Origin of the sequence: Azotosporobacter soli (genome assembly GCF_030542965.1) — a bacterium.
Classification (GTDB): Bacteria; Bacillota; Negativicutes; order SG130; family SG130; genus Azotosporobacter; species Azotosporobacter soli.
The window spans coordinates 57,672-115,342 of the sequence record NZ_JAUAOA010000002.1; the positions used below are offsets into that span (position 1 = coordinate 57,672).

Genomic DNA, 57,671 nt, shown 5'->3' on the forward strand with positions numbered 1-57,671 from the left:
CGGATAACGCAGAAAATCCCCAACACGCAGCCAGTTTTCCGCCGCGCTTCGAGTGATTTCGCTTTCCTTTCGCCACATCGTGAACAAGAGCCCCCGCCGCAACCAGTTCAAGATCCAGCTGCAGTCCGGTCTGATTGAGCGACTCCGCTAAACTGCAACCGACAGCGGCCACGGCGCGTCCATGTCGCGCCACACCGCCGTCTTCCTGGTATTTCTTCAGCATGGCGTCACATTCGGCAGGCGTCGGAATCTGGCGTCGCCGGTGATATTCGACCAGCTTCCGGTAATCCTCCTGCGTATCCACATCCATCAGGATGCCCTGATCCGCAACGTCGACTTCCCGGGCCGTCGCGTCAAATTGAGTCAGAACGTTCCTTAAGCCGCCCGTTCCATCATGCGCAAGAATCCGCGCAAAGCACTGCGCGCTAATTAGCGGCGGATGCCCCCGTTCAGCGGCGAAAACCGGATAGACAACGGCTGCGCCGGTCTTCCGGTAAACCTGTAGGATGTCCTTCACACTGTGCCGCCGGATCAGCGGCGTATCGCCGGGCAAAAGGAAAAAAGCCTCCGCCTCTCCCGCCAAACTTGACACGCCTGCGCGTACGGAAGAAAACATGCCATCTGCATAAGAAGTATTTTCAATGACCTTGACGCTCAGCCGCTCCAGTACGGGAGACAATTCTGCCGCGTTATGCCCCGTCACGACCCGGATGTCTTTGATGCCGGCGCGTCGCAGACTGTCGACAGCCGTCTCAATCACCGTTTTTTCGCCCAGCGGCAGTAACGGCTTAAAGACGCCCATGCGCGAAGAGTATCCTCCAGCCACAATCAATCCGGCTATTTTTTCGCCGCTACGCATCTCTCACGCTCCGCTCTGGCCTTGATCAGTTCGGCCACAATGCTCACTGCGATTTCTTCCGGCGTTTCCGCGTAGATGTCGATACCGATCGGCGAGTATACGCGATTGAGTTGCTCGGCGCTGAAGCCTTTTTTCTCCAGCGCACCATACAAAGCGCTCCGCTTCTTCTTGCTGCCGATCATGCCAATATAGGCGGCCTTCGTTCCCAGCGCCTGTTCCAGCACGCTGCCGTCATGCAAGTGGCCTCTGGTCACGATGACAAGATAACTATCACTGCCGATGCCTAACTCCGGCAGTTCCTCAAATTCCTCGATCAGTCGGACTTCCGCCTCCGGAAAACGTTCCTGATTGGCAAAATCGGCTCTGTCATCCAACACCACCGTTTGAAAACCGACCATACTGGTCAAACGCGCCACCTGCTGCGAAACGTGACCTGCGCCAAACAAGTACACCGTACCGGCCGGACGGATCGGTTCCATGATATACAGTCGTCCATCCCTGGCATCGGTATGGATCGCTATCGACGCCGGGGCCGCCGACAGACGCTTCAAAAATTTCTGTTCGCATTGAAAATCACCGATAATCGTACCATCCTTAAGCACCAGACACTGCTGCCTGCGCCGCACCCGCTCCGCATCCTGCGTCAGTTCAGTAATCAGCCATGCTTTCTGCGCATGTTCCAGTGTTGAAAGAAGCGCTTCATAGACTTGTTGATTCACGCCGCCTTCTGCGCTGACGTAATCGATGATCATTTTTCCCGCCCCGCCGCAGATCATACCTAATCCGGCCGAGTCATTCCCCGTAAGATCGAAAGGCTGAATGACAGGCAAACGGGTCGCATAGACCTCCTTGGCAAGGCGTATCGTCTCCGCCTCCAAGCGGCCGCCGCCGACCGTACCGATGATGGAGCCGTCAAAGCGCACGATCATCTTGGCTCCGGCTGAGCGCGGCGACGAACCGGAACTATGCACGATCGTAGCCAAAACTATGCTTTCACCGGCTGACAGCAAGCGAACCGCTTCCTGATAAAACTTTTTCACGCTTATCCCATCCTTCTCGTCGCATTAACTACTGTATTCACCCGAAGGCGAATAGCCGTTCGTCGCCAAAATGGCCATTACTTTTCCATACACATTCTGCACCAACTGGGGACAACGAGCGCTCCGGTTCGCCGGATTATTTTCCAGGATCGTATTGCAATCCGTGCCGCCGTATTTTGCCGTCTCTTCCTGTTCAAACCATTCGACAAACTCTCTGACCATCTCATGCAAACGGCTGTCTTCCATTTCTTCGGCCGAACCCTTTCCGGCATAAAGGCCAAGCAGACAAACACCGCCGGTCAGAGCGCCGCAAGTCTTGCCGCAGAAGCCCATTCCGCCGATCAAGCCGTTCATCGCGCGTACCAAATCCGGATTTTCTTTGCCCTGCGCCTCGAGGCCGAGCAGCAGCAAGATTTGACTGCATAAGAAGCCCTGTTGCGATAACTCGACCAGCTTGAAGAACAATTCATTCATCTCGGTTCCGCCTTTCTTCGCTTAATGCTCGCTGCAGCGCGGGCGATCCGCCCCCTTGCCGAACAGTTCGCTGATCCGTGACAGCGCCGCGGTCGAAAGTAAATGGATATTCGCCGGTTTGCCGTCCAGAGTTTCACCGCACAGGATGATGCCATTGCCGTTTTCCAGATACTGAATCGGCAGGCTGCGGCGGAATTTTTTCCCGCTATGCTTGTCGATGACCTCGACTGTGATCATCTCGGCTTCGATCTGTTCGGGGAAATCGTCTCGTTCGTCTTGCATCGTCTTTCTCTCCTTTTTTCTATTTCCCGCCGGACAGGACCAATCGCTGTCCCATCCTGCACTTCGGGCACTTTCGCCCCTCTTCCGTATCCGTACATTGTTTGCAATACACCGTAAAGCACCGGCAGCATTGATAGAGCGCAGCATTGTCCAACATCGCCTGATTGCAGCGCGGACATGGTTTATTTTCCATCATCATTCATCCTTCCGTCTCTCATTTTTCAGCCGCCAGTAAAAAATAGCCAATTTTTCTTTTTTCTTGCCCGCTTTGCATCCTGCAGCAGGGAAAACATTGTTGCAATGCCTCCGCTTCGCCGTAGCGCATAATATAGGAGGCGACAAATTCGCGCAAACAGCGCGATTGATCTTCAAAGACCCGTATCCGAAAGCCATTCTCTCTGACTATCGCCAGCAAATCGACGCCCGTTTCCGGCAAATAACAGGTCAGCGTCTCTTCCTGAAGCCTGACATATACATCGGTAATTCCAAGCGTTCCGCCGCTGCGCAGGATGCGATGAAACTCTTTAATCGCCTTTTCCGGATTTGCCATGACCGACAAGCTGCACTCGGCGATGACTCCGTCCAGCGAAGCGTCGGGAAACGGCAGCCGTTCGCCGTTTCCCTGCAGCAGCGCCAAATGGGGCGCACGCTTTCGCCCTTCTGCCAAACGGTTTTCTGCGGAATCGACGCCGCAGGCGTCAAGACCGCGCCGCTCGCACAAATATTCCACCGTTTCGCCGCTGCCGCAGCCGACGTCCACAACAATTGCATTTGGCGAAAACGCACAACAGTCGATCAGCCTTGTTGTCAAAGCAGATCCGCCCGGATGTTGCTGCAGCATCATTTATCCTCCAGCGCCTCTTCTACCTGTTTCATCTTCCCGGTCGCCAACGCTTCCGGGACATAAACCAAACCGCACTGCGAACACTTGTACAGTTCAACCGGAAAGCTGCTGCCGAGATAATCCAGCTTTACACTTCCCAATGTCAGCTTAACTTTGCATTTGTCGCATTCAATATTCGCCTCTGCTTGCAGAATCTGATTGCTCATCGCTCGCCTCCGCTACTCCGTAATATTGATTCTATGACAATACGCATTTCGCACAAGAAACGCATCGTTTTCGACAACATATTCCACCCAATACGTTACCGCTCCCAGTTGCCGATACGCGATGAAATTTCCGCTTTCCTGATTGGTAAGCCGCTCTTTGCTGCTTTCCGCATGCGCGATGACCTTGGCCGCGTCGGAAGCAAGAATCATTCGTTCTTCCATGACCGCGCTCACACTTTCCGGAATGATAAGTTTAACCTCCGTTTGCGCTTCCTCCACGCTTTCACCCCAAACCTCTTTCAAAAATGCGATTTTTAGCTTTTCCCGGTTTTCCTGCCGCTGCGAATAGCCCGGCCCCATCTTTACGGCCCGCTCATCCGCGCCGTCATTAAAAACAAGATCCAATACATGATACGCACGTTTTCCCTGGCTGGCAAAATGATCGCGGCACATGCTGCAGTAGGTCAGATAGTCGGCTTCGCTTTCCCCAATCCGCCGTTGTATCGCCTTTTGCGCCACTTCTTTGTTCGCATGAATCAGCAGTCCGCCGTAACTGCAACAAGTCGTATGCTCACGGTTCAACGGCAGTTCTTCGATTGTAAAGCCGCGCTGCGCTGCGATACTGCGCACGCTGTCTTGCATTGTCTTCTCCAGCCGTGCCGCGCAGCTGTCATGCACCGCCAGCGTTTTAGGCGGCGCAAGCGGCGGCAGCGCTTCCGTCAAGCCGTGCTCGGCAAATACCGTCCATAAACTTTCGAGCGTCGCCTCCGGCAAATGCTGTTTAAAGAGACTATGGCAAGACGGACAGGCCGTTATCACGCGCGGCTTACCCAGTTCCCTCCACTTTAGCGCCAGGTTTTGCGTGGCGGCCTCGAATACCGCCTCTTGTCCCGCCCAGTTGGCCGGTGCGCCGCAGCAGCCCAGCATCAATCCGACGCCGCCGGATAACGTCTCCGTCAGAAAGGCGTAGGCCTGTCTTACCTGTTGCGGCGACGAAGCCGCCAATTGACAGCCGGGAAAAAACAGATACCGACTCGAAGCAAAGCCCGCTTGGTGTCTGCTGAGCGCACAGTGCTCGCTGTTGCTGAACTGCATATCGCGCAGGGCAAAGTCATGCGTTGAAAGCGGCATTTTCCCTTTATCCACCATCATCCGCCGCGCTTTAAGACAAATCTCGCCCATATTCAAATTTCCCGGGCACACTCTTTCGCACAAACCGCACAGACTGCAGGAATTGATCATTTTATTCGCACGATGGATTCCCATGACAATCGATAAGTTATTGTATATTTCACGCACATACCGTTTGGGATAAGAGCGGTAATGAGCCAGATATTCACAAACTTTTACGCATTCCAAGCACTCGCACAATAAACAACGTTGCGCTTCCTTAAGCGCATCCTGTTCCGTATAGCCGCCGTCCGCACCGCTTGGCCGCACCATAGGTTCGGCAGGGACTCCTTCAATATTCGTGTACAAAGAAGTCGCATAGGGACCTTCCAGTTCCCGGTTTGCCGAAAGAGACGCGCCTTGAAAAAGGCGGTCGATCGAAGTTGCGGCTTTTTTCCCGTCCGCAATCGACGCAATCGGCGAGTAAGACCGGCTTTCGCCTCTTAGACTGCCGCCGGCAAACACCGTTGGCAGATTGGTCGCAAGCGTCAGCGGATCAACGGCAAGCGCTTCTCTTTTATTCCGGTCTGTTGTACCATCCTGTTTCCAAAGCAGTTGCGCTCCGGTCGCCAAATAGACCGCATCAAATTCTTGCAAAAGCGGCTCTAGCGCCGTAATGGTCGTATGATAATGCATTGTCACAGGCAGTTTCGCAAAAACAGAAAAATCGTTGTCGATCACCTGCTCCGGCAACGTTTGCTTTGAAGAAAGCCAAATCAAGCCGCCCAAGCGTTCGGTGGCTTCAAAAATTTCTACCGCGTATCCTTTTCGCGCCAGTTCAAAAGCCGCCGTCAGTCCGCTTAAGCCAGCGCCCACAACAGCCGCCTTTTTATTTTTTAGCGGCAACGGTTTTAGCGCGACATTGACCGGATTCTTAGCGACGCAGATTTGCTCGACCGCTCTGACGAACACCGCCTCATCCAGCTCACTGCGCCTGCACTGTTTCCGGCAAGGCTGGTCGCAAATTCTACTGATAATGCCCGGAAAAGGAAGCGCGCGCTGGTACAAGGCCAGTCCTTTTTCATACTCTTTCTTGCAAACAGCGTCCACCATGCCTCTGACGTCAACATGAACCGGACAGCCACTCGTACAGCCCGGCGGATTCTCCTGGCTGCATTGCGCCTCGCGTTGGCGCAATAATTTTTGATCCGTTTGATCCATAATATCCCCCTCCTCCCGGATGCGGAAAACCGAAACGAACGGAAAGCCTTGCAGCTTTCCAATCCGTTTCAGTTTTTCTGCTTTTCCGGTATTTCGCAGCAACCGTTATTTGGGGGTAGATAATGCATCCAGTCCCGCTTTGATTTTCTCCGGCAATGCGGGAACTGCAAAAATGCGAACGCCGCAGGCGTTGTAAATCGCATTCAGGATCGCCGGATGCGGCGACGTCAGCGGGCCTTCGCCTACGCCGGCCGCGCCGTATGGTCCCAGTTCGCGCGGCGTGATATTGTAGATGATTTCCATATCATCCGGAATGTCCTTGATGAACGGCAGGCCGCAGGCAACCAAATTGGTATGTTTCTTGAGATCCTCAAAGTCTTCGCTAAGCGCAAGACCGATCCCCTGCGCCAAGCCGCCGTAGACTTGTCCGTCGCAAGTCGTCTTGTTCGTCAATGTTCCGATGTCTTGAACGGTGACGAAGCGCACGACGGTTGCCTTGCCGGTCTTCATATCCACTTCGACTTCCGGCATAAAGACCGCATACATATAGATGGGGAACGGATCGCCCTGACAGGTTTCCGAGCTGCAGTCCGTACACATCGAAGCCGTCCAGGTGCCGTCATAATGAAGCGGTATCTTTTCCGCAACCATTTCATCGTAGCTGCGGAACGTCCCGTCCGCCTTGCGCATCGCGTTGACCAACATTTCGCAGGCGACGCGAGTCGCGTTTCCTGTCATGACGTTTTGACGGCTGCCGCCTGACGGACCGCTGGCCGGCGTAAAGGCCGTATCATTCATGACGAGCTTAATTTGTTCCGGTCGGATGCCCATCTGGCGAAGCGTCTCATGCGAATGCGTCAGCGTCGCAAGATCTGCGCCCTGGCCATGGTCTTGCCACGAGTTGCCGATCGTTACGCCGTCTTTCGTCAATTCTGCCCAGGCATGGGAACTGTCCGGGCCGTCCAGACCGCAACCGTATGTGCCAATGGCCAGACCGACGCCGCGTTTTTTCTCCGGCGTGGAAAGTTCCTTACAGCGCTTCTTCGCCTCTTCCCAATACGGACGAATTTTGTCGAGCATTTCCGGCAGGCAGAAGACTTCCGGCACTTGCCCTGTCGGCGTCGTCGAACCCGGACGGTAAACATTTTTATAGCGCAATTCGAGCGGGTCCATGCCCAGTTTTTCCGCTAAGATATCGATCGCGGTTTCGGAAGAGAGGAACGCTTTCGGCGAACCGTAAGCACGGAAGGCCGAACCCCAGGCATGGTTGGTGCAGACGCATTTGCCGTGGCCGCGAATGTTCTTGATGTCGTAACCGGCGCCGGTAAACTGCCCTTGGCGTATGCAGTTCAAATCGCCGAACTCGCTGTATGGACCATGGTCGAGCCACCAGTTCGTTTCCATCGCCAACAATTTTCCGCTCTTGTCGGCGGCCAGTTTTGTTTTGACCAGCGCCGGTGAGCGTTTGCCGGTATAGGTAATTTGCTGGAACATCGTAAAGTTCAGCGAAACCGGTTTTCCGTCGCAGGCCAGACATGCGACGCCCAATAACGCTTCATTGGTCGGGCTGAATTTATAGCCGAAGGTCGCACCGGTCGGGTTCGCGACGAGACGGCATTTTTCCGGTTCGATGCCGATACCGGCGACGATCATCGCATGATGCAAATGCAGTGCGATACTCTTGGAATGAATCGTCAGGCGACCTTCTTCATCGATGTACGCGCTGCCGCAATCCGGCTCCAGCGGCATATGCGGCTGACGGCTGCAGTACGTTTCCGCTTCCGCAATGACCAAATCCGGATTTTCCATGAACGGTTTCGTCTCTTCGCCTTTTACGACGCCCTGTTCGTAGTACACGTTCGGCGTGCCGGGATGAATTTCGATCGCATCGGGAGCCATCGCTTCCGGGGCGCTCATGTAGGCAGGTAGAATTTCCAAGTCCACTTTAACCGCTTTCGCCGCAGCCTTCGCATGTTCTTCGGTATCGGCCGCCACAATCGCGATCGCATCGCCGAACTGGAAGACTTTTTCGTCGCAGAGGATCGGACGATCCCAGCCGTCGCCCTTGTTGCTCGGGAACGTAATCAAACCCGTGATGCGGTTTTTCCCTTTTACGTCTTTATGCGTGATGACCTTGTAAACGCCCGGCATCTTTTCCGCTGCGGAAGTATCGATGCCCTTAATATTGGCATGCGAAACTTCCGCCTGCACCAACGCCAAGCGCAATGTTCCCGGCGGCATTTGCAAGCCGACGTCAGCGCCGTAATCCCAGGTGCCGGTGACTTTTTGCAATGCGGATGGCCGTACATAGGTAGTGCCGTAAATTTTATTGCCGACCGGCGTAAAGAGCAGCTCTTCCTTGCGCATTTCACCGCGCAGCACCTTGGCTGCGGCCATTACCGCGTCGACCAGCGGTTTATAACCGGTACAGCGGCAGGCATTGCGGTTCTTCTGGAACCAGTCGCGCACCTGCTCTCTGGTCGGACTCGGATTTTCATCCAGCAATACTTTCGCCGACAAGATAAAGCCGGGACTGCAGAAGCCGCACTGCGCGCAGCCATAGCCCATCCAGGCCGTCTGCAGCGGGTGGAGATTGTCCGGCGTCGCCAGACCTTCGATCGTCGTAATCAGCGCTTCATCCGGCACCCGTTTCATTTTTACAATACAGGAGCGTACGACCCTGCCGTCCATGATGATCGAGCAAGTACCGCATTGTCCTTGATTACAACCGACCTTACAGCCAGTAAGCAGGAGCTGTTCCCTGAGCACGCTCGCCAGAGTGGATTCGGGGTCAACGATCAACGTTCTCGCCAACCCGTTGATAATCAGCACTTTTTTTTGCATCTCTTCTCTTATCTCCTTTTTCTTCGTTCTATATTTCAGGGGCGTCTATCCCCAAAATACCGGAGCATTCTCTTCTCTTCAGCCGCCTTTGCCGAAACCGCATTCCGGATAGCGACATTCATCGCAGACGAGGCAAAGTCCGCCATGCCCCAGTTTGGTGATATCCCTGCGCGTCAGTTCTTCGCCGGCTAATATGCGCGGCGCGACGAGGTCAAAAATCGTGCTCTTGTGATACATCACGCAACCCGGCAGACCGAGAACCGGAATGGAGCCAAAATAGGCCAGCATAAACATCGCGCCCGGCAGCGTTGGCGCGCCGTAAGAAATGATCTTTCCGCCGGCCGCCCGGATGCCCGCAGGCGTCACATCGTCCGGATCGACCGACATGCCGCCGGTCGTGACAATCATATCCGCGCCGAGCGCCAGCAAATGTTGAATCGCTTCGGCAATCCGCTCCGCATCATCCGGCACGAAAATCTGTTTCAGAATCGAACTGCCCCATTGCTGAAATTTCTTTTCCAGCACCGGACCGAACGCGTCTTCTATCCGTCCGTGATAGATCTCGCTGCCGGTTGTCACGACGCCGATTTTGAACGCCTGCAATTTCTTGACTTCCATTAGCGGATAATGCTGCGCACAGATTTCTTCCAGTTGGCGAATCTTTTCCGTTTCAATCACCAACGGAATAATTTTGCAGCCCGCGATTTTTGTTCCGGCCTGGACGATCTGATTCGAATGCAGCGTCGCCGCGGCCAGTTGATCGATATCATTGATTCGCTCCAACGCTTCCACATTTATCTTTAACAAACCGGTAACGGCGGCTTTCAGTTCGACCTTGCCTTCCGCCGCTTCGGCCAAACGTAAGCCTTCGCCTGCTGCGGCGCGTGCAAACCGCCTTGCCGCGTCATTTTCATGCAGCAGTTTTTCGTTGACTTCCCAAACGTAAATGTTTTCCTTCCCAATCATCAGCAGTTTGTTTATATCTTCTTTTTGAATCACATGTCCTTTGTTAAACGCCCTCCCTTTGCGTTTTCCGGGAATAATCTCGGTCACGTCATGACAAAGCACCATGCCTTCCGCCTGATAGACTGAAACTGCTCTCATCAGCCGACCTCCCTCGCCGCGTCTATATTTTGCGAATCTTTCAACAATGTTCTTTTCTATTGCATATTTCATGCCAACGACGAAAAAGGCTGTAGGAAAACTTACGCTAAGTTTTCCTACAGCCTTTTTCGTCGTTCAAAGTAACTTATCCATTGGCATCAATCGTTTTTATTACCTGTGCAAAACTGTCACCTTATCCGGCGGCACTACGCTTATTGCATGAGCATACCTGTAACACCTGTTCAAAAGTGTCACTTTCATAGAACACTACGCTAACACTTTGGCACTAATGATAAATGGCATATTGTTTCATCTTTCGATACAGCGTATTGCGGGAAATCCCGAGCGTACGCGCAATCAAACTGATATTGCCCCTGTGTTTCTCCAGCAGCGTGAGAATTTCTTTCCGCTCCTCATCCTCCCAGAGACGCTGACGCCGTTCCGTTTTACAGCCGCCCGCTGCTTCTTTTAGTTCAGCTGTTTCTGCGCCGCCGTCCTGCCAGTCGCATATTTCCTGCGGCAGATTCTCCCGCGTTATCCTTGTTTCTTCCGTCAGGCTTACGATTCGCTCTACGACATTTTGCAATTCCCGCACGTTGCCCGGCCAGTCATAACGCACGATCCGTTCCTGCACATCCGCATCAAGTTCAAAGGAACGGCGATGCTTATCCAGTTTTTCCAAAAAATGATTGAACAAGAGGACGATGTCCTCCGCGCGTTCTCTTAGCGGCGGGATCGTAATGGAAATCACATTCAAGCGATAGTAAAGATCGTTGCGGAACGTTCCTTTGCCGACTTCCGTCAATAATTTCTTATTGCTTGCGCAAATGACCCGTACGTCAACGGGTATTTCCTTATCGCAGCCAATTCGATTCACTTTCCGTTCCTGCAGCACACGCAAGAGCGCCACCTGCTGCTCGAGCGGCATGTCGCCGATCTCATCCAAGAAGAGCGTGCCGCCGGAAGCCAGCTCGAACTTGCCCGGTTTGCCGCCGCGCTTGGCGCCGGTAAACGCGCCATCCGCATAACCGAACAGCTCGCTGCCGATCAATTCACGCGGCAAGGCACCGCAATTGACAGCAATGAAAGGCCCGGCGCAGCGTGCGCTCCGGTTATGAATGGCCTGCGCAAAGACCTCCTTGCCTGTACCGCTTTCGCCCTGCAAAAGCACATTGGCGGTTGACATCGCCGCGCGCGCGGCCACGCGAACGGCTTCCAGAATCGATTTGCTTTCGCCGATAATATCGCTGAAATGAAACGCGCCGTAATTTCCGTTAAAGCGGTTCACCAAACTTTGAATTTGTTGGATCGGCCGCAAGACAATGACGCCGCCGATCACATGGCCCTGTTCGTTGGTCACCGGCGTACCGGATGCCAGACAATGGTTGAGGCCTTCACTGGTCTCCACCATGATCTCAACGTCGGAAAAGGCATTCTTGCATTTCAGCATTTTTCGAATCGCGATCTGTTTCGCACCCAAAAGGCATTCGACGGAGACCCCGGCTTTCAGTTCGACCTGATTGACGACCGAACCGAATATCTGAGGCACAATCGGATTCAAGTCGCTGATGATGCCGTTGCTGTCGATCATGATCACGCCGTCCGACATCGTATTGAAAATGTTCGTCAAGCGCTTGTTCGTCACGTTCAGCGCCTTGTTCTTCTCCCGAATGTCCATCTGGCCGACAATTGCCTCCACCGCGGCCACGACCATTCCGAGCGTATGCAGATGCGCGGAACTCGACGCGCCGGAAACGTCCAATATGCCAAGCAGCTGCCCCTGCGCATCCAAAATCGGCGCTGCCGAACAGGTCAGCGCATGGTGCTTGCGACAGTAATGTTCCGCGCCGGAAACCTGCACCGGTTTTCGCAACAGCGCCGCCGTACCGATCGCATTCGTTCCGGCTTCTTTCTCGCTCCAGCTCGCGCCTTGGAAAAAGCTCACCGTCATCGGATTGGTCAGCGTGTCTTCATCGCCCAGAATCTCCATGATATAACCGCGTTCGTCCGTTAAGGCCACAACAAAGCCCGAGCCGGCAACGATGCGATACAGATTTTGCATAAACGGTTTCGCAATCGCAATCAGTTCCCGTTTCTCGTGCAACAAATCCTGCAGCATCGCATCGCTTAAGCTGGCGTGTATGCGCTCATCATCCGGATCGACTTTCGCCTGTCTACAGCGCAACCAGGAATCGAGAATGTCTTTTTTCACGGGATAATGGCGTTCGCTGCCGGTGTTGGGAAGCGTTGTTGTAAAGCGTAGCCAGCCGATAAACGTACTGTCAACAGCATCAGCAGTTTCAAGATTCATGGCATCAAACACCTACCTGTTCTTGATTTCTTGCGCAAAGTTCCGGCAACATGCCGATTGCAACGTGAGGAGCCGCTTCGTTTTCTGTTCCGTACTTCTTCGTTATTCAGTTTTAAATCCCTCTTTTTATTATCCGCCTCTTCTGATTTGCGCTAACGTCTTTATCCCTATATACTGTAAAGAAGCTAGCGCAAGACAGAAGGGAACGTAAATGAACGAACAGTATTACGAAAAATTGTTAAATATAAAAACCGCCGGCGAGCAGAAGATTTTCAACGACTCGCCACACTATAACCATTATGAGCCGACCTCTTATTCGCTGCTCGAGCAATTGGCCGCACAACATGCTTTCAACGCAGACGACCATATCGTCGACTTCGGCTGCGGCAAAGGCCGCCTTAATTTTTACCTGCATCATCATTTTTCAGCGACTGTCACCGGCATCGAAATGGATCCTTACTTTTATCAGCAGGCAATTGACAATAAAAAATCGTATTTTAAAAAACATGCGCAACCGGAAAACAAAATACATTTCCTGCATTGCTTCGCCGAAGAGTACGAGGTAAAACGCTTCGACACGGTCTTTTATTTTTTTAATCCGTTTTCGCTGCAAATCTTCACCAAGGTTGTCGGCAATATCCTGCACTCGATCGAGAAACAAGAACGCAGCGTCGACATCATCCTCTACTATCCAAGTTACGATTACATCTACTTTCTCGAAAACAGCACGCCGTTTACACTGTCGAGTGAAATAAAAGCCGCCGATTCGCCGGCGCAGGATCCGCGCGACAGTTTTTCCATCTATCGGTTCACCGCTGAAACCGATTCTTCCGCCGCTCTTGTTTGAGCAAAAGATGATCTAAAAAGCGAGGCCAACGGTATCCTACCGTCGGCCTCGCTTTTTTGTCCGCCCGTCTTTAAAAATCCCACCCTATCCGCTAGTATGAATCGTTCACGGGCATAAAACAATGCTTCTCGCCCAAAGACAATCGCCGCAAGCCGGCGTTATCCCCCAGCAGTCAGCTTCGTTATCCTGCGACATAACGCAACCGTCAACCTGCGGACAATCGGTACAGGACGGATAGAGATTATTCCGCACCGTGTAGCGAAAAACGCGATAGGATGCTTCCGTCCATATCTCTGACAGCGATTTCTCGTTCAGATTACCGAAGGACTGGGCCTTGACCTTTTTTTCACGCCCCATGATATAGCAGGTGTAATTGTGCAGAAACGCATAACAAGGGCTGACTTCGCCCGTTGCCGAAATGACCATCGCCTTATCCTGCACGAATTTGCAGTCTCGCCACGAAGTGATTTCGAATTTCCCCATTGTCAAAATCGATAACATCGAAGCGTCGCTGCCGAATTTTTTCAGATCCGGCGTCGCTTCGCCATAGAGGATCTGCTCCTTCATGCTTTCATGGTAGGGCAACAGATTCGTAAGCAGCAGCTTATTGGCGCGCAATTCATTCGCCAGTCGGCGAATCGCCGGAATCTGCTGATAATTATCCTTCATCATCACAAACTCTACGCCAAGCAGCGGACGCATCTTTTTCTTCGCTTTCTTCATCGTCTGCAACATGCGTACCGCGTCCGTCACCTCGGTAAAGCCGGCTGCGCCGGGGCGAATTTGCTTGAAGGATTTCTCATCCGGCCCATCGAGCGAAACAAACAGCCATTCAAGCTCCAAATCAATCAAACGCTCGAGCATCGACGGCGTAAGCAGCGAACCATTCGTAATCATTTCCGTTTTATAACCGTTTTTTTTGCAAAGCGCGAGCATTGCGAGAATATCAGGGTGAAGCAGCGATTCGCCAAAACCGCCAAAATGAATGGTTTTAATGTCGGGAAATTCCTGCGCATCGGCAAGCAGTTTTTCAAACAGCGCGAACGGCATGTATTCATCTTTTTCGCGCCAGGAATGTCGAATACAGGTAATGCAACTGAAATTGCAGGCAGAGGTAACTTCCAAGTACAGCTTGCGCGCATCGTTTCGTTTCGGCAAAAGAATTGTTTCTTCCCCGGTATTCCAACGGACGCATTCTTCCATCGCCAGCGGCCTCCTCTATTTTCAGCATCGTCTGCAGCTTATTTCATTTCGGCTTGCTTTGCCAATTCAGCCGTCTGATAGCCGCTCCCCTTAGCAATCACATATTCCACGACAACAAGCTCATGCAATTTTTCCGCCTGTACCTGATAAGGATCATTAGACAAAATCACCAGTTCCGCCAGTTTCCCTTTTTCCAGCGACCCTTTGTCATCTTCTTCAAACCCGCTATATGCCGCATTAATCGTAACCATCTTCAGCGCTTCGCGAAGCGGCAACCGTTCTTCAACGACCGGATGGTTGAGCGCCCAGTAGACGCCCAGCAGTGCATCATAGGGACTCACCGGGCTATCCGATCCGCCTACCATTACAACCCCTTTTTCGTAAATACTGCGATACGGATTGAATCGTTTCATTCTCGTTTTGCCATAACTTCGGCATAACTGTTTGAATTCCTTGTCGCTAAGATCAACAAACGCAGGCTGTACCGAAGCAATGATGCCAGCCTGTTCCATACGCTCCAGCTGCGTCATCGTCGGCAATTCCAAGTGCTCGATGCGATGTCGCGCATCCTTCCTGGCACACTGCGCCTGCGCTTTTTCCATCGCGCACAGTACCGCTTCAATACCGGCTTCGCCCTCCGCATGAGCAGCAAACTGCAATTGGTTGCAATGCGCCGTCAAGATCAGCTTATCCCAGTATTCCTGCGTATGATTCAATAGTCCTTTGCTATTCAGTTGGTTCGTATACGGTTCAAACAGCGCCGCCGTATTGCTGCCGATTTCGCCATCCGCCTGCATGGCGCCGCAACCGCCCATCCTGGGCAACTTGCGCTGCAGCACTTTGGCAACATCATTTGACTGATCCCATGTTATGATATGCACCGGCAACTGCGGTTCCAGCATCTCCATCACTTCATCAATGTCGCATATGTCCATGCCGCCCTGCATGGTATGGATCGTCGTTACGCCATGTTGCAGCGCTCCACAAGCAGCTTTTTTGATTCCGGCAATAAGTTCCAGCTGCGAAATGTTCGAAACTGCTTTACTATTAACCGTAATCGAAATCGGATCTCTTAACACGCCATTCAGCAGACCGTTTTCAATGTCGGCTCCGTCATCCATTTCCGTTACTTGAAAATAGTCGATTGCACAGGAATTAAGATAGCTTTGATGCCAGGTATATTCAACAATAATGACCGGATGCACGGTTGTCGCCTCATCCAAATCCCAACGGTTCGGCACCCTGTCGTCGGTGAACTGCGTATCCTTCACGCCGAACATGATAATCGGCTTGCCCGTAGGCGTTTGCCGCGCCCTTGCCGCAATCGCTTCAACCGCCTCTTCAATGGTCACAAAACCGCAACCCGAAATACCGGCATACGTAATTCCGGTAAGATCCAGATGACTGTGGCAATCGCTGAATCCCGGCAATATGGTTTTGCCTGCCACATCATAACATTTCCAACCTCGTTGCAGCAGCTCGCTCATATCTTGTTGCGTTCCAACACTAACGATTCGTCCATCCTCAACGGCAATCGCGTTAGCGCGACTATCCTCGTTATCCATTGTGATTACATTGGCGTTGCTTAGCACATACCGCTTTGGCATGAGAATGCCGTGAGACAATTTTTCACAGCCCCTGCAAAAGGATAGTGAGGATGCGATTTTAGCAACAACATTTTTGACTATTGTTCGCCATTTCATAGCCATCTCCCCACTCCCTCATGCAAATCGTACAAGACCTGTATCCGTTATGAGCAGCAGCCCGGCGAGATGTCGGCTCCCGTATCGCCCGCATATTCAATCGCGCCGGAAGGACATTTTTTCTGACAGCCCCGACAACCGTGGACACAGCCTACCGGCTTCACCACGACCGGCTTACCGGGCTTTTTTTCATACACGCCATTACGACAAAAGTTGATGCAAATTTCGCAAGCCGAGCATTTTTCTAAATCCACAACCGGATACCACGTTTCAGACATCAAGTTCACTCCCTTTAAACAATTTATCATTTTAAGAACTTCAGCAATTCCTGACTATGTCCGATTTGGTCGCTTAACGTCTTTTCCGCCGCGCTGATTAACGCTAACACCGAAGGATAGGAAATTTTATAAATGACTTTTTGCCCGTCTTTTCGCGATTCGATCAGTCCCTGCCGCTTCAAGACGCCAAGATGCTGCGAAAAGTTTGATTGTTCGATATCGATTTGCTCAATCATTTCACAGACGCATCGCTCACCGTCCGTAAGCATCAGCAAGATTTTGATTCGCGCCGGATGTCCAAGCGTTTTGAACAATTCTGCGGTCAGCTTGACTACTATATCTTCGGCCATGCCGTCAATCCTCCTACTTAAGTTTGAATAAAAGCGCTGCCGTCTTCCTCGTTATCCACGACAAACTACAATCTAGCGCAGCATCGTATAAATTTTATACAGCGTCATAGCCACGATAAGAATTCCAAACATCTGTTTTATCTTATCACTCGGCAGATAGACGCTGCTCAAGCGCGCCCCGGCAAAAGAACCAATCGCACCGACAACGAGCAGAACGCCAGTCAGGCTCATATCGAACTGCGCAGTCGGTAAATGCGGAATCAGCGACGAAAACGATGGAAATGTCACAGCCACCGCGTTAATACCGGCGGCCTTTTTTGCTTCAAATCCGAGAATGATCAGCGTCGGCATCAGCAAAAAACCTGGCCCAACGCCTAAGAATCCGCTCAGGATGGAAATCGGCACGGCAAACAGACACGCCAGTTTTAAGTTTTCTTCGACGATTCCGCTCGTCGTCTTCCTGAATAATTTGTAGGCTAAAAAAATCACCGATGCCAGGTAGGCATACCAAACATAGGCGGGCGTCGCTGTCTGTACCAGATAAGCGCCGAGCGGAGCCGAAAGCGTCGTCACAATCGACAGAATTCCCGCCTTACGCCAATCGATATGCCCGCCCATCGCAAAACCAAGCGCAGCGAAGATTGCCGTAAGGCCGTTTAATAGCAGGCTCACCGGTTGAACCTGATGCACAAGATCCGGCATAAACAAGCCCAGGAACGGCACTGCCGCAAATGCAACGCCCAGCCCCAGCATACCGGAAATAATCGCTAGCAGGAACAAGCCGCCAACCATTAGCAAACTCATACCGCCACCCCTTTTCTCCGCGACGCGATCTCCCTCGTACGCAGTTTATTTTACTTGTTCTGCTTTGATCAGCACATCATATTCTTCACTGATTGCAAGCGTCGTCTTGTCAATCATCTTTTGATGTTCCGCTGTCAGATCGCGCGTCGACAGCGCCGGGCCCTCTGCCATTTCATCGCCGATCAAATCCGAAACCAGAATCGCCGCGCTCACCGCGCCGCTGTATTTCTCGATTGCCCGTCTGGCGCAAGCCTTATTGCAGCCGTCAACCGCAATCGTCGGAAACTCCTTGGCAAACGTTCTTTCTTCCTGCCCGCCGGCCAGAAAGAGCGGCAGGCAAATCGTCACCGTTTTGTCCGGTTGGATTTCGTCCATGATTTTGCGAGTCGCCAGGCGCGAAATCGTGCCGCCCAGACATTCTTCGCCGCTGCAGGACACTACGCCGAATTTAACTTCTCGTGCTTCACTCATGCTATCGCCCCTCTCCTGCCACTTCGCGCACCTTGGCTTCCAGTCTGGCCGCGATGTCGTCCACGATCGTCCAGCCGCCTTCGGTCAGTGCCGTAGCGGTACCCGGCTGCACGCCTCTATGTTCCTTGACGACGTCGAGAACCTTAAACCGTTCTTTGACATCGCCGCCCATTGCAGCAACGCTTTTCGCCGCGCAAAGCATCGGACAGCCGTCGATCGTCAGACAAGGCTGCTCAGCAATGCGCATTTTCGCTTCCTTATCCCCGGTGACGAGATAGGCCAGGCAAATCGTCTCCGCTTGCTCCGGGCAAAGCTTCGTCACTGTCTGCAGCGTGGCTTCCCTTGACATCAGGCCATACACTTTGCCCATGCCGCTGCAGGGTATGATCTTGACTTTGCTGTTATTTGACATGAAAATCATCCACCTTTTTCTTCAGAATCTTCATGTAACCCTCGGTCGTCAATAGAAAATCCACTTCCTCGGCAAAATTCGTCAGCTCCAGTTCGGCGATCCAGCCTTTTTCATAAGGACTCTGATTGATAAACTCCGGCGCGCTGGCCAGTTCCGCATTCACTGCGACGACTTTGCCGCTGACCGGGCAGATGACTTCAAAAACCGCTTTGCCGGATTCGATGACGCCCGCCTCGTCAAACTGTTCTAACTCGCTATCAAGATTCGGCGGCGTGAAGAACATGATATCCGACAAACTTTGCTGCACATAATCGGTCACGCCGATCCGCGCCCGGTTGCCGCTGACCTGCAGCCAGCAATCGTTTTCCGTAAAATAAAAACCTTCGGTCGGCACGCGAAAGATGAACTTGTCTCTCGTATAAACCGCAAAATCATTCGGCGTCTGATAAACCGTTTCTGCGCCGCTGTCTTCTTTTGCCGTTTCCGTTTCTTTGCTCAGTTCTGCTGCCAGTTCAACGGCCAGTTTCCGTTCTGCTTCGCTCAGACGAAGCGTGTCTGTCGGCAAAACGCAGCCGCGCTCTTTCGCTTCTGCGCTGACGGTCATTTTTTTTTGGATCTTCAGGTTTTTTGCTGCAGCCAGCTTGCTGGCGCAGCGCATGCCGCAGCCGTCGATAACAAGCAGCGGGTTTTCTTTGACGCTTGTATCATATTTGCTCTCCGCCACCTGATAGAGCACCGGGCAAATCAAATCGCTTTCCGTCTTTTCGCAGATGGCAAGCGCAATTTCCTTCGTGATTTGTCCGGCGCACTTATCGAGTCCGTTGCAGGGCAGCACCGCATACTTGCTACTCATGCCCCTCACCCCCGCCGCGAATCTCCTTGATATGCTTCGATACGTCCGCTTTGTTCGGGAACGTCAGCGCGTCCGGGCCGCAGGTCTTGCCGCAGGCGCGGCAAAAAACGACGCAATTGTTCGGATTGGCGACGACTAATTTCTTTTCTTCATTTTCACGCTTCTCATAGACTTTATGCGGACAAAAGTCAAAGCATTCCATGCAGTAGTCGCATTTTGAATAATCGATCGTCGGTTTCCAGTCAATCTTGTCACGCGCTACGCCCATGAAAGTTTCTTCGCTCATTTTTATTCAACCCCCATTTCTTCAAGCGCTTTTTCTACTTTTTTCACTGCATCCTGCGTGTTCATATCGCGAATGTCGAGCGCCACCAAATCTTTCGTTATATCCAGCCCCGCTTCTTTAAAAGCATCGCGAAACATTTTCATCTGCATGTTTTTCGCGCATGCGCCGATGACCATCGGTCGATCCGCCTTTAACAGGTCTGCCAGAAAACGATCGCCGTCTTCTTCGCACAGTTGCGGATGAATGAAGCCGTATTCCACCGGCAGTTCGACGCGTACCTGATTGATAAAGTCCCAGATATCCATTTGGCTAAAGCCGGGGCATTTGCCCGTGCACACGCACATGATAAAACCGGGACGTTTTTTTTCTGCTGTTTCCATTTTAGTATCCCCCTCTAATTTATGCATTATTTATGAATAGCCCTGCCGATCGCATCGGCGCAGGCTTCCATTACCGCTTCACTGAGCGTCGGGTGCGGATGCACCAGATCGGCCAGCACGTCCGCCTTCAGTCCAAGCGCTACCGCCAGCGTCAGTTCCGAAATCAGTTCCGTCGCCTCTGCGCCAAGAATTTGCGCGCCTAAGATGACCTGCGTCTTCTGATCGGTCACCACTTTGACCAAGCCGTCGCGTTCGCCCAGCGCCAAGGCGCGTCCATTGTTGCGAAACAGGAAGCGACCGACGCGAACCTCATATCCGGCCGCAATCGCTTCGCCTTCATTCAGACCGACCGTTGCCAGTTCCGGCTGGATGTAAACGCAGGCCGGGATCGTCTGCGGCGTAAGCGAAGCAGAAAAACCCAACGCATTTTCAACTGCAGCTTTTCCTTCCGCATACGCCTTATGCGCCAGAAGTCGGCCGCCGGTCACGTCGCCTGCCGCATAAATGCCGGGAATGCTGGTCTCAAAACGTTCATCGACCAGCAGCGCACCTGACGGAGAGACCGCCGCGCCAAGCGCTATGAGTTCCGCCGGCACGGACGGTTTGCGACCGGCAGCCAACAGCACATGGCTGGCCTCCAGAGACACTTCTTTGTCGCCAACAGCAAACGTCAGCACCGCGCCGCCTTCGTGCGGCTTTATTTCTCTGACGCTTGCCGCAGTCTGTATTTGCACGCCCTGCCTTTTCAAAAGTTTCAGGACTTCCCCCGCCATTTCGGCATCTTCCTGCGGCAAGACCTGTTCGGCCATTTCAAGCACCGTTACCTTGCTTCCAAGGCCGCTGAACATTTGGGCAAATTCAAGACCGATCGCGCCGCCGCCGATAATCGCCAGACTCGTCGGCGTTTCCGTCAACGACAGCAATTCGTCGCTTGTCATGGCCAGCTCCGCGCCGGGAATAGCCGGACGTACCGAAGCCGATCCTGTCGCGACAAGGATTTTTTTACAGCGCAGGACAGCGGTATCTTCAAGCATTTCCACTTTTACTTCCTCTGGACTGACAATGCTGCCGCGTCCGCGAAAGACGCGAATCTTATCGTTTTTCAACAAATGTTCCACGCCCAGACGCAGGCTCTTGATCACCCGCTCTTTGCGGCTGTGCGCGGTCGGCCAGATTACGAGCGGCGCTTGCTCCGTCACGCCGAATTCCTTTCCCTTGCGCCCGAGTACGGCCAGTTCCACCGTGCGCAGCAACGCTTTCGTCGGAATACAGCCGCGATTCAGGCAAACGCCGCCGAACTCATCCTGCTCGACAATCGCAACCGTTGCTCCGAGTTGCTCCGCACGGATCGCCGCCAAATAGCCCGCTGGTCCGCCGCCGAGAATCACAATTTCATAGATCGCGTTCATTTTTCACCCACCTCAAATAGCGCTTGCTTATTATATGACAAATTTATAAAATAGTAATGTAACTGTTTCCAGTATATGTCCGATTCATTTCTCCGTCAACCGTTTCTCCCCTATCAATTACCGCAAAGGAGAGTAGACATGCTGCATATTCTGAATGCTTCGAACGACCCTTGCTTCAACCTGGCCTTGGAAGAATACTATCTAAAGCAAACAAATTTCACGCAAGACCTCGTCATCTTATGGCGCAACCGCCCGACCGTCGTCATCGGACGCAACCAAAACCTTGCAGTCGAAATCAACGATGCGTTCATTGCCGAAAAGGACATCCGGGTTGTTCGCCGCCTTTCCGGCGGCGGCGCGGTTTACCATGATCTTGGCAATCTGAACTTCAGCTTTATCACCGCCGCTCCGGCCATCAGCCGGGATGCCTTCGCCCGTCTGACATTGCCAGTCCTTGACGCGCTGGCATCATTCGGCGTAGAGGCCGAATTCACCGGCCGTAACGATCTGACGATCAGCGGACAAAAATTTTCCGGCAACGCCCAGTATTTCCATCAAGGTCGCCTGCTGCACCATGGCACGTTGCTCTTCGACAGCGATCTGACCGTCCTGTCGCAAGCGCTCTCCGGCTCCGAATCGAAACACACCCGCCGCGCCGTCCCCTCGGTACGCAGCGCGGTGACGACGATCCGTCCCCATCTGCCGCTCGGCACGACAGCGGCGGAATTTGAAGCCGCCTTGCTCGACGCGATCTTCAGCCGCTCCAAGAAACCCTATCAACAATACAGCCCTTCGCCAAGCGAGCTGCAGGCGATCGAAGCGCTCGCGCGCGATCGCTACCGAACGCGCGCCTGGACCTATGGCTCGTTGCCGCATTTTAACCACTGCGTCAAACGCACTTTTAGCGGCGGCACCGTTGAAGTCTTGCTCGATATCAAAAATGAAACGATCGTCACCTGCAAAATATGCGGCGATTTTTTCGTCTCCGGTGAAATCAGCGACTTGGAAACTGCACTGTGCGGCGTTGCCCGGACGCAGGAAGAAATACGCGGCGTTCTTTTCCCCTGGCTGCAAGAACACCCGATCGACAACATTACGGCGCAAGAGGTACTGGGTTGCTTCTTTACCTTATAAATTTACAAGGGGCAGAGCGAAACAAAGAGTTTCGTTCTGCCCCTTCTTTCGCAGGCCTTTATTGAATCAATTGTTTGAGTTTTTCTGCCTTGATTTCTTCCCCTTGCCAGGGAATGACGGCAAAGTTTCCTTGGGATATGGTGTCGATCTTGTTGATCCAAGGCACTTCACTCAATGATTTCGCTTTTAAGAGCGGGCTTTGCGTGTTCGTCATCAACAAACTCGAATTAATGACCCACCATTTGTTAGTGATGCCGGCCCGTTGCAAATCTTCCTGCAAGCGCATCGCTTCATAGACCGGCGTCGCTTCCGGCAACGTCACGATGACGACTTCGGTTTCCTGTTCATCACGCAGGCGCGGCAGCAATTTTTTCACCGACTCCGGGATATCGCCTTGCGAGCGCTGGATTTCCTTATGGTAGCTTTGCGTCGCATCGAGCAGCAGCAGCGTATGTCCGGTCGGTGCGGTATCAATAACGACAACTTCGTTGTCGGCCTTGTCGACAATTTCGGCGAAAGCCCTAAAGACCGCAATCTCCTGTGTGCAAGGCGAGCGCAGATCTTCTTCCACATAGGCGACATCCTCTTCTTTCATCGTCTCTCTCGCTGTCGCCAATACTTCCTCGGTATATTTTTGCAGCTCGACTTTTTCATCGATCTTGCTGATCGTGATGCCATTGCCCTCTTCGACTACGAATTTCAAATGATCCGCCGGATCGGTCGTAGTCAGATGCACTTTAGCGCCTTTTTCCGCCAGTCCCAAGGCGATCGCTGCCGCCAAAGTCGTCTTGCCGACGCCGCCTTTGCCCATCGTAAAGATGACGCGTTTGCCGGTGCGATGCAGGTCGTCAATCAAAGCTTTGATCTTCGGCAGTGTAGTCTTGTGCAGTTTGTGCTTATCGGTTTCAATGTAGTCTTCTTTCAGCAGCATGCGGATGCTCTTGATTCCGGCCACGTTATAGGCGCGAAGCGGAATCGTATAGGTAGCAACATCTTGCAAACCAAGCGGCATTTCAGCTAAAGCCGCCTGCTGTTTTTCATACAGTTGATCGGCAATGTCATCGTCTTCAATATCCATTTCCAAAACGCCGTTTACTACCAAAATTTGATTCATGACGCCGATTTCTTTCAACTCACCTGCCGCGCGTTCCGCTTCCTGCAGCGGCGAAAACTCAGGTCGCGACACCAGCACTAACGTAGTCAGCTTTCCGTCTGCCAATGTGGCTACCGCATTTTTATAGACTTCTTTCTTGCTTTCAAGGCCCGAAAGTTGCCCCAGGCACGAAGCGCCGTGCGTGCTTTCGCTGATAAAGTTGCTCCAGGCCGACGGCAGCTGCAGCATTCTGAGCGTGTGTCCGGTCGGTGCGGTGTCAAATAGGATATGATCGTAGTCCTGCTGCGTTTTCGCATCGGTGATGAAATTGGAAAACTCGTTGAACGCCGCAATCTCTACCGTGCAGGAACCGGACAGCTGCTCTTCCATGTTTTTCAGCACGCTCGGCGGCAACTTGCCGCGGTAAGGTGCAATCACCGATTCCTTATATTCTGCCGCAGCCTGCTCCGGGTTAAGATTGGCCACGACCAGATTCGGAATTTCCTGAATCGCTGTTCCTTTGCTGTTCAGCTCAATGCCGAACACATCTTGTAGGTTGGATGCCGGATCGGTACTGACCAATAGCACTTTTTTTCCCTGATCCGCCAGGACGGCAGCAGTGGCGCAAGCGGTTGAGGTTTTGCCGACGCCGCCTTTGCCGGTGAAAAACAGATATTTTGTTAATGTTATTTCATCTGGATTAAATTGATTATACATGGTTATCCTCCTACGCTTCTGTGCTTAGCAGCAGCCATCGCCGCCGCAGCAACTAAAAACTTTTTTCTTTGCCGGAGCCGGCGCTATTTCTTCCAGTGCAACGCCGGACCATTTTGCAAACTCTTCATTCGTGAGATATGCTTTTGTTTTTACCACTTGGCCGTCAACAACGGTGATCGGCAGAACCTGAACATCTTCTTTTACCAGATATTCATTGACGAGCTTATTATCGACAAACGCCTGCGGTTCACTAGACAATCCATAGCGTGAAACCGTGACGCCTTTGGCAGTCAAGTTGCTTAGCGTCGTCGTCACGCGCAGCAAGTCAGGATCGACTCCCGGGCCGCATAACCCCGTCGGGCAACACATGGCCGGATCAAAAATTTCAATTTTACTCATGCTGATCACTCCTTTTTTTATCGCTTTGTATATTTCAACATGCAAATGCACGCATATACCACTGTAAAAAAACTTGCATCTTACTCGGATGCATTAAACAATTGCGTTATCAATCCGCAAACTTTATTTCTTTTATCGCATTACTATATTTGCTTTTAATCATATACTGTTACTCTAATTCTGTCAAACCTTTTACCAACACTTCATTTTAAAACCGCACGACCTCTTTTTTAGTAGAGTAGGCTTCCGCAATAAACGGAAGCCTACTCTCTCTCTGTTACTCTTTATTGCACGTAAAATGTTCTCGCCTCACGGCTTACCTGCCCACGGTCATTTTCCGCTTCAAAGGTTACGACATGGTAATTCGTCGCTAACGATTCCGTCACCTGGAACTGTACAACGCCTGTTGCCTTATTGTAAGCCGGTTTATAGATTTTGCCGTCTATGATGACTTTGATCCCGGCATCTTTCAACGTCGCTCCCTTACCCGCATCTATTTTTGCGCTCAAGAGCGGCAAGGGAGTGGCAATCACTTCGCCCATTTGAAGGGCAGGCGTAACGACAGGAGCGTCTGCTCTATTTTTTGCGTCCGCCCGATGCCATACGTCTTTCATCACCCGCAGCGAATTTCCGCCGAGGATTTTTTCGATATCACTTTGCGTATAGCCGCGTTTGGCCAACTCCAGTGTGATTTTGGGCAAGGCCGAGCAATCTTCGAGGTCGCTCAGCATCGGCGCACCGTCGAAATCGGAACCGAGGCCCACATGATCCACGCCGGCCACTTTTACCACATAATCAATGTGATCGACCATCTGGCTACAATCCACTTTTTCACCGGCGGCAATTAAAGCCTTCCAATATGGAATATTGACGACGCCGCCCGTTTTTGCGATCGCGCGAATTTGATCATCCTTCAGATTTCTCACATGATCCTTTAGCGCATAAGCGCCGGAATGGCTGGCAATGATCGGAGCGTTCGTCGTTTGCACAACGCCCCAAAACGTGGCTTCATTCAAATGCGATACGTCGATGATCATACCCAGGCGATTCATTTCCTGCACTGCCGTTTTACCGAGTTCGGTCAGACCGCCCTGCGAAGCTGTGCCATCCTTGTACGCATTATTTATGCCCTCGCCCAAGTCATTGGAATAGTTATGCGTAAAAACAATCGCCCGTACGCCCAGGTCGTTATACTGGCGAAGCAGTTCGATACCGTTATCCGCCTTGAGCGAGTACGCGCCTTCGATGCTCGCCACTGCTGCAATCTTTTTCGCCTGCAGCAAACTTTCAACCTCGGCCACAGAACGGGCCAGGCCCATTTTATCGCTATTGTTGTTTACCGTCCAATGCAGTGCACTGATCAGTGCAAGAATCCGGCTGTTGGTCAATGTATAATCCACTTTATTGTCCGTGCTAAGATAAGGCGCCGTATACGCGGCAAAAAACGGAACGTTCAGGCCGCCTTGCTCCAGTTTGGGTATATCAATATGAAACGACGTAGCTTCCCTGATATTGACGAGCGGCAGCCAGGTATTCTTGTCGATAACCTTCATCATCGTATCATTGTGCGTATCGACGATCGTCGCCCGCTTATGAACGGCAAGCGCTTCCTCCTGCGTAAGCGTCGCCGCCTGTGCCGCGCCGCCCATGCCGCACTGCAGCGCCACCAGTAAAGCGGCCGCTTTGGCCGTTTTGACAAACGTTCTTCCGGAAATCATGTGAGATGCCCCCTTTTCTCTGGTTATATAGAATAATTACCTGCACACCCTGATTGGAATTCGCTTTTCGTTTTGCGCTTCCTTCTTATTTCTGTTTTCAGCATAAATTAATCCAACTGATTTTCCAGTACCTCTTTTACATCGCTCTCTTTTTTGACAAAATACTTCATCGCCGCAAACACGACAACGCCGATGCCCAGCGCTCCCAAACCCCAAATCAATTGCGTCGCTGTCGTTTTTGTCGCCATCCATAGCGTAATGCAAACCGCGGCAAATGGGACGACAGGGCCAAACGGAATTCTAAACGTTCCGGTTAAATCAGGCCGCTTTTTACGTAATACGAGGACCGCTAAACACGTCGACATATACTGCGCAAAACGCGAAATCATACTGATGGCGACCAGTTGGATAAACGAGCCTGTCAACGCGAGCGGCATCGTCAGCATCACCGTGATGATAATCGACATATACGGCGTGCCGAAACGGCTCATTTCTCCCAGTTTGCGCGGCAGCAGCCCGTCCTCCGCCATAGAGACGCCGGCGCGCGGCGCGACAAAGGACGTAGAAACGTTGATGCCGCCGATGGAAACCAGACTTCCGATTGTAACCAACCACATGCCGTACGAACCGAAGAATACCCCGGCTGCCTGCGCAACCGGCGCACTGCTTTTCGCCAGAGCCGGTCCCATTACGCCGACGCAAACCGTTTGAACTAAAAAGTATACGACGGAAACCGATCCCATAACCACCAAAATCGCGCGCGGTATGTTCTTTTGCGGATTTTCCATATCGGGCGCCGCACTGGCCATAGCCGCAAATCCAGTAAAAGCATAGAAGATCACAAGAGACGCCGCGCCAATGCTTTCCGTACCAACGTCCGGCAAAAACAGCGGTTCAAAGTTGCTGCCTTTGATAAAGAATATGCCGCAAAGAATAAAGAGCACCAACGGTACTAATTTGCCGACTGTCACCAAATTGCTGGTATATTTCATTACCTTGACGCCGAATAAATTTAAGATTCCCAGACCACCCTGAATGCCGACAATAAGAATGGTGCGATACGGCTCTTGCATCGCAGCCGGCCAGACCGCGCTCAACGCGGTAACGAAGCCAACGGCCATGACCGCCCAGCCAATGATGCCGGTAGCCCAGCCCATGATGCCCACCTGAAAGCCGACAAATTCGCCGAACGCTTCCCGTGCATAAACATAGGAAGAGCCATAGCGGTTAAATTTGCTGGAACACTCCGCATAGCATAAGGCAATCGCCATCGTGACAAACGCCATAAACACGTAAACAAAAATACTTCCCGGTCCAACCAGATCCATCGCCTTGCCCGGCAACAAGAATATCCCTGAGCCGATCACACTGTTGATGCCTAATAATACGATACTCCAGAACCCGAATTTTTTCTTGTTATTATCTGACATGCACGCTTCACTCCCCTTGCTTTTTATGCACAGCAGCCGCTTTCTCTCGAAGACGATTATCGCCTGCCCGAAATTTCTCTTCTCAGCTTATCGCTGCCGATGCGGCGACAAAACGCGTAAACAAGTTCAACATATCCGTACTCTTTTCCGCCATCATTTCCGGATGCCATTGAACGCCCAGCATAAATGGAGCCGTGGCCGTCTCTATCGCTTCGACGACGCCGTCTGCCGTCATGCCGCTGACAACGAAGCCTGGCGCAACAGCCTTAATCGCCTGATGATGAAAACTATTCGTCAGAATGCTCTCCTTGCCGAAAATACTGGACAGGATCGTATCTTGCATCACCTGAACCGTATGCGAAGCAACATGACGCTGCGCTTTTTGACTGTGCTTAATCGATGTCGGAATTTGCAGCAAATCCTGATGCAAGCTTCCGCCAAAAGCCACATTTAGCACCTGCATTCCTTTGCAGATGCCGAGCATCGGTTTGCCTAACTCTACAGCAATTCGCACGGCGGCCAGTTGGTGCTCATCGACTTCCGGCAAGATAAAGCCCAGTTCTTTGCAGGGTTCTTCGCCATAATAAAGCGGGTTTATATCATAGCCGCCCGACAGCAAAACGCCATCCACTCGCTCCAGTTGTTGCCGAATGCCTTCTTCATCACTGATCACCGGCAGCATGACGGGTATCGCTCCTGCCAGCGTAATCGCCTGCACATAATCATGATTCACATAGCTTCGTTTCATACCGGGAAACATGCCTTGCTCCGTAATAAGCAAATTGGACAAAATACCTATAACCGGTTTCTTCCCCACTTTTGGCCCCTCCTATGCATCGTATCTTTAGCTACTGCTTATCGCAAGTTTTGTGCCAAGCGATCAAAAAAGCAGCGAGACTACCGGTTACCCGGTATACGCCGCTGCTTTTTACGATTGCGCTCTTTCATTTTTTAAAGAACGCCATTTAAACAGGAAAAAGAAGCTTCTATTTCACCCTATTTCCCACCCAGTTTAAAAAAGACTTTCCTTTAAACGTAATTTCGCTGCCGCGCCGTCCAATGCTGGTCTTGATCAGTTCCAGTTCACCTAACAATGCAAGCTCCCGCCGGATTTCACCTTCCGTCAAACGTATGCCCCTGTTCTTCAAAGCTTCATCAATGCTTTTTCTTCCGGCCCCCATATCCAGCGCGCCAAAGTCCGCGATGACCTGCAATACGTCCCGCCCTTTATCCCAAAGGCCTTTAGCGGTTAAAACCTGTAATTCCTGCTCGTAGTTTTCCTCGGACTGAAGAATATAGTACGGCAGATCGTCTCCCTTAACCATGCTTTCCGCCATGAAGGAAAGATAGGACGCGACATTATCCAGTTCCCTGATATTGCCCGGCCAGCGGTATTTCATTAAAAGCTCGCGCGCGTTTACATCCACCGACAGTTTTTTTCCGTATTTATCGTGCAGAAAATATTCCAGCAGATAGATAATATCTTCCCGGCGTTCGCGTAGCGGCGGAATCACCAAAGGCAATACATTCAAGCGATAATACAGATCTTCGCGAAACTGCTCCAAGCGTATTTTTTTACGAATATCACTGTTCGTTGCTGCAATCACCCGTATGTTAATATTGACGACGCTCTGTGAACCGATGCGCATGACCTGACGTTCCTGCAATACCCTGAGCAATTTCGCCTGCATCTCATACGACATGTCGCCAATTTCATCCAGAAACACGGTACCATTGTTAGCCTGTTCAAATAAGCCTAGCTTGCCTTCTTTTAAACCGCCGGTAAAACTGCCTCTTTCATAACCAAACAGTTCGCTCTCCAACAAGCTTTCCGGTACCGCTGCGCAGTTGAAAGCAACGAACGGCTGCTTGGCACGCGCTGACGCATTGTGAATCGATTGCGCCAAAAGCTCTTTTCCGGTACCGCTTTCTCCGGTAATCAAAATTGTCATTTCCGACTGCGCAATCTTGCGGGCAAGTTCAATGCAAGTTTTCATTTTCGCTGAATTCGTTTGAATATCCGCAAAACTATAGCGGGCAACCAGCCCTTTATCGCGCAGTTTTCTTGTCAAATTTTGTTCGAGTTGTTTTATGTACGTTACCTCTTGAAAATTATAATAGTTGCCGGTTGTTTCGCCAAAGCACTCCAATTTTTTCCGATTAACCACCAACGTTTTCCCTTTATATTCTATGATTTCATCTTTCATTTCCAGTTGTCTGATCGCATTCATAATCACAGACGGCATCGTCGCTCCGTTTTTCACGCAACCGTTCGCTTCCTCTATATCGAGCATGCGAGCCAGGCTGTTATTGTAGAGGCTGACGTCTCCCGCAGCGTTAAGCAGCAAAACGCCTTCCTGCGACAAATTAATAACCGTACTAAGTTCCGTATTCTTGGCAACGATCTCTTTATATTGTTTCTTTATTCCGCCGTCCAAAACAACAATGCTGTCGCAGTATTGCAGCAACCGTCGACTAACTTCTTCTTCCGTAATCGCCAGCTTATTGATGATTTCAATGAATGTCGCAACATCAATATAACGGTGCCCCATATCAATAACGTGTTCAATAGCATCCGGAACACGGTGCGCAGCGCCGGGCGTTACGGCAAAGTTAATATCTTTGTATTCCTTCTCCTCTTCGTAAGGAACGAATTTCACATGATTTACGCCTAACTTATATAACAACGCTACCATTTCGAACGTGGTTTCCAGACAATCGTTAACGACCAATACTTTGCTCTCCGTCGGAATAGCGAGCAATTTAAAAACTTCACTCTCACGCGTCGTTCTTTGTACGACGACAATAGGCTGCGCAGCGGAAATATGTTTTTTTATTTCCAGCGCCTTATCATTCAGCATCACTAGGACAAGATCATCCTCAAGAATGTCATCCGAATGCAATTCGGCAAAAGCATAGACATTGATCTCGATATACCCCGCAAACACGCTTTCAAGATTGCTTTTTAAAAACGCGCCTAACGGCGAATTTTTTTTATTAGTTACCACAGCAATGCTTCTCATTTTTCTTACACAACCTCCCCGTCGCGCCAAGCATCCTCGATCGTTTCCTTGTCGAACCCTTTCGTTTTTTACTGATATACTTATCGATCCGTATTGCGCCCATACAAAATTAAAAACTGACCCCTCCATAAAAAAGGAGGGGCACAAATAAAATAGCGTCTTACCTTACGCCAAGCAATTCATGAACCGCAAAAGAATAATAGGCCGATAATCCCAAGACGAGAAAATAAGCCAATCCCATTTTGAAACGAAAGGCAGCATCGGTTGCATAATAGGGATTGTTTCTGTCTTTCCACGTTTTCCACGCCTTTTGTATCGCCAAGAGCGAAATCAAAATCGCAATCGGATTGAAATACCACAGCGACAAGCCTGCTATCACAGGGATTCCGACCAGCCACATATACGGCGAAACCGCGGTCACGATGCGTCCGCCGTCGAGCGGATGCGCCGGGATCATATTGAAGACCGTGATAAAAAAGCCAAAATAGGCGACCGCATAAAGAAGCGGCGACTGCAAGAGCAGACCGATGCCATAGCAAAGAAACGCGCCAACTAAGCCGAGTACCGGCCCGCCAATGCCCACGATCGCTTCCGTTTTCGCATCCTGCGGTTCCTGTTTCATCTTGATGAAAGCGCCGACAAACGGTATAAATACCGGCAAGCCCGTTTCAAGGCCCAGCCGCCGCGACGCGATCAAGTGCCCGAGCTCATGCACGAAGAGCAGCACAACAATGCCGACCGCATACCACCAGCCGAACATGAACGCATACGCGGCAATCATGACAAGCATCGAAAAGCCGGTCGTAAAAAACTTGCCCAGCTTCAAAAAGACAAACGCCCATTTCAAAAGCGCCACGACCTTGCTGAATTTAAAAATAACGGCCAACGCGCCTGCGCCAAGCCATTTCCACTTCGAGCTCTTTTTCTTCGGCTCTTCTTCCGGCTCCGCTGCGTCTAAAGCTTCCTCTACGCCTTCCTGACGTTCGTTTCCTTCGAGCGGAAGAAGCTCTGCCGCCTGCTTTTCTTCTTGTTTTTCATTATTAATGGTCACGTAAAGACTCCTTTCCCAAACAGACCTGCCATCGAGTTTGCAGTTTTTCGCCTTCTGCAATCCGCTGCGGATCGATCACCGTAATTATACATCAAGATCGCTTTCGATGCGAAGCATGAAAAATAGCTAAAGCCTCCCGATCGATTCGTCGGAAGGCTTTTTATCGTAGCAGACTAATGACTCTGCAGATCTTTAACTGATGTTCTCGCTAAGCGGCTGCACTCGTTTGCCTCTATTCTTTCTTTCAGCAAGATATTTGAAGATATTCGGAATCACCGCGGCGCTTGGCTGCTGGAAGATCATCCCCAAAATAATCGGCACCGCTACCGCCGGCGGAAAATACGTGACCGCAATGACAAGTCCGCAGCTGATATTGCGCATGCCGACGCTATAAATCATCGCCATTTTCACATCCTGCGGGCATTTGGTTATGCATAAGGAACCGATATAGCCAAGAACATAGCCCGCTATCACCATCGCCAACACTACGCCCATTAATTTTATGGTTTCCAATGACCAGTTAAAATCCGGCGCGACCAACGAGGCATTTAACACCATGATCGTAAACAAGGCCAGCTTCGAACTGAAACCGCCCGCGCCACGGGAAAACTTGGCGGTTTTACCGTCGCTCCAGTCATAAAGCAGCATCCCTAGGATGCTGGGAATGGTCACCATCAAAAGCAGCTGTACAACAAGTGAAATATAATGGATCGCCACCGACTGTCCCACCACGATCTGATAATAAGCGGGCAACAGCACCGGGACAATCAGAGTATCCAGCGTAACCGCCACGAGCGTGATTTGTATGTTTCCCTTGGCGATGGCTGTCCAGATGATCGACGTAACGCCAACCGGAATCGCCGCTCCCACCAAGAGGCCCAGCTGTATTTGCGGCGAGTCCGCATAGAACAAACTGCCTAAAAGCCAAGCGGTCAATGGCGTAACCAGATGAATTAGCAGCAAGGCCCAAAGCGGAATCCACGGTTTTGCCAGCACCTTGAAAAAGCTCTTCAGACTGGTACCAAGCGAGGTAACGAACGTCATATAAGCAAACAAGGCAACAAGCAGAAAGCGGACGATGCCGCTATCCGGCACCTTTAAAATATATCCGGTCACAAGTGCCGTTAATACCACTACGAACATCCTTTTCCCCAGCCAATCGTTTATTGCAGCAATCTCGACTCGCAAAATTCAAACTCACTCCCCTCACGCCCCATTCCCTTCCGCTCCACTCACTGCGCCAATTCGAGCCACAAATAAGCAGAAACCACATCCTCCAACGTCCCGCGTAACTCCGCCGACAAATCCACGAAGTCGCAACCGAAGTAATGCTTCTGCCGCCAAATCACTCTTGCCTCGACATGCATCTCGCCTAACTGCTTCGGCAGATGCAAGCGAAAGAGCGAATTAAGCTCCAACTCCGCTTCTGATTGCAGCAGTATTCCCAGCGCACTGATATTAATCGCCGTAGCTTCGATTGGCTGTTCTGCTTCTTTTAGCAAAATTTCCACAGGCTCGTTGATCGCAACGCGGGGGAAATTCCGCTTTTCCTTTTCAACTACCGCACCCCGGTTTGCCAGATCGCGTTCCACCCAAGTGCGATCCCAGGACAGATTGGCGATCTCCTGCATGACCTGGCTTTCCGCACGCGATTTACTGCGCGACTTTTCCAGTAATTCTTCTGCATCGCGCGGATTAATGACGACAATACCATCTTCGTCGCCAACGATGATATCTCCTGGCTGAACCACCACGCCGCCGCAGGCAACGGCAACATTGATCTCACCCGGACCGTCCTTATAAGGACCGGCCGGAGTCACCCCTGCGGCATAGATCGGCAAGGCCATTTTTTTCAGCGCGCCGAGATCACGGATCGCGCCGTCAATGATCAGACCGCCGATCCCTCTTTGCTTCGCCCACAACGCCATGAGTTCTCCCATAATGGCATTCGAGAGGTCGCCCTGGGCATCCACGACCAGAATATCGCCCGCTTTGGCAAGATCAAGCGCTCGATGCAACATCAGATTATCGCCCGGACGCACCTTGACCGTGAAAGCCGGGCCTAGCAGCGGCACATCATTGATCGGGCGAATTTTGGCATCCATACAAGACGTCCGGTTCATATTATCGGCTATATTCGCTACCGGGATTCCTGAAAAGCCTTCGATCAGAGCTTGGTGCGGCCGACTAATGTTTGGAAAAATACGCAAACCTACATTTGACATCTTTCATCCTCCCATTTCTTATTGCTGCCTTTGCAAAACTGCTTTAAATCTTGAACTTGGACACGATATCATGCAAATGTCCTGCCATTTGAGAAAGTCCGTTACTGGAAGAAGCGATTTCCTGGATCGATGCCGTTTGTTCTTCGGTAGCGGAGGATACCAGCTGCGCTTGCCCGGTGACATTTTTGCTGATTGCCGTAATTTCCTTTACCGAAGAGACGATTTGCTGGCTGCCGCTGGCCATCTGTTCAATGGCCGCGGAAATATCGCGAATTTGATCGGATACCTCTGTGATCAGCGCGGCAATCTCGTTAAACGACCGGCCCGCCGCCTGCGCAACTTCGCTGCCTTTCTTCACTTCACTCGTACCTTCGCCCATTGCCGTTACCGCCCGATTCGTATCCTGCTGAATATCGCCAATTAAAGCCGTAATCTCTTTCGCAGCATTTTGCGACTGCTCCGCAAGTTTTCGAACCTCTTCCGCTACCACCGCAAAACCGCGTCCCTGTTCTCCGGCGCGGGCTGCTTCAATCGCAGCGTTCAGCGCTAGCAGATTGGTTTGTCCGGCTATGCCCGCGATCGTATCAATGATCTGTCCGATCTCTTTCGAACGCTCACCAAGCTTAGCCACTACATTGGCTGAATGCGTCACCGACATCTCAATGCTCGCCATCTGGCTTGTAACTTTTCGGACAATCTCTCCGCCTTCTAGTGCGGTATTGGACGTTTTCTCCGCCGCTGCGGAAGCATGAGAAGTATTGGCGGCAATTTGCTGCAGTCCCGCCGACATTTGTTCCACGATCTGCATCGTACTGTCTACTGCCTCGACTTGCTCTGACGTTCCTTTCGCCACATCGGCGATTGCCGTCACCACTTGATCGGCAGCCTGCGACAATTGCTCCGTACTTGCCGTAAGTTCTTCGGACGATGCGTTTACGGTCTCGCTCGCCTCCTGCACCTTGCTGATGATGTCCCTGAAGTTCCCGATCGCGCCGGACAGGGATCGCGCCAGCCTTCCTATTTCATCCTGCGCCGTCGAGGCAATGTTTACCGACAAATCGCCTTCGCCAATCTTTGCGACTTGCGCGGCAATTTCCTCGATCGGCTTTAGCAGGCGGATAAGGAAGAACCAGGCCACGACTCCGACAATGACGAGCGCCGTCAAGAGCGCAAGGAACATACTGATCAGACTCGCATAGAATTCACTTTTGATGTCCTTCATCGGTATGCTGACCAGAACCAGCCACTTTGTATTCTTGACCGGTATCGCCAACGCCAGCGAATCCCTTCCCTCAAAGTCCAGATAAGAAATTCCTTTTCCCGCATTGTCCAGCAAGGAGCGCAGCACATCGTCGGGCACCTTCTTCTGCTCTTTGATCACTTCCTGCTTCGTATGCGCTAATAACGTTCCGTCTTGCGCAACGATGGACGCCGTTCCATTTTCGCCGACTTTTACCTGCGCCAGGAAGTTTTGCAACGTTTCAAGCGAGATCGACTGCGCAACAAAGCCTGCCATTTTCCCGTCCTCCGTCTTGACGGGCTGCGTGACAACCACCGACGGCATTCCGGTTACCCGGTTCAGCAGCACCTCACTGACCTGCATCTTCTGTTCCTTCATTGTGTCTTTGAAGAAATCCCGGTCAGCCACACTGCCGCCTATGCCTTTTGCATCATACGGCGCTGCTGCAAAGCGCACGCCCTGTGAATTGATAAAGACCAAACGGTCGACGCCCCATGTCGCGGCAAAATATGTATTCATCTTCGCTTGGATGCGGGAAAAATCACCCGACTTAAGATCCGCATCTTCCGCATAGAATTTTCCGCTTCTTGAAAAAGAGGAGAACAATTCGCCGACCCCATCTGCCGCCTGCGTAGCCTGCCCTTTCATATTCGCCTGCGTATTGGCCAGCGTTTTTCCATAGAGTACGTACAAGCCGGATCCGCTGACGATGAGCCCGGTTATGAGAAGGGAAAGTAACAACAACGTAACTGTCTTTGCTTTAATCGACATAGTCTTATCTCCTTCATTTTTAAAAGTAAACAATAAAAACTCCGACAGATGCCCGAGTTTCCAATACCTTTTTCAAGGGAAACCTGGCAATCATAGACCGACCGTCCTTAGACCCATAGCTTTGCGTCCTTACCTTTCAGTAAGTTTGCCCAATATATAGTTTTACTCTTCCTTCCTGCCAGAAGTTAATGCAACGTCATCGCCGCCTATGTAATGACAATATCATACTTATGCCAACAAGAAATTATGATATTATTAACGTTTCGTTAAAGGCTCCCTTAAGCACATGAACCGTTCGTCAAAAGCCTGCTGTGACATCCTCAACTTCAACAGTACAACGAAACACGCACCGCTTCGCGTGCGACCCGGTTGCATTTATTACGCTGTAAACGAAAAACGAGATCAGCGGCTTTTCCATTGATCTCGTTTTTCTTGCCTTGAAATATGGTAAGAGGGTTTCACTCGAACGAGTGGAATAAACGTTTATGTATACTTTTATTGCCAATCATTGGCCATTACGCTCCAGTTCAAAGCGCAGGAGGCAAAAATGAATGATCTGATCTCCTATGGTCTCGACGTCACCTTATTTATCCAGCAGTTTCGCACTCCGTTGCTGGATATTTTTTTTAAAACAGCTACCCTGCTAGGCGAAGAGGGTTTTTATCTGTTGGCGCTGCCTCTCATCTTCTGGTGTCTCGATTTTCGCCTCGGCATACGACTGACTTGCCTGGTACTGATCTCGCATTATTTTAACATTACCATCAAAGACTGGGTGCAGGAACCGCGGCCGTTTTATTTTCTTCCGGAGGTAAAGCTTGTTCATGCCGACGGCTACAGCTTTCCCAGCAACCATGCACAGACCGGGCTGGTATTTTGGCTCGCGCTGGCCCATCTGACGCAAAAGCGCTATCTATGGTTTTCCGGCGTGTTTCTGGTTTTGCTTATCGGCTTTTCGCGCATCTATCTGGGCGTGCATTTCATCGGCGACGTATTGGCCGGCTGGCTGCTCGGCGCGCTGCTCCTATTCGCCTTTGCCAAACTGGAACCGTTTATCCTTTCCCGTTTAGCAACCTTTTCCTTTCCACTGCGTTTCTTTCTCGCCATAACCGTCCCGCTGCTTTTATTGGCCGTCCATCCCGGCAAGGAAAGCATCTCGGTTGCGGCTGCGTTCTCCGGACTGTGGCTCGGTTTGCTCGTGCAACAGCGCTGCCTTCCTGCAAGTTGCACGCTGCCTGAAAGTAATTACCGACAACTGTTCCTGCGAATACTTATTGGCACACTTGTTCTTTTAGCGCTTTGGCTCGGCCTTACGAGCGCATTTCCTAAAGAAGGCGCGGATTATTATTTTTTCTTCCGCTATATCCGCTATTTTCTGGCTACTCTTTGGATTACGCTCGGTGCACCCTGGCTTTTTTACCGTATTGTATCGCGCTAATGTGAGGACTTTTCCCGAGCGCCGAATTTCTTTATGAAAGGCGGAATTTGATCATGCATCCACTGCGTATGCACCACTACAAAGCAAGTCCAAACGGAGCCGGTCCCGTCGTTTATTGGATGAGCCGCGACCAACGCGCGCTTGACAACTGGGCGCTGCTGGCAGCGCAGGAACTGGCGCTCGTAAGCGGCACCCCTCTCTATGTCGTCTTCTGCCTCGACGCCTCGTTTGCCGACGCGCCCTTACGTCACTTCGACTTCATGCTGCGCGGCCTGGAAGAAACAGCCGCAACGCTTCTTGCTCACAATATTCCTTTTTATCTACTGAAAGGAGATCCTAGCGATTTATTGCCGCACTGGCTGCGCGAGCACAAGGCTGCCCATCTGATTTTCGATTTTGATCCGTTGTCGCTCAAACGCCGCTGGCAAGCCGAGGTCATGCAGCGCAGCGACATCGCTTGCAGCATCGTCGACGCACACAACATCGTGCCCTGCTGGCAGGCCTCCGATAAACGCGAATATGCCGCACGTACGCTGCGACCCAAACTGATGCGCCAACTGGCCCAATTTCTTGAACCCTATCCTCCGCTGCGCATTCAGCCCGATCCCTATCCTGCGGACTGCCCGCCGTTCTCGGCCGCCGACACATTGACACGCTTAAGGCCGCAACTTGACGCCTCCGTCGCTCCGGTCGATTGGCTGACGCCGGGTACGAGCGCCGCGCTGCGCGTCATGGATTATTTTCTGCAGCAAGTGCTGGCGCAATATGACAAAGCACGCAACGATCCGACCCAAGACGGCCAATCCAACCTGTCGCCTTATTTGCACTTCGGCCAGCTTTCGGCGCAAACGGTCGTCAAACGTCTGCTCGCCGCGCCGCAGCTCGACGCCGCACATGAAACCGCACTGGAACAATTCTTCATCCGGCGCGAGCTATCGGACAACTTTTGCTTTTACACGCCGGATTATGCGTCCTGCAGCGCCTTTCCCGCCTGGGCGCAAGCGTCGCACGCCAGAGAAAGTCGTACGCCGCGCCCCTATCTTTATACGGCCGCGCAGTTCGAAGCGGGCGCAACGCACGACGAATACTGGAACGCCGCGCAACAAGAACTCGTCTCGAGCGGCAAGATGCACGGTTATCTGCGCATGTACTGGGCGAAAAAAATCCTCGAATGGAGCGATTCCGCCGAAACGGCGCTCGCGATTGCCATTCATCTGAATGACCGCTATTCGCTCGACGGCCGCGATCCAAACGGCTATGCCGGCATCGCCTGGAGCATCGGCGGCGTACATGACCGCCCCTGGTTCAAGCAGCCGGTCTTCGGCTCGATCCGCTCCATGAGCACGCGCGGCCTGGCAAAGAAATTTGCGCTCGCGCAATACCGCTCCACCTTTGCACCGCAAAAAGCAGCATGGCCGCCGGAATAAAAAACGAGGTCAATGGATTTTTGCTGTCCGTTGACCTCGCTAGACTACTTTTTGAGATATCTTTATTTTACATTTATTTAATGAACATCTTCCAAATAGCCCAGCGTGTAGTATCTGCATGCTCCTCATTAGGGTAATACTCTCGTAGTCGTATTTGTATCTCTTTTGCTTTCGCAAAATCTTCGATTAATCCATATCGTGAAAGATCCGATGCTAAAAATGCTTTATCAAAGCCGCCACAGTTTGTTAGCGCACTGATTCTTGTAGCATCTTCAACCAAGTCATATCCGCAGAATTGAAAGCCTTCAAGGTGAATCGATCTTGCGCAGTCTTCTTTTGGTTCTTTTACTACTGCCAAGATTTGCTTATCTTCAAGATCTCTCGTCTTATTCAAAAGCCAATCTAAATTACTGAAAATATCAGTGAAGACTTCCCCATATTCATGCTGATATTCACCATTATCATCTTCAGGCAACTCTCTAACAATCCGAGGGCACAAGGCACAATCAAGAGAGACAACCTCTTCAACCTGAAACAGTTTACTCCATTCAAGATATTTCTTAGTTGGAACAAATGTTTCCAACGCAACGAATCCTATCTTCATTGTTGAATCACGCTCCTTAAAATCAAAGCCTCGCAGGGACAATTATTACCTTCACCAAAAGTCTTGTTATAGGTATGCCTCTAAGAATTCACCTTATTTATAAAACTCATTAAACGCTCGCTTCTTTTTCCGCTAAAAATTCCTCAAGATGCTCATAAAACTTATCAAATGCGACTTCTTGTGAAAGATGAAAAAACGATATTATTCTACTCCAATCGTGGGAAGATTTTATAGAATACTTTTCTGCGATCCACGCATTAAATCCAGGTAAAAAGTCTATTTTTATTCCATCTTCACGTTTAGCATACAGATATCCATTTAAAAAATCAGCCAAGGCAGTCAGTGATTTATATCCTATGTACATTCCTGGCTTTTCTTTAATTTCATACAAAATATTCGTCAAGTCATTCAACATATCATCTCCTAGCATACCTCAGAAAGTATGTCACGTTTCTATTTCCTTTATTTGTAGAATTCACAAAGTGGAGTTTCAGGACGATTACTGCAAAAAGGACAACCTGAATCTCCACAACTATGACCTACCCATTCGTTGCAATTGGGACAGAAATCACAATCATATTTATCGAGCAGATCAGAAAATGACTTCACATTTCACACTTTTCTTGTAAAATAACTTCACCAATTCTCCACTTATCAGATAATACAACTTCTCTCTTTTTCCTATTTTCCCGAATCTTCATCTTACCTCTGTTGGCCTACCAACATCTTTCAATTTTACTTTCCTCGCATATCATAAATGATTTCAAAGTAATAGCCGCGATTAACACGGTCATTAACAAACTGTTTTGCCTCGTACCAATAGCCATTTTCATTTCTAGCAATACTGCAATCCAACGTATGATTCATAAGAGGCCGTGTTTGATATTTTGTAACTATGAATGAGTCAATCCCCAATATTGCCCATCTATTTTGTTCACACATTGAAATTATTTCAACTGCATCGGAAGCCTTATACATATGTACCCCACCACGAATAATAGCCTTCTTCAAAAATTTTGCTTCCGCCAAATCCATAGATAAGCCTCCATCTCTAATCCGATCACTTTAAAGTTTGACAACGACTGAGTTGATTCCTTTTTTATGCTATTGATTCTGCCAATCTCTGACGCCTCCTGAACACTTCAAACATCATCATCAAATTGTAAAACGCTTCATGACTTTCATCACGAAGCGTTTTACAATTTGATTTAGTGTGCTGAATACAAGGCATATCTTTCGATCTCCCCATGTATCTGCAACAGGCTCATGTATTTACCCATTTTTCGCAGTCAATAATCCTTACCTGCATTAGGTTTTCTCATCTTCTGTATCAAATCGTCTGTCGCCTGATGCTGATAGACGATTTTGACCTTAAATGCGAAGCCCGCATCCCTTTGTGATTTTTCAATCCAATCTGCGCCGTCATTTTTCTCGATCCATACCACCACGTTATAGCCGCCGCCAAGATTCCACCATGCGACCTCATCGAGATATTTTCCCGTATCAGAATTTGGCGTTCCGTAACGTTCCGTCAAGCCATTTTTCACAGCAGTGAACAGCGGCATCACCTTGTCTTCCTTGCAGTATTCGTAAAGCATCACACGGTACATCTTATCCTGATAGAAGACGACAAAAATAAACGGATTGTTGAAATCGCCGAACGGGCCGCTATAGCATTGCCCGCTGACATTGTCTTTTGCTTTAAAGTTGAAGTACGGAACATTTTTCGTATTGGGGCGCTGCTTCATGATGCTCTTCGCCTGTTCCTCCGATGCACCCCAAGGAATGCCAAGAATTTTATCCGCCTTGAGCGGAGCTGCCACCGGCTCTCCGTTTTTCCATTCGCCCTCGTACATCACTTTTCCATTGGCATCTTTCTGTATGCCTTGCCCATTCGGCTCGCCGTTTTTCCATTCGCCTTCATAAGTTGAACCGTTGCTGGAAAAATAGTAAATGCCTGTACCTTCCTTCAAGCCCTTTCGGTAAAATCCCTCATAGGAATCACCGTCCGCCCACTTGATGGAGGCCTTGCCCTCGAGTAAACCGGCGGAAAACTCTACCTCACCCCGTCCCTGTTTGTCCTTGCCGTCTTTGCCATGGGCGGTCAGCGTTAAAATTCCTTTCCCTTCCGCTTTGCCATCGACCACCGGGCCGGACCAACTGGCTGCACTCAATGTATAAAAGTCGGACACCCAGCCGATTTTGCAACCGCTGGCCGGATCGCTCACCCAGCTTTCTGCAGCCCAAGCCGTTCCCCCCGCCATAAAGAGCAGTACGAGCAGCAGCGCAATGAAAACTCTGATGCGATTCGCTTTCATACAAATCCTCCTTTGCGATAAAGAATAGCCGGAAAACGCTAGGTTAGACTATTTCCCGTTCCGCAACGTTTCGAAGTAGGCATTCATATCGGTTAAAAACCATGACATCGGTACTCTAAAGGCGGTGATAAACGCTTTGTCGGGAGCGGAGCCGTTGTGAAGCAGCTGGTAAAAGAAAATGACGTTCTCAAAACCATTGTCTTGGATTAAACGAGCCGTCATAAGCACCGACATTTCGTAGACGGGATAGCCTTGCTGATTGCGTAACGCCTGAAATCTCTTATAGTCGATAAATTCACGCGCGTCCGGAAGTCCGGGCGCTTTGCGGATTATATTTTCCGTCCGGTGGAGGTAATCCTCCACTTTTCCATACCCGGCGGCTTCCTGTGCGATGAAGCGGAACATTTCAGGCGTCCCTTCGGTCAGCCAGGCCACGGCAGTACCGACTCTGCCGTACTGAAACTGCACTTGATGGAAAATTTCGTGCGGCACGGTCCGGTATACTTCCTCCCTGGAATTCATAAACAAGGGCGTACCCCGAACAATGACGACAGGCTTAGCCCTCAGACTTACCCCGCCGGTATTTTTGCAGTATTCCTCGGCCTGTAGCCGTGTGACGTTCGAATAAAACATATAGGCTTGGATGTAGCTTTCGAGATCGGCTGTCACGACGACTTTAATGTCTTTGGGCAGCACGATTTTGTATTTGCCGAGTAAGTCGGCGGTTGTGTCGATGGCACTGGCCACATTTTCCCGCGTTTTAACCGGTACTTCAGCATCATAAACAACGTCCGCCCAGGCCGCCGCAAAAGAGTGAACGGGAGAAAGCGCAAGCGACAGCATGAGCAACAGCAGCAGCCTTAGAGCTTTCTTGCCAAACATTGTCTTCACCGCCTTACCTTACATCCCAGCGCCTAGCATTCACTTGATCGGTCTTTAGATTCTCTTATATAATCTTTCTCCATATTTTGCCAATCACCTTTAAATCACGCCTCTCCTTCTTAATTCGCTTACTGTCTCGTTATACGTTTCACCATAGCTCTATCGTTTGAAAGACAGCTCTATTCTCTTACTTTTTCCATCGCCTAGTTGGGATACCGAAAACGATACGCGCTTCGCATAAAAAAATCGCCTAGCGTAGTTGTCCTACAATAAGCGATTTTTCTATACCCTCTATTTTCGTTGCCGGTTCCGTAAACATCAGATCTTGCAATCGGCCAAGACCAGTTTTTTCAAGCCTGGCGAGCTCGTCTCCGGTCGGCTCGCTGTTCTTTGTTCCCTTTCGGCAGTCAAAATATTATTTGCCAACGCTATGTATTCATGACCGAATTGATTCTTCGCCAATGCCAATCCGACATTCCGCAACGGAACCGTACCGGCCTTATATGACATTAGCAATTCTAAAAATTCTTTATCTGTCATACCCATCACCTCCAACGAATTTATTTACACAGTATCACACCAGACTCAATTATTCAATAAGAATAATTATCTTTTATAATCAAGGAAATAATTTAAAGCACTACTAATCCAAACGCAATAAAAGAGAGGTCAACGGATTCTTTAAACTCCGTTGACCTCGTTTCTTACTCACCTCTTACGCACGGGAATAGCTTTTCCGCTAATTCTTGGCCGAAATAAGAAAGCCATTACCGAAATTTATTTCCCTTGAATTGGCGTATGTAACCAGTTGGCAGAATCCTGCGCCATGCTGCGCGCATTATGCAACAACGCTTCAACTGGCGTAAATTCTTTCGTATTACTGCCGTAAGCGAAATCGCCAATCAAATTTTCATCTGCAACACGATACACAGTCAACTGCAACGTCAAATAATACTGCCTTTCTTCCGTCCTCACTCGTTTTGCCGTTACTTTCGGCAACAACAAAACATCACATTTCTGCAGCTTCGCTTGTTGCACAAGATCACTGAACGACGCATTTTCATCAGAACGTCTGTGCTCTGCAAACATCCTCCAATATTGATCTTGCACAATGCGGTTCATGTAATAAAATTCACTTTCCAGCTCCGCTGGGAGTTCTTTTTGCAAAGGCGCAACGAAACCTTTTGCTTTCAAGTAAGGAGTATATACACCTTGTAGACTAACCTCTTGTTTCGTCGCTTTCTCAAGCGCTTGCCGCTTGTCATAATAGTTTTTCAATGCATAATCTAAATAGGCCGCAATCGAATGAGGATGTTCTGTGATGCTTCGTGGTACAGCCCACTCCGCTTCCGTGCCAAAATGCTGATAGCCGCCGACGATCTTGACTAGCGAATAAGGAATCGGATCACCTCGATTAATATAACGTACCACTTGCAATTTTCCGTTTTCTGTTTTGGCAAACGCAGCGTTGCCGACTGGCGGTGCTCCGAACGTAATAATCTTCAATTTTTCCACTGGAAATCCCATATCTACAATACGCGCGCCGAGCAGCATCGCCGCCGCGCCGCCCAAACTATGACCGACGATCAATAATTTTGCATTCGGTTCACTACGCAGACGCTCAATGAGACTTCGCTTATCCTTCTGCGCTTCATCATTAAGCGCTAACATTGATTGCACATATTGATGAAAGCCTTTGTGCACCTTTGGAGACTCTTGAGGCAAATCGATTCGTTGGCTGTACGCATCAAACTCGTCTCTCGTCCTACCACCATAGGGAATTTTCCCCCACCGTAAATCGGCCCCAATGTCTTTTGCACTTTCGGTTCCGGCTACCGCCAACAAATAATCCGGCAAACCATCTTTCCCTGTCGTTCGCATCAGAAAAAACTTTGCATCAACTGCAACATTACTTTTTTGGTATGCCTGCAACATCCATCCCTCTTGTTCAAGCGCCGTAAACATCACATTTCCGTTACGTCCCTGGTAAGCCGCCATGCAAGATGCCGCAGCTAAATAGGTATGTAATGATTCTTTGTATTCTTCCGCTGGATTGGCAAAAGCCTGATTGGGTAACGTTAGCAATAAAAGCAGTGCTAAAAGCGCTAGTTTGTGCATCATTGCGTTAGTTCCTCCCTTTTCACAATTACTGCGTTGTGTTCTTATCTCTTACCGCAAAACATAATAGAAGCGCATTCTTCTTTAGAATAAAGTACGCTCCCCACATTTCAATCTCTATCTCTAACATTTTCATGCTCAAACTTTGCCGATTAGAACGCTCTCACATATCGGTTAAAGAAAATATATCAACCTCTGAAAAAAAATTATACGGTTCACACATGCTGAAGTTCGATAGGGTGTTATGCGTCAAAATGTCAATGAGATGCGGACGGACAACGAGGTTGCACTCGCCTGCCCCGATCGCCTCTGTTAAGCATTCCTCCAGGAAGTCCTTGATTTTGCCGACTACTTCTTCTACGATTTCTCCACACTCCTGGCTGATCAGCGCAAAGCTTAAAATGCCGTTAAAGTTCGGATTGTCCTGGCGAATGCTCAAAATCCGCTCCGCAAACAAATGTATCTTTTCCAAAGAAGCTGCATCCGTTTCTTGTATTGTCTGCAGGGCCTCTTCCAGGTTCTTCGCATGCATTCGTAATATAAAGGTGTACAGACTCTCTTTGCCGCCAAAATAATATGAAATCGCTGCAATGTTGACGCTGGCGGCATCGGAAATTTCCTTCACCGTCACTCCGCCATATCCTTTCCTGGCAAATAAGGCTTCCGCCGCATTCTTGATCCGATACCTACTGGAATTCAAGGCAAAATCAGCGTCTTTCAAAAGCTCTCCCACCCATCTTATTTTTCAGAGCCTCTCCGTTTCCCTTCGTTCCTTCTTTACAGTCAAAATCAAACAGCGTCATAATATTCATCGTAGCGCCTTGCCAAAGATTTTCAATGCATCCCGTCAGCAGCATATCCTGCTCTTTCGCAACGTTCTGCCCCATCCCAAAGATACTCTTCCCGTACGCTTCACGAGCGTTTTCTTTTCCGTAATCCGCTTGTGTTTTATTCATTAACCGTTTCTTTTTTTCATCGACTTCATTCATTGCATCTTCCCCCGACTCTTACTTCAACTTTTCTTTTTTTCGTATACGCAATCGTTGAGACTTGCATATCCCTGACGGAAAACGCGGGCCGCTCCCTCAGGCATGAAAGAATAAATCCCTTCTTTTTCCGTTTCTTTCTTCCCCACTTCGCTTTGACGCATGTTCAAATCTGCCAAATCAGCCAGAACGATATTTGCTTCGTTCAGGTGCAAGACGGCCTGCCTTGCAAAAAGGGCGTACGCCTCTTGTTTCCGTCCGCCCAACCCCCGCGCAACCGCTTCTTCTTCGGCTGCACGATACAAGCTTACTTCCATCTCATAAAGCGGGATTCTACTTTTTTCAAACTCTGTCAGCGGAGCTTCTTTGTAAGCTTGCCAGAGCCGCTCCGCCGCCTCACCATGTCCTTTTATCTCATCCACCATCTCATTTTCCCATTCCGTTTCCCGGTCAGCCGGATTCAGCACTTCTTGGACAAGAGCTTTGCCCGCTTGATGATGCACACGAATTTCATTGATCAACAGGATGAGGCGCCATTCTTTATCATAAGCCGCATCCGATTGTCCTTCTCTGCCACTCACGCCATGATCAATGTTTCCTGCCAGGCCGCCGATCGACAGCGCCAGGATCAAAACATACAGCATAATGTTTGATCTCAACTTCATATTTTTACAGCAACGCAGACGACATCCCTCTCGATCCTTTTTTTCCTTCAGCACACTCTTATCCTTTCATCAGCTTATGCAGCACCGCGTTAAAGACAGCCACGATTTCCGGATCGAATTGCCCTCCCGCACCTTCCTTTATCTCCCGCTGAGCTTCTCTTGCAGAAAGCGATCTACGATAACTCCGCGGCCCAATCATGGCATCGAAAGAGTCCGCGATCGTCACGATCCTTGCCAGATAAGGAATATCGATTCCCTTCAACTTATCCGGATAACCGCCACCATCGTAGCGTTCATGGTGATTACGCACTATATCCGAAAAAAGGCACAAGTCCTTGAATTTACTGATGATACTCTCCCCGATTTCCGGATGCATGCGAATCAACGATACTTCCTCCGCCGTCAATCTTCCATCCTTTTCAAGAATATTGCTGGAAACGCCCAGTTTGCCGATATCATGCAGACAAGCTCCCTTATGGACATGCTCCTTCAATGTCCGTTCCAATCCCATCGCATCTGCCAACACCAAGGCCAGTTCCGCAACTCGGAAGGAATGATCATACGTGTATAAGGTCTTTTCCTCGTTCTCATATCCATCCTCTTCGAATCCGTGACAGAATTCTTGAAACCACTCGCGAACAGCCTGGGTACGCTTGATTTTTCTCATTGTAGCCGCAAAATGTGCATCCATGGCCTTGATAAGATTGCCGCTCCACTCGATAAACAAGCCTTCCGCATGGCGACTGTCCGCCATTATATTGTCATTTCTCTTTTCAAACATTACAATCGTCCCTTTCTTCCTTCCGAAAAAGACTTTCTCCCTGTCGATTCTTTCGATCGGACCTTTTACTCTGTACCGATAAATCAAAAATAGTACAACTGGTACAAGTTAATAATATCGAGAACTCTGACGAAAAGTCAATACCAATTTTCCATTTCAAAAGCATATTGACACAGGAAGAATCCTGCTATATTCTAGACTAAATCGTTATGTACCGCTTTTGTTTTTTCGGTACAAGAGTTGGAGGGAATTTCACCATGCGCAATCGTATTCTCATGGGGGCATTTGATGAAATCAACAGCCGCGGCGTCAAATTTACCATGAGCAATCTGGCCAAACGTCTCAATCTTAGCAAGACATCCCTGTACGAACATTTTTCTTCGAAAAACGAACTCGTTCACAACATCATTCTTGCCGCACTTGAAGACATACAAAAGCAGGAGGACCAAATCTATAACGACACGGAAATGTCAGTGCCGGAAAAGATCGAGGCTTTGATAAAGATCGCGCCTAAACTTTTCGGTTCAATCAGCAATTACAGTATTTATGACGATCTCCGTTATTATTATCCTGATGAATGGCACTACGCCGAAGAATTCCGTGAAAAACAGCAAGGTCGCCTAGTCGATTTCATTATTCAGAACACGGAGAACCAAACACTTCGTCTTGTGAATATAAAAGTCCTTAAGCAAATCCTTGCCCGCGTAGCCGACGACCTGTTTAGTTTCCGTTTCCTTTCAGAGAACAACATCACGAATGCCGATGCATTATCCGCAATGGCGGATATCATCGTATACGGTTTGCTTCAATCGAATACGAAAAAGTGAAGTATTTAAAATCGCACTATCGTGCGATTTTAAATACCTTTTTTGTACCGCGTGTACCATTATAGTATTTTTAGTACAATTCACTCTCATCTAAAAGAAGCCTCTGCATGAATGCGCTTTCTTATTCTCTTCACCACACAACGGCAGATTTACAGCTTCCTAAAAGGAAAGATGGATCCTTATCCGCAAAACGGTCCGCCAGTTTCTCTCAAAAAAATGAAATGGGGTTGATATTATGCAAGCCTTGGATCAACTAAGTAAAACGCAGAAACGGAAATTATATTATGGATTAGCCGGCATCCTCATCGTCGCAAGCATTGCTGGCGGCGTGAATTGGTACAGTCATCGTCAGACGAAGATCGCCGTCGAGGATATCGCCTCGGTACAAACCAGCGTAATCGGCGCGTCTACCGCTGCGGCAGAGTACACGTATTCCGGCGAAATACGCGGTCGTTACGAAAGTCGCCTCTCCTTCCAAGTGAACGGCAAGGTAATAAAACGAAATGTGGAACTCGGCAGCAGCGTAAAGGCCGGCGATCTGTTGATGCAGATCGACCCTCGTGATTTGCAACAATTGGTCAATAGCGCTTCCGCGCAAGTCTCCTCCTCTGAATCGCAACTGAAGCTGGCCGAAAGCAATCTGAGCCGCTATCAGCAGTTATATGAGCATGGCGTAGTCAGCAAAGCAGTTCTGGACCAATTCCAGACCGCTTATGATGTCGCTCTCTCTGCCACCCGCCACACTTCCGCCCAATTGTCCGAAGGCGTGAATCAGTACGGATACAGCTCTTTGTATGCGGATCATTCCGGAATCATCTCCAGCGTCACTGCAGAAATCGGCCAAATCGTCGGTTCCGGACAGCCGGTCTTGACGCTTGTTTGGGATGGAGAACGGGAAGTGGAGATCAACGTTCCAGAAAATCGCATAGAGGAAGTACGTAAAACGCAAAAGATAAAAATCACCTTCTGGGCCTTGCCGAATTCCAGTGCGGAAGGAAAGGTTCGAGAAATTTCGCCCATGGCCGACCCTTTGACCCGCACTTACAAGGTACGCATCAGCATCCTCAACCCGCCGCCGGAAATTAACCTTGGCATGACAGCCTCCGTCACTCTCTCGAAAAACGAGGCCCAGGCAACGGCAATCGTTCCCCTGTCTGCGATTTATCAAAACGGAGACACGCCCTGCGTCTGGGTCGTATCCGATGACATGATCGTCCTACGTCAGGTAAAGACCGGTAAGTTCGGCAATGGAATAATTGAGATCACTTCAGGTTTACAGCAAGGCGAGCGTATCGTGACTGCTGGCGTTCATAAGCTCAGTGAAGGACAGAAAGTAAAACTGGGCGGTGATTCATTATGAGTCAATTCAATCTTACAGATTGGGCGTTAAAGCATAAACAGTTTGTCTACTTTTTCGTCGGACTGTTCTTTATCGCCGGTATCTTCTCTTATATCAATATGGGTCGCGCGGAAGATCCTGATTTCGTCATCAAGCAAATGGTCATTGCCGTTCCATGGCCGGGCGCTACCGCCCGGCAAATGGAAGAGCAGGTCACTGACAAGCTCGAAAAGAAACTGCAGGATCTGCCTGGGCTTGACTACCTAAAAAGCTATTCGATGCCCGGCATCAGCATTACCTATATCAATTTGAAAGACAACGTTCCGAAAAAAGAGATTCGAAACCGCTGGGTGGAAGCGCGCAACATGGTCAATGACATAAAGACCACGTTTCCTACCGGTGTGCTGGATCCGGTCTTCAATGACCGCTTCGACGAAGTGTACGGCATCACATACGCCCTTACCGGCGACGGTTACAGTTATGAGCAAATGAGAGAAAAATCCGAGAAGATTCGCCGGGTCTTTCTTGGCGTTCCTAGCGTGCGCAAAGTCAAACTGATCGGCGTGCAAAGCGAAAAGATCTATGTCGAGGTCGAAAACAGCAAGTTATCCCAACTCGGGATTCCTCCCGAATTAATTCTGACCACTCTTCAGGCGCAAAATGCAATGGCGCCTTCCGGCATGCTGCAAACCACAAGCGATAATGTCTATATGCGGGTCACAGGCATGTTTGAAAACCTCGATGACATTCAGAATCTGCCGATCAGTTTGGCAGGGCGCAGCTTTCGCTTAGGCGATATCGCCAAAGTAAGCCGCAGTTATTCCGATCCTTCCGACCCGCAGCTTTATTACAACGGCCAACCGGCCATCGGCATCGCCGTAGCCATGGATGCAGGCGGCAACATCCTCAACCTGGGCAAAAGCATGGAATCCACAGTGACTCATGTCCAAAAGGAACTGCCTGTCGGCATGGAGATCCATCAGACGGTCAACCAGCCTAAAGTCGTTGAAACATCGATCGATGAATTCGTCGAGTCGTTAGCGGAAGCGGTCATCATCGTTTTGATCGTCAGTTTTCTCAGCCTTGGCGCGCGATCCGGCGCGATCGTCGCCCTTTGCATACCGCTTGTCATTGCAGCCGTGTTCACCGTCATGAAGATCACCGGCATCGATCTGCACCGGACTTCACTCGGCGCTCTCATCATCGCGCTGGGCCTTTTGGTGGATGATGCAATCATCACGATTGAGACCATGGTTGTTAAACTCGAGGAAGGCTGGGACCGCATCAGCGCTGCGAAATTCGCCTACTCCTCCACCGCGTACCCCCGTCTGACCGGAGAACTAATTACCTGCGCCGGTTTTATCCCTGTCGGCTTTTCAGACGGAAACGCTTCGGAGTACTGCGTGACGATGTTCTACGTCATCACACTGTCTCTTCTGATCTCCTGGCTGGTAGCCGGTACCGCCACACCGCTTTTCGGCTACCTTTTCATCAAAGTCAAGCCTCATGATGCCGGAAGCGGGCACGATGTCTACGACACTCCTTTCTATCAAAAATTCCGCCACTTGCTCTCTCTTTTCCTCACTCACCGCCGCACAGTCCTGCTTAGCACCGCCGCCTCCTTTCTCATCGGCATCTTATTGCTGTCAAACATCACACAGCAATTCTTTCCCTCCTCCACCCGCCCGGAACTGATCGTCCAGCTCAAGTTGCCGGAAGGAGCATCTCTTGAGAACACGCAAAAAATCGCCCAGGAATTCTCGCAAAGGCTCAACGGCGATCCTGGCATCGAATACTATACCTACCATGTCGGCGAAGGTTCTCCACGATTCGTTCTGACGCTTGAGCCGGAACTTCCCAAAAGCAATTTTGCAGAGTTCGTGATTGTCGCCAAGGATTATAAAGTACGCGATGAACTGCGGGAAAAATTCGGTAAGCTGTTGAATGACGACTTTCCCACTGTGCGTTATCACACAAAAGTTATCAGCATCGGTCCGGCTGCCGATTATCCGGTCATGCTTCGCGTCAAAGGCTACGATGTCGACAAGGTTCGTGAAATCGGCGAACAGATGAAAGCGGCGATGGCAGCCAATCCAAATGTCCAGAACGTGAACATGAAATGGAATGAAAAGAGCAAGGTCATGCATCTGTCCGTCGATCAGGACAAGGCACGAAACTTGGGCGTTTCTTCCGCAGCATTGTCGATCGCGCTGCAGACCCAACTTTCCGGCCTGCCTGTGACGCAATTTCGCGAAAACGACAAGACCGTCGACATGGTTTTCCGTTTTGATCCGCAAGACCGGAATAACCCGCAATCCGTGAAAGATGTCAATATCCATCTCGGCAACGGCCGTTACATTCCGTTGGATCAGATCGTCAAGATCAGCTATGACGCCGAAGACGGCCTGATTTATCGTCGCGACCTGAAACCAATGCTTCTGGTACAAGCGGAACTGAAAAACCAGAACGTCACCGGCGAAGATGTGGCCACCCAGGTATACGAACAGCTCAAACCGTTGCGCGACAGCTTGCCGTTCGGCTACAGCATCGAATATGACGGCTCGAACGAGGACAGCGCCAAAGCGCTCAAATTCCTGCTAGAACCTGTTCCGGCGATGTGCGTCATCATCATGGTTATCTTGATGACACAGCTGCAGAGCATTCCAAAGATGATCCTTACCTTGCTCACAGCACCGCTCGGCCTTATCGGAGTCGCATTGGGCCTTCTCGTTTCCGGCAAGCCGCTTGGCTTTGTTGTACAACTCGGCATGTTGGCGCTGTCCGGCATCATCATGCGCAACTCCGTCATCCTGATGGATCAGATCGATCAGCAGATGGCCGGCGGCGCTTCGCCCTGGAAAGCCGTCATTGAGGCAACTGTCATTCGCTTACGACCGATCCTACTGACAGCCGCTGCCGCCATCTTAGGGATGATCCCCCTGCTTTCCAGCGTTTTCTGGGGACCGCTTGCGGTAACCATTGCAGCCGGATTGTTGGGCGCTACTGTAATGACGCTACTTGTCCTTCCGGTCATGTACGCAGCTTGGTACAAGATCACTCCTTCGACGCCGAGTGAAACTCAGACGTCAGAAGCAATTTCGTCTGAACATCCGTCGGTCTGATCGGCCCAGTACGGATTCGTCAATTCAACTTAGGAGGTATCCCGATGAAACTGCACCATAGAGTCGGCTTAAGTCTCTTACTTCTATCCGCCGTCCTCGCCTCGACCGCATCAGCGCAGGATCACCTGACGCTGCAAGAATGCGTCGACCTTGCGCTAAAAAACAATCCGGCGATGCAAATCGCCGAAGCCAATTGGGAAAAATCGACCTGGGGCCTGAAAGAAGCCAAAGGCTACAACGGCCTTCGTCTCGACTACAACTTCTTATATGGAAGAAGCGATCAGCCGCCATCCTGGTACAACAATACGACCGCACAGTACCCGCTTTCTTTTAATCCGCTGACAGGCGCAGCGATCCAATATCCTTCCTGGTCAAACACCTACTCCTTCTATGACCACAAGGTGACGCTAACCCTTCCGTTATATAGCGGCCATAAGCTGGAAAGCATGTCGGACGCCGCCAAACGCGGTCAAATCTTCTTCGATTTGGAACGAACCACGACCAAGCAACAGCTTGCTTTGGACACCACCACCTCTTACTATACGGCCTTACAATCCATCCACTTGCGTGATGTCGCAAAAGAAGGCGTTGACGATTTCAGCGCCCATCTTTCCGATGTGAAGCAACAGTTCGATGTCGGCAACGTCCCTTTTTCCGACGTACTGCAGACGGAAGTGCGTCTGGCCAATGCCCGCAACAACCTGATCAAGACACAGAATGCCGTCACCATGTCCCGCTACAAATTAAACAAGACCATCGGTCTCGAACTGGTTAACGATGTCCCGTTGGATGCTCCGATATCCTTCGAGCCGTATACGGCGACTCTGGCTGATGACCTGGCGGCGGCCTTCAAGAACCGCCCGGAACTGGAGCAGGCAGAGCAAAGGATTGCGATCGCCAAGGATAAGGTCAAAATCGCAAACAGCGACTCGCTTCCGGCTGTTAATGCGGTCGGCACAGAAGAAATTAACGACACTTCGCCGGGTACCAGCAAGCATAATACCAGCTGGACGGCGGGCATAAACATCTCTTTCAACGTTTTCGACAACGGAGTCTCCAAGGCAAAGAACAAGGAAGCCATCAAGGATCTTGCCGTCGCCATCGGCCAGAAGCGTCAATTAGAAGACGCCATTACCTTGGAAGTCAGCAATGCGCATTTGAACGTTAACGAATCGTCTGAACGCATTACCAATAACGAAGTAGCCGTCCACCAGTCACAACGCGACTATCTGATGGCAAAGGAACGTTATAATGTTGGCATCGGCACCAACTTGGACGTCATGGACGCCGAACTCGCCATGCTCCAGGCAAAAACAAACTACGTCATGGCCATTTATGACTATAAGAACAGCCGTGCGCAGCTCAGCAAAGCCATCGGTTCACTCTACAAAGAAAAGGCTGCGAAATAAAAGGAAGGAACCCTGCCGATTAAGCAGGGTTCCTTCCTTTTATGCCTTTTCTCCGTTCTCTTGGCCTCGCCTGAAAAAAAGAGGGATTCCGGCAAGCAGCAGCAGGCTGAAGACAAGGCCGAACGCCATTTCGACGATGAAAACGCGTTCATTATACGTATCCAAAGGCGGATATGTGGCCCTGACCTTTTCCGGCGTCAGCTTATACCGCTCTTCGAAGAGCAACGCGCGCTTTCTGTATTCGGGAAGCTCCGCCGCATCGACCGCCTTAAACTCCGCTCCGTTCAGCACATCCGCGCCGACAAGGCGTCCGATTCTTTCGCCGCTTTTCAAATTCACAATGCTCGTCTTTCCCATCGGAAACGAGCTGTACACATAATCATCCTTCAAATAATCGACTCCCGGCATAAACACGTTTTCCCCTTCGTTCGGCGCATGCTCATACTCTCCGGCCAGGGCATAAATTCCGGCCGTCTTCTGATAACTCACCAGCGACAGATAGCCTGACCCGACCTCAAAGGCCAGCGAATCATCAATCCGATAGAGCTGATAGACACCATACTGCGACAGATCGACAGCGCTGCCGAACGTACGGATCGAACTCTTGCCCGCCAACACCGCGCTCAGCATGAAGACAAACAGGATAATTACAACGCCCCACATCTTTAGATACACTCTGGCATATCGTATGCTGAACACCTCCTTTGCATCCCGGCTTGAAACATTCCCTTTGTCAACATCCTCTCGCATGAATTTTCCTCATATCATCTGACAAACGTCAGCCACAGGATTCCGATCGATGTGACAAGCAGCGTAAGAGGGAATCCGATGCGAAAATAATCCTTTGCACTGACATAGACCTGATTGCGCTTGCCCATCTCCACCACGATCAGGTTGGCGATCGATCCGGCAATCGTGAGATTGCCAGCAAGCGTCGAAAATAAGGCCAACGCCTTCCACCACATCTCAACCTGGGTGTCCGGGATCAAAAAGCGAAGCAGCAGAACCGCCGGGACGTTGCTTACCAGGTTGGACAAGGCGACCGTCACGACTGCGAAAACGCCAAGGTCATTCACTTTTGAAAAAGAGAACTGCGCAAAAAGATAAGTGACTAGGCCGCTTTCCTCCACTCCGGCAATAATAATAAAAAGCCCGATGAAAATGACCAACAGATTGAAGTCCACACTCGCATACACCTTGTTCGGCTCTACCCGCCGGGTCATCAACGATACGGCCGCCCCCAAGCTGGCCACCATCGCCAGATCATAGCCCGCCAGGTACAGGATCAGGATGACCGCTAAAATGAGCAAGCTCTTGCCAATCAGATACATATGGACATTGGCCGGGATCTGCGGACTGCTTCCCCAGCCGCCCTGAAGTTCCCTGCGATAATAAAAGGCAATCACGCCGAATGTACACAAAAGCCCAACGACCGCAACCGGAGCTGCCGTCAGAAAATAAGCCATGAACGGCATCCCTGACAAACTGCCTACCAGCACGTTCTGCGGATTTCCCAGCAGCGTCGCCGCGCTGCCGATGTTGGACGCCATGGCAACACCCAGAAGATTCGGCACCGGATTGCAATCGACCTTGCGGCAAAGAAGCAAAACGATCGGCGTAAAGAGCAAACAGACAATATCGTTAATCACAAAAGCGGAAAGAACGCCGCTCACAAGGACAACGGCGAAAAGCAGACTTCTTTTGCTCGACACCAGACGCAGCAGATTGTTTCCCACAAACTCAAAGAACCCGGCCAATTTCAGGTTCGCCACGAGGATCATCATCGAGAACAAGATGATCACCGTCTTATAATCCACAGCAGCCGCGGCCTTGTCACCCGGCAAAACGCCCGTCGCAATCATCGCAACCGCCCCAATGATCGCGACACCTGCACGATCCACTCTGAAAAAAGGACTCTTACCCAATGTAAAGACGATCAAAACGATCGTGAGGATCACGCCCGCCAAGATCATGTGTAAAATATTTTCCATAACTGCCTCACTTTGCATCCTATCCAATTTGCCGCCGCCCATAAAACATGGGGTTTATGTTATTTTTGCCGATTCTGCTCTCATAAAACAACATAAACTATCTTACTCGCGGCATTTTCAGCTATCCGTTTTTCTTTATTTTATCATCACTTGCACTTCCCTGTTAACTATTAAAAAAAGCCTGATGATTTTAATCATCAGCCCATTTTGACGCAGATTCGTTTTGCCTCCTCTACGCTTTATTCTCCAAACCCAGTCATGCTATTTGTCGTTAGCTCTCGCCACTCTTTTCGCAAAAATGCATTATAAGTAAAAAAGGAAGCAAGGAGCGCCGTCCGCTTGCGTCCGCTCAATCATTACAACACTTCCATTTGTCATACAGCACGCCGACTGCCAGCAATGCAATACCCGCCAGCTTTCCCGGCACCACCGCCTGATACCACAACCAATCGGTCAGTGCTGCCCCGATCAACTGACCGACCAGCATACAGCCCGTCGACAATAGCAGGTTCATATGACGTAGCGATGCAATGTTGATTACAAACGATACCACGCCGAAGACACCACCCCAATACAGCCACCCCGGCGCTTCAAGAAATCCCGTCATTAACGCGCTCGCGTCTTCGTCACCGGACAACAGCAATCCCGACAGCAGTGTCGCAACAATATAATTCGCCATAGCGCCTCCGCCGCTCCCTAAATGCTGAGCCGCCCGAAAATTCACGCCTTTAGTCATAACAGTAAGCGCCCCCAGAAGAAATGCACCCATTGCGTATTCCATACGTATTACCGCCTCTCACGCTTGATAAACAATCCAAATTCCAAGGCCCATCAGGGCAAGTCCCGGCAGCTGCCGCAAACGAAAGGGAATGCGCCTCCCTCCCGACCAACCAATCGCATCGCACAATGTCGATGCCGCAATCTGTCCGCCGATCGATAAACAAATTACCAATCCAGGCCCCAGTTTCACCATGCAAAAACTGGTCATCGCAACCAACGCTAATCCCATTGCACCTGCACTATACCAGCACCATGGCAGCCCCCGCAAGCGCAGCTCAGCAGGGCTTCGCAACCATAAGTATCCGCCCAGCACCACGCCGCCAATCCAATGCACCGTAAAGCTTGTACCGATTACACCAACATAACGGCTAAGCATGCCATTGCAGCTTTGCATCAGCGCCAGCAAAACTCCAGCCAAGATCACCGCACCATATCGCATCTCCATCGCCTCCTCTGTCTCGGCATCAGTCTATCATTTTCCGGTTGCATATATCTATGACAGATGACATAGTTAAGGAAAGGAGCTGAATGAACATGAACACTTCACACGACCAACGCAACAAATGGATTGAACGCTACCGCCTTGCCGATATTCTGCCGTCATCTGTACTCGCAGCATTGACGCTACGCCGTTTTTCCCACGGCGAATTTCTGCTGCGCGAAGGTCAGCCGACAACCGCATTGTATTTTCTCGTCGCCGGAAGTTGCAAAGCCGTTAAAGATCTTGGCAACGGAAAGGAAAGCCTGCTCTGCTTTAACCGCAGTTTCACATTGCTTGGCGAACTGGAGCTCATTGCCGGTATTGCCAGCGACGCCAAACACAGCGTCGAAGCAGTCAGCGAAGTATTGTGCATTGTGCTCCCGACGGCCGCAACACGCGAATCCCTGTTGGCGC

General features: G+C 50.4%; 56 protein-coding genes and 1 riboswitch (2 of these 57 cut by a window edge). Of the genes, 9 read left to right on the top strand and 47 right to left on the bottom strand.

The window, feature by feature from the left end; translation table 11 throughout:
• From QTL79_RS02280 to QTL79_RS02330, 11 genes are all read right to left on the bottom strand, one after another.
• Positions 1–859, bottom strand: the 5' portion of a protein-coding gene (locus QTL79_RS02280; protein ID WP_346353317.1) for a DVU_1551 family NTP transferase. 263 nt of this gene lie to the left of the window's left edge; 859 of the gene's 1,122 nt are visible here — the first part of the coding sequence; it begins with the start codon at positions 857–859; the stop codon falls past the left edge of the window.
• A complete protein-coding gene (locus QTL79_RS02285) occupies positions 838–1,899 on the bottom strand; it encodes an XdhC family aldehyde oxidoreductase maturation factor (RefSeq protein WP_346353318.1) in 1,062 nt (353 codons plus the stop codon). Before QTL79_RS02285 ends, QTL79_RS02280 begins: the two co-directional genes overlap by 22 nt.
• Before the next feature lie 24 nt (positions 1,900–1,923).
• On the bottom strand, positions 1,924–2,373 hold the full coding sequence (locus QTL79_RS02290; protein WP_346353319.1) for a DVU_1555 family C-GCAxxG-C-C protein: 450 nt from the start codon (positions 2,371–2,373) through the stop codon (positions 1,924–1,926).
• A gap of 21 nt (positions 2,374–2,394) precedes the next feature.
• Positions 2,395–2,655: a hypothetical protein gene (locus QTL79_RS02295; RefSeq protein ID WP_346353320.1), complete on the bottom strand. Its 261-nt coding sequence runs from the start codon at positions 2,653–2,655 to the stop codon at positions 2,395–2,397.
• A gap of 19 nt (positions 2,656–2,674) precedes the next feature.
• Positions 2,675–2,848 (bottom strand): hypothetical protein, encoded by a 174-nt coding sequence (locus tag QTL79_RS02300; protein ID WP_346353321.1) that lies wholly within the window; start codon positions 2,846–2,848, stop codon positions 2,675–2,677.
• 21 nt (positions 2,849–2,869) lie between these two features.
• On the bottom strand, positions 2,870–3,499 hold the full coding sequence (gene trsM / locus QTL79_RS02305) for a DVU_1556 family methyltransferase (protein WP_346353322.1): 630 nt from the start codon (positions 3,497–3,499) through the stop codon (positions 2,870–2,872).
• Positions 3,496–3,705 carry a DVU_1557 family redox protein gene (locus QTL79_RS02310; RefSeq protein WP_346353323.1) on the bottom strand — a complete coding sequence of 70 codons (210 nt, stop codon included), beginning with the start codon at positions 3,703–3,705 and terminating at the stop codon, positions 3,496–3,498. The genes trsM and QTL79_RS02310 overlap by 4 nt, the downstream gene beginning before the upstream one ends.
• Positions 3,706–3,717: 12 nt before the next feature.
• The gene (locus QTL79_RS02315; RefSeq protein ID WP_346353324.1) at positions 3,718–6,036 is read right to left on the bottom strand and encodes a pyridine nucleotide-disulfide oxidoreductase/dicluster-binding protein; all 2,319 of its coding nucleotides are present in this window, start codon (positions 6,034–6,036) and stop codon (positions 3,718–3,720) included.
• Between the two features lie 105 nt (positions 6,037–6,141).
• A complete protein-coding gene (locus QTL79_RS02320; protein ID WP_346353325.1) occupies positions 6,142–8,880 on the bottom strand; it encodes a molybdopterin-dependent aldehyde oxidoreductase in 2,739 nt (912 codons plus the stop codon).
• Positions 8,881–8,958: 78 nt separating this feature from the next.
• Positions 8,959–9,984 carry a molybdopterin-binding protein gene (locus QTL79_RS02325; RefSeq protein ID WP_346353326.1) on the bottom strand — a complete coding sequence of 342 codons (1,026 nt, stop codon included), beginning with the start codon at positions 9,982–9,984 and terminating at the stop codon, positions 8,959–8,961.
• Positions 9,985–10,270: 286 nt separating this feature from the next.
• Entirely contained in the window at positions 10,271–12,295 is a 2,025-nt protein-coding gene (locus tag QTL79_RS02330; RefSeq protein ID WP_346353327.1) for a sigma-54-dependent Fis family transcriptional regulator, read from the bottom strand.
• A 211-nt stretch (positions 12,296–12,506) separates the two neighbouring features.
• On the opposite strand from QTL79_RS02330, the gene QTL79_RS02335 reads away from it, so the two are divergent.
• Positions 12,507–13,142 (top strand): class I SAM-dependent methyltransferase, encoded by a 636-nt coding sequence (locus QTL79_RS02335; protein ID WP_346353328.1) that lies wholly within the window; start codon positions 12,507–12,509, stop codon positions 13,140–13,142.
• Positions 13,143–13,247: 105 nt separating this feature from the next.
• Here the strand turns inward: QTL79_RS02335 and QTL79_RS02340 are convergent, their stop codons facing one another.
• The 11 genes from QTL79_RS02340 to lpdA form a co-directional block, all read right to left on the bottom strand.
• Entirely contained in the window at positions 13,248–14,345 is a 1,098-nt protein-coding gene (locus QTL79_RS02340) for a tungsten cofactor oxidoreductase radical SAM maturase (protein ID WP_346353329.1), read from the bottom strand.
• Positions 14,346–14,383: 38 nt separating this feature from the next.
• Entirely contained in the window at positions 14,384–16,054 is a 1,671-nt protein-coding gene (locus QTL79_RS02345) for an amidohydrolase (protein WP_346353330.1), read from the bottom strand.
• 41 nt (positions 16,055–16,095) lie between these two features.
• Positions 16,096–16,326 carry a hypothetical protein gene (locus tag QTL79_RS02350; RefSeq protein WP_346353331.1) on the bottom strand — a complete coding sequence of 77 codons (231 nt, stop codon included), beginning with the start codon at positions 16,324–16,326 and terminating at the stop codon, positions 16,096–16,098.
• A 26-nt stretch (positions 16,327–16,352) separates the two neighbouring features.
• On the bottom strand, positions 16,353–16,676 hold the full coding sequence (locus tag QTL79_RS02355; protein WP_346353332.1) for an ArsR/SmtB family transcription factor: 324 nt from the start codon (positions 16,674–16,676) through the stop codon (positions 16,353–16,355).
• 72 nt (positions 16,677–16,748) lie between these two features.
• The gene (locus QTL79_RS02360; RefSeq protein WP_346353333.1) at positions 16,749–17,480 is read right to left on the bottom strand and encodes a sulfite exporter TauE/SafE family protein; all 732 of its coding nucleotides are present in this window, start codon (positions 17,478–17,480) and stop codon (positions 16,749–16,751) included.
• Positions 17,481–17,525: 45 nt separating this feature from the next.
• Positions 17,526–17,951 carry a putative zinc-binding protein gene (locus QTL79_RS02365; protein ID WP_346353334.1) on the bottom strand — a complete coding sequence of 142 codons (426 nt, stop codon included), beginning with the start codon at positions 17,949–17,951 and terminating at the stop codon, positions 17,526–17,528.
• A gap of 1 nt (position 17,952) precedes the next feature.
• Positions 17,953–18,363, bottom strand: a complete 411-nt coding sequence (locus tag QTL79_RS02370; protein WP_346353335.1) for a putative zinc-binding protein — start codon at positions 18,361–18,363, stop codon at positions 17,953–17,955.
• Complete coding sequence (gene gcvH, locus QTL79_RS02375) at positions 18,353–19,216, bottom strand: glycine cleavage system protein GcvH (protein WP_346353336.1); 864 nt, start codon at positions 19,214–19,216, stop codon at positions 18,353–18,355. Before gcvH ends, QTL79_RS02370 begins: the two co-directional genes overlap by 11 nt.
• On the bottom strand, positions 19,209–19,502 hold the full coding sequence (locus tag QTL79_RS02380; protein ID WP_346353337.1) for an ATP-binding protein: 294 nt from the start codon (positions 19,500–19,502) through the stop codon (positions 19,209–19,211). Before QTL79_RS02380 ends, gcvH begins: the two co-directional genes overlap by 8 nt.
• Positions 19,503–19,504: 2 nt before the next feature.
• Positions 19,505–19,882, bottom strand: coding sequence for a hypothetical protein (locus QTL79_RS02385; RefSeq protein WP_346353338.1), 378 nt, complete (start codon positions 19,880–19,882; stop codon positions 19,505–19,507).
• Positions 19,883–19,908: 26 nt separating this feature from the next.
• Entirely contained in the window at positions 19,909–21,291 is a 1,383-nt protein-coding gene (gene lpdA / locus QTL79_RS02390; RefSeq protein ID WP_346353339.1) for a dihydrolipoyl dehydrogenase, read from the bottom strand.
• Positions 21,292–21,429: 138 nt separating this feature from the next.
• Here lpdA and lplA point away from each other — a divergent pair, with 138 nt between their 5' ends.
• Entirely contained in the window at positions 21,430–22,425 is a 996-nt protein-coding gene (lplA, locus tag QTL79_RS02395) for a lipoate--protein ligase (protein ID WP_346353340.1), read from the top strand.
• 58 nt (positions 22,426–22,483) lie between these two features.
• Here the strand turns inward: lplA and arsA are convergent, their stop codons facing one another.
• The 10 genes from arsA to QTL79_RS02445 form a co-directional block, all read right to left on the bottom strand.
• Positions 22,484–24,235, bottom strand: coding sequence for an arsenical pump-driving ATPase (gene arsA, locus QTL79_RS02400; protein ID WP_346353341.1), 1,752 nt, complete (start codon positions 24,233–24,235; stop codon positions 22,484–22,486).
• 24 nt (positions 24,236–24,259) lie between these two features.
• Entirely contained in the window at positions 24,260–24,634 is a 375-nt protein-coding gene (gene arsD / locus QTL79_RS02405; RefSeq protein WP_346353342.1) for an arsenite efflux transporter metallochaperone ArsD, read from the bottom strand.
• Between the two features lie 284 nt (positions 24,635–24,918).
• The gene (locus QTL79_RS02410) at positions 24,919–26,352 is read right to left on the bottom strand and encodes a dipeptidase (RefSeq protein WP_346353343.1); all 1,434 of its coding nucleotides are present in this window, start codon (positions 26,350–26,352) and stop codon (positions 24,919–24,921) included.
• A 107-nt stretch (positions 26,353–26,459) separates the two neighbouring features.
• Positions 26,460–27,782, bottom strand: coding sequence for an APC family permease (locus QTL79_RS02415; protein WP_346353344.1), 1,323 nt, complete (start codon positions 27,780–27,782; stop codon positions 26,460–26,462).
• 82 nt (positions 27,783–27,864) lie between these two features.
• Complete coding sequence (locus QTL79_RS02420) at positions 27,865–28,599, bottom strand: gamma-glutamyl-gamma-aminobutyrate hydrolase family protein (RefSeq protein WP_346353345.1); 735 nt, start codon at positions 28,597–28,599, stop codon at positions 27,865–27,867.
• A 169-nt stretch (positions 28,600–28,768) separates the two neighbouring features.
• Positions 28,769–30,805 (bottom strand): sigma-54 interaction domain-containing protein, encoded by a 2,037-nt coding sequence (locus tag QTL79_RS02425; RefSeq protein ID WP_346353346.1) that lies wholly within the window; start codon positions 30,803–30,805, stop codon positions 28,769–28,771.
• Between the two features lie 160 nt (positions 30,806–30,965).
• Entirely contained in the window at positions 30,966–31,856 is an 891-nt protein-coding gene (locus tag QTL79_RS02430) for a site-2 protease family protein (protein WP_346353347.1), read from the bottom strand.
• 192 nt (positions 31,857–32,048) lie between these two features.
• On the bottom strand, positions 32,049–32,999 hold the full coding sequence (locus QTL79_RS02435) for a bile acid:sodium symporter family protein (protein WP_346353625.1): 951 nt from the start codon (positions 32,997–32,999) through the stop codon (positions 32,049–32,051).
• Positions 33,000–33,088: 89 nt separating this feature from the next.
• On the bottom strand, positions 33,089–34,081 hold the full coding sequence (locus QTL79_RS02440) for an RraA family protein (RefSeq protein WP_346353348.1): 993 nt from the start codon (positions 34,079–34,081) through the stop codon (positions 33,089–33,091).
• 43 nt (positions 34,082–34,124) lie between these two features.
• Positions 34,125–36,092, bottom strand: coding sequence for a methyl-accepting chemotaxis protein (locus QTL79_RS02445; RefSeq protein WP_346353349.1), 1,968 nt, complete (start codon positions 36,090–36,092; stop codon positions 34,125–34,127).
• Between the two features lie 74 nt (positions 36,093–36,166).
• Positions 36,167–36,252: riboswitch (cyclic di-GMP riboswitch) on the bottom strand.
• A gap of 387 nt (positions 36,253–36,639) precedes the next feature.
• Between QTL79_RS02445 and QTL79_RS02450 the strand changes: the two genes are divergently transcribed.
• Both QTL79_RS02450 and QTL79_RS02455 read left to right on the top strand, forming a co-directional pair.
• The gene (locus tag QTL79_RS02450) at positions 36,640–37,527 is read left to right on the top strand and encodes a phosphatase PAP2 family protein (RefSeq protein WP_346353350.1); all 888 of its coding nucleotides are present in this window, start codon (positions 36,640–36,642) and stop codon (positions 37,525–37,527) included.
• Positions 37,528–37,580: 53 nt separating this feature from the next.
• Positions 37,581–38,954, top strand: a complete 1,374-nt coding sequence (locus QTL79_RS02455; RefSeq protein WP_346353351.1) for a deoxyribodipyrimidine photo-lyase — start codon at positions 37,581–37,583, stop codon at positions 38,952–38,954.
• A gap of 73 nt (positions 38,955–39,027) precedes the next feature.
• Here QTL79_RS02455 and QTL79_RS02460 read toward each other — a convergent pair whose 3' ends face one another.
• From QTL79_RS02460 to QTL79_RS02510, 11 genes are all read right to left on the bottom strand, one after another.
• Positions 39,028–39,558: a hypothetical protein gene (locus QTL79_RS02460; RefSeq protein WP_346353352.1), complete on the bottom strand. Its 531-nt coding sequence runs from the start codon at positions 39,556–39,558 to the stop codon at positions 39,028–39,030.
• A gap of 109 nt (positions 39,559–39,667) precedes the next feature.
• Complete coding sequence (locus QTL79_RS02465; protein ID WP_346353353.1) at positions 39,668–39,973, bottom strand: hypothetical protein; 306 nt, start codon at positions 39,971–39,973, stop codon at positions 39,668–39,670.
• A 320-nt stretch (positions 39,974–40,293) separates the two neighbouring features.
• Positions 40,294–40,593 carry a hypothetical protein gene (locus tag QTL79_RS02470; RefSeq protein WP_346353354.1) on the bottom strand — a complete coding sequence of 100 codons (300 nt, stop codon included), beginning with the start codon at positions 40,591–40,593 and terminating at the stop codon, positions 40,294–40,296.
• Between the two features lie 254 nt (positions 40,594–40,847).
• Positions 40,848–41,876, bottom strand: coding sequence for an MORN repeat-containing protein (locus tag QTL79_RS02475; RefSeq protein WP_346353355.1), 1,029 nt, complete (start codon positions 41,874–41,876; stop codon positions 40,848–40,850).
• Positions 41,877–41,924: 48 nt separating this feature from the next.
• Positions 41,925–42,758, bottom strand: coding sequence for a hypothetical protein (locus QTL79_RS02480; RefSeq protein WP_346353356.1), 834 nt, complete (start codon positions 42,756–42,758; stop codon positions 41,925–41,927).
• A 318-nt stretch (positions 42,759–43,076) separates the two neighbouring features.
• Entirely contained in the window at positions 43,077–43,298 is a 222-nt protein-coding gene (locus QTL79_RS02485; protein WP_346353357.1) for a hypothetical protein, read from the bottom strand.
• Positions 43,299–43,535: 237 nt separating this feature from the next.
• Positions 43,536–44,879 carry a lipase family protein gene (locus tag QTL79_RS02490; protein ID WP_346353358.1) on the bottom strand — a complete coding sequence of 448 codons (1,344 nt, stop codon included), beginning with the start codon at positions 44,877–44,879 and terminating at the stop codon, positions 43,536–43,538.
• Between the two features lie 160 nt (positions 44,880–45,039).
• The gene (locus tag QTL79_RS02495) at positions 45,040–45,597 is read right to left on the bottom strand and encodes a TetR/AcrR family transcriptional regulator (protein WP_346353359.1); all 558 of its coding nucleotides are present in this window, start codon (positions 45,595–45,597) and stop codon (positions 45,040–45,042) included.
• A complete protein-coding gene (locus tag QTL79_RS02500; protein WP_346353360.1) occupies positions 45,584–45,865 on the bottom strand; it encodes a hypothetical protein in 282 nt (93 codons plus the stop codon). Before QTL79_RS02500 ends, QTL79_RS02495 begins: the two co-directional genes overlap by 14 nt.
• Before the next feature lie 23 nt (positions 45,866–45,888).
• A complete protein-coding gene (locus tag QTL79_RS02505; RefSeq protein ID WP_346353361.1) occupies positions 45,889–46,527 on the bottom strand; it encodes an MCP four helix bundle domain-containing protein in 639 nt (212 codons plus the stop codon).
• 58 nt (positions 46,528–46,585) lie between these two features.
• Positions 46,586–47,308, bottom strand: coding sequence for an HD-GYP domain-containing protein (locus QTL79_RS02510; RefSeq protein WP_346353362.1), 723 nt, complete (start codon positions 47,306–47,308; stop codon positions 46,586–46,588).
• Between the two features lie 257 nt (positions 47,309–47,565).
• On the opposite strand from QTL79_RS02510, the gene QTL79_RS02515 reads away from it, so the two are divergent.
• The 4 genes from QTL79_RS02515 to QTL79_RS02530 all read left to right on the top strand — a co-directional run bounded on the left by QTL79_RS02515 (position 47,566) and on the right by QTL79_RS02530 (position 54,005).
• Positions 47,566–48,135, top strand: coding sequence for a TetR/AcrR family transcriptional regulator (locus QTL79_RS02515; protein ID WP_346353363.1), 570 nt, complete (start codon positions 47,566–47,568; stop codon positions 48,133–48,135).
• 235 nt (positions 48,136–48,370) lie between these two features.
• Positions 48,371–49,495 carry an efflux RND transporter periplasmic adaptor subunit gene (locus QTL79_RS02520; RefSeq protein ID WP_346353364.1) on the top strand — a complete coding sequence of 375 codons (1,125 nt, stop codon included), beginning with the start codon at positions 48,371–48,373 and terminating at the stop codon, positions 49,493–49,495.
• Positions 49,492–52,596 (top strand): efflux RND transporter permease subunit, encoded by a 3,105-nt coding sequence (locus QTL79_RS02525; protein ID WP_346353365.1) that lies wholly within the window; start codon positions 49,492–49,494, stop codon positions 52,594–52,596. The genes QTL79_RS02520 and QTL79_RS02525 overlap by 4 nt, the downstream gene beginning before the upstream one ends.
• A gap of 44 nt (positions 52,597–52,640) precedes the next feature.
• Complete coding sequence (locus QTL79_RS02530; protein WP_346353366.1) at positions 52,641–54,005, top strand: TolC family protein; 1,365 nt, start codon at positions 52,641–52,643, stop codon at positions 54,003–54,005.
• 39 nt (positions 54,006–54,044) lie between these two features.
• On the opposite strand, the gene QTL79_RS02535 is transcribed toward QTL79_RS02530, so the two are convergent.
• The 4 genes from QTL79_RS02535 to QTL79_RS02550 form a co-directional block, all read right to left on the bottom strand.
• Positions 54,045–54,755, bottom strand: a complete 711-nt coding sequence (locus QTL79_RS02535) for a hypothetical protein (protein WP_346353367.1) — start codon at positions 54,753–54,755, stop codon at positions 54,045–54,047.
• Between the two features lie 14 nt (positions 54,756–54,769).
• A complete protein-coding gene (locus QTL79_RS02540) occupies positions 54,770–55,996 on the bottom strand; it encodes an ArsB/NhaD family transporter (RefSeq protein WP_346353368.1) in 1,227 nt (408 codons plus the stop codon).
• 349 nt (positions 55,997–56,345) lie between these two features.
• Positions 56,346–56,777, bottom strand: a complete 432-nt coding sequence (locus QTL79_RS02545; RefSeq protein ID WP_346353369.1) for a DMT family transporter — start codon at positions 56,775–56,777, stop codon at positions 56,346–56,348.
• 15 nt (positions 56,778–56,792) lie between these two features.
• Entirely contained in the window at positions 56,793–57,221 is a 429-nt protein-coding gene (locus tag QTL79_RS02550) for a DMT family transporter (protein ID WP_346353370.1), read from the bottom strand.
• A gap of 89 nt (positions 57,222–57,310) precedes the next feature.
• Between QTL79_RS02550 and QTL79_RS02555 the strand changes: the two genes are divergently transcribed.
• Positions 57,311–57,671, top strand: the 5' portion of a protein-coding gene (locus QTL79_RS02555; protein WP_346353371.1) for a cyclic nucleotide-binding domain-containing protein. It continues 335 nt past the right edge of the window; only the first 361 of its 696 coding nucleotides appear in the window; it begins with the start codon at positions 57,311–57,313; its stop codon lies beyond the right edge, outside the window.

Excerpts from the sequence above, each read along its gene's own strand:
- QTL79_RS02295 (WP_346353320.1), bottom strand. The coding sequence starts at position 2,655 with ATGCAAGACGAACGAGACGATTTCCCCGAACAGATCGAAGCCGAGATG.
- trsM (WP_346353322.1), bottom strand. The coding sequence starts at position 3,499 with ATGATGCTGCAGCAACATCCGGGCGGATCTGCTTTGACAACAAGGCTG.
- QTL79_RS02340 (WP_346353329.1), bottom strand. The coding sequence starts at position 14,345 with ATGGAAGAATGCGTCCGTTGGAATACCGGGGAAGAAACAATTCTTTTG.
- QTL79_RS02535 (WP_346353367.1), bottom strand. The coding sequence starts at position 54,755 with ATGCGAGAGGATGTTGACAAAGGGAATGTTTCAAGCCGGGATGCAAAG.
- QTL79_RS02370 (WP_346353335.1), bottom strand. The coding sequence starts at position 18,363 with ATGTCAAATAACAGCAAAGTCAAGATCATACCCTGCAGCGGCATGGGC.
- QTL79_RS02350 (WP_346353331.1), bottom strand. The coding sequence starts at position 16,326 with ATGTCTGAAACGTGGTATCCGGTTGTGGATTTAGAAAAATGCTCGGCT.
- QTL79_RS02520 (WP_346353364.1), top strand. The coding sequence starts at position 48,371 with ATGCAAGCCTTGGATCAACTAAGTAAAACGCAGAAACGGAAATTATAT.
- QTL79_RS02345 (WP_346353330.1), bottom strand. The coding sequence starts at position 16,054 with ATGGCTATGAAATGGCGAACAATAGTCAAAAATGTTGTTGCTAAAATC.
- QTL79_RS02435 (WP_346353625.1), bottom strand. The coding sequence starts at position 32,999 with ATGTTCGTAGTGGTATTAACGGCACTTGTGACCGGATATATTTTAAAG.
- QTL79_RS02540 (WP_346353368.1), bottom strand. The coding sequence starts at position 55,996 with ATGGAAAATATTTTACACATGATCTTGGCGGGCGTGATCCTCACGATC.
- QTL79_RS02465 (WP_346353353.1), bottom strand. The coding sequence starts at position 39,973 with ATGTTGAATGACTTGACGAATATTTTGTATGAAATTAAAGAAAAGCCA.
- QTL79_RS02550 (WP_346353370.1), bottom strand. The coding sequence starts at position 57,221 with ATGGAGATGCGATATGGTGCGGTGATCTTGGCTGGAGTTTTGCTGGCG.
- QTL79_RS02325 (WP_346353326.1), bottom strand. The coding sequence starts at position 9,984 with ATGAGAGCAGTTTCAGTCTATCAGGCGGAAGGCATGGTGCTTTGTCAT.
- arsD (WP_346353342.1), bottom strand. The coding sequence starts at position 24,634 with ATGAGTAAAATTGAAATTTTTGATCCGGCCATGTGTTGCCCGACGGGG.
- QTL79_RS02485 (WP_346353357.1), bottom strand. The coding sequence starts at position 43,298 with ATGACAGATAAAGAATTTTTAGAATTGCTAATGTCATATAAGGCCGGT.
- QTL79_RS02330 (WP_346353327.1), bottom strand. The coding sequence starts at position 12,295 with ATGAATCTTGAAACTGCTGATGCTGTTGACAGTACGTTTATCGGCTGG.
- QTL79_RS02310 (WP_346353323.1), bottom strand. The coding sequence starts at position 3,705 with ATGAGCAATCAGATTCTGCAAGCAGAGGCGAATATTGAATGCGACAAA.
- QTL79_RS02415 (WP_346353344.1), bottom strand. The coding sequence starts at position 27,782 with ATGTCAGATAATAACAAGAAAAAATTCGGGTTCTGGAGTATCGTATTA.
- QTL79_RS02335 (WP_346353328.1), top strand. The coding sequence starts at position 12,507 with ATGAACGAACAGTATTACGAAAAATTGTTAAATATAAAAACCGCCGGC.
- QTL79_RS02545 (WP_346353369.1), bottom strand. The coding sequence starts at position 56,777 with ATGGAATACGCAATGGGTGCATTTCTTCTGGGGGCGCTTACTGTTATG.
- QTL79_RS02525 (WP_346353365.1), top strand. The coding sequence starts at position 49,492 with ATGAGTCAATTCAATCTTACAGATTGGGCGTTAAAGCATAAACAGTTT.
- QTL79_RS02530 (WP_346353366.1), top strand. The coding sequence starts at position 52,641 with ATGAAACTGCACCATAGAGTCGGCTTAAGTCTCTTACTTCTATCCGCC.
- QTL79_RS02360 (WP_346353333.1), bottom strand. The coding sequence starts at position 17,480 with ATGAGTTTGCTAATGGTTGGCGGCTTGTTCCTGCTAGCGATTATTTCC.
- gcvH (WP_346353336.1), bottom strand. The coding sequence starts at position 19,216 with ATGAGTAGCAAGTATGCGGTGCTGCCCTGCAACGGACTCGATAAGTGC.
- QTL79_RS02445 (WP_346353349.1), bottom strand. The coding sequence starts at position 36,092 with ATGTCGATTAAAGCAAAGACAGTTACGTTGTTGTTACTTTCCCTTCTC.
- lpdA (WP_346353339.1), bottom strand. The coding sequence starts at position 21,291 with ATGAACGCGATCTATGAAATTGTGATTCTCGGCGGCGGACCAGCGGGC.
- QTL79_RS02515 (WP_346353363.1), top strand. The coding sequence starts at position 47,566 with ATGCGCAATCGTATTCTCATGGGGGCATTTGATGAAATCAACAGCCGC.
- QTL79_RS02385 (WP_346353338.1), bottom strand. The coding sequence starts at position 19,882 with ATGGAAACAGCAGAAAAAAAACGTCCCGGTTTTATCATGTGCGTGTGC.
- QTL79_RS02470 (WP_346353354.1), bottom strand. The coding sequence starts at position 40,593 with ATGGATTTGGCGGAAGCAAAATTTTTGAAGAAGGCTATTATTCGTGGT.
- QTL79_RS02505 (WP_346353361.1), bottom strand. The coding sequence starts at position 46,527 with ATGAAGTTGAGATCAAACATTATGCTGTATGTTTTGATCCTGGCGCTG.
- QTL79_RS02300 (WP_346353321.1), bottom strand. The coding sequence starts at position 2,848 with ATGGAAAATAAACCATGTCCGCGCTGCAATCAGGCGATGTTGGACAAT.
- QTL79_RS02410 (WP_346353343.1), bottom strand. The coding sequence starts at position 26,352 with ATGATTTCCGGAAGAACGTTTGTCAAAACGGCCAAAGCGGCCGCTTTA.
- QTL79_RS02460 (WP_346353352.1), bottom strand. The coding sequence starts at position 39,558 with ATGAAGATAGGATTCGTTGCGTTGGAAACATTTGTTCCAACTAAGAAA.
- QTL79_RS02365 (WP_346353334.1), bottom strand. The coding sequence starts at position 17,951 with ATGAGTGAAGCACGAGAAGTTAAATTCGGCGTAGTGTCCTGCAGCGGC.
- QTL79_RS02425 (WP_346353346.1), bottom strand. The coding sequence starts at position 30,805 with ATGAGAAGCATTGCTGTGGTAACTAATAAAAAAAATTCGCCGTTAGGC.
- QTL79_RS02500 (WP_346353360.1), bottom strand. The coding sequence starts at position 45,865 with ATGAATGAAGTCGATGAAAAAAAGAAACGGTTAATGAATAAAACACAA.
- QTL79_RS02510 (WP_346353362.1), bottom strand. The coding sequence starts at position 47,308 with ATGTTTGAAAAGAGAAATGACAATATAATGGCGGACAGTCGCCATGCG.
- QTL79_RS02355 (WP_346353332.1), bottom strand. The coding sequence starts at position 16,676 with ATGGCCGAAGATATAGTAGTCAAGCTGACCGCAGAATTGTTCAAAACG.
- QTL79_RS02380 (WP_346353337.1), bottom strand. The coding sequence starts at position 19,502 with ATGAGCGAAGAAACTTTCATGGGCGTAGCGCGTGACAAGATTGACTGG.
- QTL79_RS02440 (WP_346353348.1), bottom strand. The coding sequence starts at position 34,081 with ATGTCAAATGTAGGTTTGCGTATTTTTCCAAACATTAGTCGGCCGCAC.
- QTL79_RS02315 (WP_346353324.1), bottom strand. The coding sequence starts at position 6,036 with ATGGATCAAACGGATCAAAAATTATTGCGCCAACGCGAGGCGCAATGC.
- QTL79_RS02490 (WP_346353358.1), bottom strand. The coding sequence starts at position 44,879 with ATGATGCACAAACTAGCGCTTTTAGCACTGCTTTTATTGCTAACGTTA.
- QTL79_RS02290 (WP_346353319.1), bottom strand. The coding sequence starts at position 2,373 with ATGAATGAATTGTTCTTCAAGCTGGTCGAGTTATCGCAACAGGGCTTC.
- QTL79_RS02450 (WP_346353350.1), top strand. The coding sequence starts at position 36,640 with ATGAATGATCTGATCTCCTATGGTCTCGACGTCACCTTATTTATCCAG.
- lplA (WP_346353340.1), top strand. The coding sequence starts at position 21,430 with ATGCTGCATATTCTGAATGCTTCGAACGACCCTTGCTTCAACCTGGCC.
- arsA (WP_346353341.1), bottom strand. The coding sequence starts at position 24,235 with ATGTATAATCAATTTAATCCAGATGAAATAACATTAACAAAATATCTG.
- QTL79_RS02480 (WP_346353356.1), bottom strand. The coding sequence starts at position 42,758 with ATGTTTGGCAAGAAAGCTCTAAGGCTGCTGCTGTTGCTCATGCTGTCG.
- QTL79_RS02475 (WP_346353355.1), bottom strand. The coding sequence starts at position 41,876 with ATGAAAGCGAATCGCATCAGAGTTTTCATTGCGCTGCTGCTCGTACTG.
- QTL79_RS02455 (WP_346353351.1), top strand. The coding sequence starts at position 37,581 with ATGCATCCACTGCGTATGCACCACTACAAAGCAAGTCCAAACGGAGCC.
- QTL79_RS02320 (WP_346353325.1), bottom strand. The coding sequence starts at position 8,880 with ATGCAAAAAAAAGTGCTGATTATCAACGGGTTGGCGAGAACGTTGATC.